Source organism: Pseudomonas sp. DWRC2-2, assembly GCF_049897885.1.
Lineage (GTDB): Bacteria > Pseudomonadota > Gammaproteobacteria > Pseudomonadales > Pseudomonadaceae > Aquipseudomonas > Aquipseudomonas azotoformans_A.
In genome coordinates, this window is record NZ_JAFCXD010000001.1 from 889657 (window position 1) to 947327 (window position 57671).

A 57671-nucleotide genomic window follows, 5' to 3' on the forward strand; every position below is an offset into this window, starting at 1 on the left:
ATCACCACGGGGTCGACCCAGCCAGCGATCATCACCACCATCACCAGCAGGGTCAGGATCAGGTTGACCCAAAACAGCCGCGGGCGACGCAGCTTGATGTCGTCGTCACTCAATACCCGTTGCGGCACCGCGTCCACGGTGGAGCCGGCGCCGAGGCCCAGGCGTTTTTCTTCGCGACGGCCAAGCCACCAGGCGCAGGCGAAAACGAAGACCAGGCCGACGATTTGCACCGGGATCAGCGGTTGGAACAGATCCGCCACGGGCACGTGCAAAGCCGCCGACGAACGCAGCACCGGGCCGGTCCACGGCAGAAAGTTGACCCCGGCTGCCATCGCGCAGACACACGCCAGAATGCGTTTATCGATGCCCAGCCGCGTATACAGCGGCAGCATCGCCGGCACCGTCACCAGAAAGGTCACCGCGCCGGAGCCGTCCAAATGCACCAGCAGCGCCAGGGTCGCGGTGCCTACGACAATGCGTGTAGGGCGCGTGCCGACCGTGCGCAGGATGCGGTCAATGATGGGATCGAGCATGCCGGCATCGGTCATGATCCCGAAAAACAGGATCGCAAACACAAACATGCCCACCACGGGGGCGACGTTCTTGATACCGGTGATGATGAAGGCGCTGGTTTGCAGGCCGAACCCGCCGAGCAACGCGGCGATGATCGGCAAGGCGATCAGGGCCACCAGCGGCGAGAGGCGTTTGCTCATGACGGCAGCGAGCAGGCACAGGATGGTGATGACACCCAGGGTAGCGAGCATGGGTTACTCCAGAGCGGCCTTGGTGGCCGGTTATTGTTTTCCCTGGAGTATTGGAAGCGGGTTAGTCTTTGTAAATTGGAATATTCACCCGCTAGTGTTCGGAAAAACAAAATGAAGAACAGTATCCAACACATTCAGGCATTTCTTGCCGTGGCTCGCACTGGCAGCTTCACCAAGGCTGCCAATGAGCTGCATCTGTCACCTTCGGCGCTGACGGTGCAGGTGCAGCAACTGGAAGACTGGCTTGGCGTCGCCCTGCTCGACCGCAGCCCGCGCCACGTCAGCCTCACCGCCGCCGGCCAGGAGGCGCGCGGCCCCATGGAAAAACTGCTGCTGGACCTGGACAACATTGTCACCGGCTCCCGCGACCTCGCTGCCCTGCGCCGGGGCGTGGTCACCATCGCCGCCCTGCCCTCGGTGTGCGCCGGCAGTTTGCCGCCGGTTCTACGCTTGTTTCGCGAGCGCTTTGCCGGAATAGAGGTACGCCTGCATGACCTGGTGGCCCATCGCATCCACGCCCAGGTGCGTTCCGGCGAGGTGGATTTCGGTATCGGCGTGCGTGCGCGGCTCAGCCATGGCCTGGAATTCGTGCCGGTGTTGAATGATCGCCTGTGTGCGTTTGTACCGGTGGATCATCCGCTCACCCGCCATCGCCAACTGACCCTGGAGCAATTGGCCGACCAGCCGATCATCCTTACCGGGCGCGACAGCAGCGTGCGCGAGCAAGTGGATGCGCTGTTCGATGAGACACGCCTGACAATGAACGCCGGCATGGAGGCCAACTACATGTCGACGGTATTGGCCCTGGTGCGCCAGGGGTTGGGGATCAGTGTGCTGCCAGAGTCGGCGGCGGACAGCCTGGAGGGGTTGAAGCGCATCAACATCGATCATCCCGGCGTGAACCGGGAGATCGGCTTGATCAGTCGCAGTGGGATGGGCTTGAGCCCGGCAGCGCAGCGGTGTTTCGAGTTATTGAGCAACGAATTGCGCGGGTGATCAATCCAGCATCGCCACATGTTTGGGATGGCTGGCAACACGCTTCAACCACGCCTGCACACCCGGATAAACCTCCAACTCAAAACCACCCTCATTCGCCACATGGGTGTAGGCATACAAGGCCACATCGGCGATAGAGAACTGATCGCCCACGAGGTAAGGCGTCAGCTGCAATTGGCGCTCCATGACCTTGAGCGCTTTGTAACCGCCCTTGTGCAGCTTCTTGTATTCCTCCAGGCGATCCTCGGGCAGCCCCAGGTAAAACTGGATAAACCGCGCCACCGCAATGTACGGCTCGTGGCTGTACTGCTCGAAGAACTGCCATTGCAGCACTTGGGTGCGCAGGCGCGGCTCGGACGGCAAGAATTCACTGCCATCGGCCAGGAAATTGAGGATCGCGTTGGACTCCCACAGGCAGGTGCCGTCTTCCAGTTCCAGCACGGGGATCTTGCCGTTGGGGTTCTTCGCCAGGAATTCGGCGGTCTGGGTGTCACCCTTGAGGATGTCCACATCGATCCATTGATACGGGATGCCCAGCAGGCTGAGCATCAATTTGATCTTGTAGCAGTTGCCCGACTTGTAATCGCCATAAACCTTGTACATGGGGCTCCCCTTATGCCGCTTGCGCGTGCTGTGCTTGACGGACCACCGCGGCCAGGCGTTTGAGACCTTCGTCGAGGCGGGCCGGGTCGATATGGCTGAAATTGAGGCGCAACGAACCGTGATGGTGGTCCGGCTCGGAAAAGAACGGTTCACCGGGCATGAACGCGACGTTCTGTTCCAGCGCTTGCGCCAACAAGGTGCGGGTGTCGAGTGGCTGTTTCAAGGTCAGCCAGAAGAATAATCCACCTTGGGGCACTTGCCAGTCGGCCAGATCGGCGAAATGACACTGTAGCGCCGCCTGGAATGCATCGCGGCGCTGGCGGTAAAAACTGCGCAGTTCCACCAGATGCTGTTGGTATTTTTCGCTGCCGATCCACTGCATCGCCTGCCATTGGCCCACACGGTTGGTGTGCAGGTCAGCCGATTGCTTGAGCTTGAGCAGGTGCGGGAACAGGTCCGAGCTGGCGATCAGGTAGCCGACGCGCAGGCCGGGCAACAGGGTCTTGGACACGGTGCCGGTGTAGATCCAACTGGCTTTTTTCAGGCGCCCGGAGATGGGTTTGGCGCTGCCGCCGTCGAAGGTCAGTTCGCGGTAGGGCTCGTCTTCGATCAGGGTCACGCCGAATTCATCGAGCAACGCGGCGACGGCTTCGCGCTTGGCTTCGCTGTAGCGCACAGCCGACGGGTTCTGGAAGGTCGGGATCAGGTAGATGAACGCCGGGCGATGGCGTTCGAGGTTAGCGCGCAACGCGGCCAAGTTCGGGCCATCGGCTTCCAGTTGTACGGTGAGGCAATCGGCACCGAACAGTTGGAAGATCTGCAAGGCGGCCAGGTAGGTCGGGCCCTCCAGCAGAATCTGCGTGCCTTTATCGATGTACAGCTTGGCCGCCAGGTCGAGGGTTTGCTGGGAGCCGCTGACCACCAGCACCTGGCTGGCCTGGCACGGCACGCCGAGTGCGCGGGCTTCGGCGGCGAGCTGTTCACGCAACTGCGGCTCGCCCTCGCTCATGCCGTATTGGCCGATGTTGAGGGGCATGTCGTCCCAGTTCAGCGCGGGCAACATAGCTTCGGCCGGCAGGCCACCGGCGAACGACATCACTTCCGGGCGCTGGGCTGCCGCGAGGATTTCACGGATCAAGGAGCTTTTGAGGCGCGTAACACGTTCAGAGAAGGCCATAAGGTCACCGGTAGCGAAGCCTGTGGGAAATACGTCAAACTGGTTGACCGAAATTACGACGACTCACACGGATACGTCAATATGCTTGACCTTAAAAATCCCACCGCCCAGCAAGAAGCGATGGAAGCGTTCTTCTTCGGCTACCAGGCGTTTACCGCCAAGGCCGATGAAATGCTTGAGCGCCGCGGCCTGAGCCGGGTGCATCAGCGCATTGTGTTTTTTATCGCACGCTACCCGACCTTGAGCGTGAAGGAACTGCTGGAATTGCTCGGCGTGAGTAAGCAAGCCCTGAACATTCCGCTGCGCCAACTGCAGGAAATGCACTGGGTGAACAGCGTTGCGTCCGAGACCGACAAGCGCAAACGCCTGCTCGAATTGACTGAGGAAGGCCTGCGTTTCGAACAGTTGTTGCGCCGTGAACAGGTGAAACTGTTGCAACGCGCCTTCGCCGAGGCAGGCGAGGAAGCGGTGGCAGGATGGCTGGCGGTCAATCAGGCATTGAGCGCGAACTAGCCCTTCGCACCGCTATTCGAAAACATTATTTGCTTTATTTGTATACAAAAGCATAATTCGCCTCGTGCGAGTTCCTGACCTATTGGTCAACAAAACCCGCCAGTACCTCAAAGCGCTGTTGCCCACATCCGTGACCGGCGCTGGAAATAACAATAAAACTCTTGAGGAGTACTCGCTGTGGATAGCCGCAAATCCGAAGCCCCTACGCTGGACATCGCCCCGCCTAATAACAGTTGGCTAGAACGCCTGTTCAAGCTCAGCTTGCATGGCACCACAGTGAAGACCGAGCTGATCGCCGGCCTCACCACCTTCATCACCATGGCCTACATCATCTTCGTCAACCCCAACATCATGGCCGACGCTGGCATCGACCATGGCGCGGCATTTGTCGCCACCTGCATCGCCGCCGCGCTGGGTTGCCTGCTGATGGGGTTGTACGCCAACTGGCCAGTGGGCCTGGCGCCGGGCATGGGTTTGAATGCATTTTTCACTTACACCGTGGTCGGCACCATGGGCTACACCTGGGAAACCGCGCTGGGCGCGGTATTTATCTCCGGCGTGCTGTTCATGGGCCTGACGCTCTCGCGGGTGCGCGAATGGTTGCTCAACAGCATTCCTGTGAGCCTGCGTCATGCCATGGGCGCGGGCGTGGGTTTGTTCCTCGGGGTGATCGGCCTGAAAACCGCCGGGATCATCGTCGACAGCCCGGCCACGTTGATCAAGCTCGGTTCGCTGCATGAGCCCGCGCCACTGCTGGCGGCGGTGTGCTTCTTGCTGATCGCCATCCTCAGCTACCACCGCGTGTTCGGCGCGATCCTGATCAGCATCATCGCCGTCACCTTGGCTGGCTGGGGCCTGGACTTGGTGCATTACAACGGCATGGTGTCTACACCGCCAAGCCTGGCGCCAACCTGGATGGCCATGGATATCAAAGGTGTATTCAATGTCAGCATGATTAGCGTGGTATTTGCATTTCTTTTTGTACACATGTTTGACACCGCAGGTACACTGATGGGCGTTGCGCAACGGGCCGGGCTGGTCAATGCCGATGGCAAGATCGACAACCTGTCCCGCGCATTGAAGGCCGACAGTGCTTCCAGCGTATTCGGGGCGATGGTCGGTGTACCACCGGTGACCAGCTACGTGGAAAGTGCTGCCGGCGTAGCGGCAGGCGGCCGCACCGGGCTCACTGCCGTGACCGTGGGCGTGCTGTTTGTGGCGGCGATGTTTTTTGCGCCGCTCGCAGGGATGATTCCGGCATACGCCACCGCCGGTGCGTTGATCTACGTGGCGATGCTGATGATGGCAAGCATGGCCCATATCAATTGGGATGAAGCCACCGACAGCATTCCGGCGATTGTCACGGCGATCATGATGCCGCTGACGTTCTCGGTTGCTGATGGTATCGCCCTGGGCTTTATCACTTACGTGGCGCTCAAGACCGGCACCGGCAAGTTCCGCGAGATCTCCGTGAGCCTGTGGGTGCTGTGCGCGATCTTTATCGCCAAATTCATATTTCTATAAAGGAGTAACGGATGAACCTGGAAACCTGGCTACTGTTCAGCGGCGCGGCATTGGTGGTGATCCTGATCCCGGGCCCCCTGTCATTGCTGATGATCAGCAACAGTCTCAACTACGGCCTGCGCCGCTCGTATCCAGCGTTTCTTGGTGGGGTGTTTGCCTCGATCTGCCTGTTGAGCGCCTCGGCCCTGGGCCTGGGCGCGCTGTTACTGGCATCGGAGCAATTGTTCAATGCCTTGAAGATCGTCGGCGCGGCGTACCTGTTCTACCTCGCGTGGCAGAGCTGGCAGCAATCACGGCAACCGGCCAAAGCGGCAGAGGTGCCCTATAGCGCGCCGGTTCCGCGCTTTCGCGCGCTGTTTGGCCGGGCCTTTGTACTGGGCGCCAGTAACCCCAAGGACATCCTGTTTTTTGCCGCTTTCCTGCCGCAATTCCTCAACAGCCAGCAGGCGTTCTTGCCGCAGTTGCTGGTCATGATCGCCACCTGGACAGCACTCGACCTGCTGTGCAAATTGTTCTACGGCCTGAGTGCACATGGCGCGGCGCGTTACCTGCGCAGTGGCAAGGGCCAGGGTTGGTTCAACCGCGTCAGTGCCGCCCTTTTCGCAGGGGCAGGCATGATGGCGCTGCTCAAGGCCAGGTCGGGCTCACTTTGACAAAATAGACACTGGGTTCGACGTTGCGCTCGCGAGCCCATTGAATGCCCGCCATGATGCGCTCCAGACGCCCCTCTCGCATGGCGCGCTTGACGCCCGTGAACAGGGGCTTTTGCAGGTTTCTCTCGATAGCGACATTCACCCAGCTATCAACCAGTCGAGTGTCGATGGCGAACGACGGCCTATCAAACCAATGGAGTGCGACGTAGTACATATTATTGGAGGGTGATTCGGGGTGAACCGCGATCAATTCATGGGTAAAGGTTTTACCCCGCGTCATTGGCACTTCATGAACAATGAAGCCTTGCCCTTCCAACACTTCTCTGACTGCTGCGCGCTGCACCTTGTCTCTTAGATCCGTAACCGCTGCGTTGCCGATATGGGACCGCAACGAGCGGTCCAATATCGGCGCATTGAAGTCGACGCGGGTAAAGCCCTCTGTCGTACCGTCGTAACCGATATACAGGGCTCTGCCCTTCCTGTGGAGGGGCTTTAGCATTTTCAGCAAGTCATCCGTTTGTCCTACCCCCTTGAGCGTGCGGGTCAACCAATTGTCCAGCGTTGCCCGTATGGTGAGCAGATGAGTAGCCGTTGGGTAGCGCGATGAGTTTGCCAGTTGAACCATCCTGGCGACGACCGCCGCTCGGCTGGCAGTCGTCATGGTGGGGAAAGCTGTTTTTACATACTGCTCCAACGGGTGTTCGAACAGCGGCGTATGCAGTTGCCACTCCCCCGTCAGCGTGCGTGATACCGGGATGGGCTGTTCCCTACGTGCGGAGGTTGTCCAACGTTCAATCTCCAAAAGAGCGGGTAAATCCATCGATTTATCCCTGGTGATAAACGCGATGCCGCTGTGCGGCGCGTTGTCACCTTGCGCAAGCAACCTGTAATACCCGATGCCCGATGCCGTTGCGGTGTCGTAGGTTGTACCCACTAAGATGACATTGTAGGAAGCCCCCGGGGGAGCCACCTGCACTTTGAATACCCCTTCATCCGAAAACGTCGATAAACGCTCCGTGGAAACGTCAGCTCTCCATTCAAACCAATAGTTAGCCGGTGCAGAGGACCTGCGAATGCTGCTTTCGGTGCCCGCACGTATTGTGGGTGGCTGCCATTCCCGAAGCACTGGCACCGGTTCGCGCCAAGGGTTAAGCGCACCCGAACTGGGCCCCGGCTGAGGCGCATCGGCGCCCAGCGACCACTCACGGTCTTCGCGGATATAGAGCAGCAGTTCTCCCTCGGCCTCGCCACCCGGACTCTTTACTCGCAATGCCGACTCATCGCCACGTCGATACACGGGATAGCGGTGCTCGCCGTCAACCAAAAATAGCTCGCCGTTTTTTACATACACGCCCTTCTCTCCCAGCCCTTGCAGCGGTATGGAGCCTTCGGTGGAAAGGGGCTTGCTGAAGCGCTCCAACACCTTGACCGGGCGCGGCACCGGCGGCAGTGACAAGTGGCTGCCCCGTCGATGCAGCTGGTTCAACCCACTGCGCACGCCTGCGGTCTTGGACGTTTTGGGCCCCGGTACGAATAAGCTCAGCAGGTCGATAAACACCATCAACGTCAGGAACGCCACATCCACCGCATCCTCGGGACGCCGGCTGTGGTGGTAGCGCTTGGCGGCCAGAAACAGCTCATACAGCCCGATCACCGTGCCAAGCAGTGGCACAAAAGACAGAATGCCACGCAACGAGGCGTTCCATTGATCGCCAAGGCGCTGTTCACGGTAACGCGCCAGCGTCGCACTGGACGTGGCGCGGGCATGGGCGCGTTGTTGGATTTCGAGCATGTGGGCGTGGGCGAGCAGTGCCTGGATATCGCTGTGTGCGGCTGGAACGAAATCCAGCCATGCCGTGGGCGCGGCGTCGATTTGCTCCTGGATATGAACTTCGATGGCCTGCACGTCGGCAACGGGCAGCGTGTGTTTGATCTTGAATTCGCGGAAAAGCCGGCCAATCGCCTCGACTGTCGCGAGTACGCTGTCGTAAGCCTCAGGCGTAGGCAGAAACCTGGTCAAGTGCCTTGAAGGCATGGGCAACGCGCCACGCCCAGGATAACTGGCAAGCGCCTCATGCTCCCAGCCGGGCGCCACCCTCCTTGCCAGGTCTTTGATACCACCAGGCATGGCACTCAATTGATGCAATGCCGTCCTCGCCCGCTCCCACGTGCTGAATTCGGCCAGCACCGGAAAAACCGTCGCAGCCGGCCAATACACCACACACAGCAGGGTGAGCTGATCGATGATCACCAGCACACCGGCGATATGCCGATCATGTTCCATCGTGTAGCCGCGCAAGCGCACAAAGGACAGGCTGATCTGGTGGCCATTTTTGTCTAGGTCGGCAGGTGAACGCGCCGACAATGCCGTGCTGAACAAGCTTTGACCTGCCGACGAGAGGCCCCGCTGCGCGGCCGAATACACCTGCATGTAAGTCAGGTGCTGCGTAGCGCGGTCAATCAACGGCCGGGAAAGCCCTGTGGGCGCCGGACTGAATGCACGCTGGATCAACGCGTCGTATTGACCGCCAATGTCCAATGCCGACAATGTCTTGATCAAATAGCGCGGATTCAATCGCCCTTTCCACTCCGGCTGCAGGTAGCGCGCCCGGTTCAAGCGCCATTGCGTCCAGGGCGCCTGGGCGTCGAGGTTATGCAGGGCCAGTTCCAACAGGCTAAAGGTGGTGCGTTCGGAGCTGACGATCTTTTTGACGTGACGATCACCCACCACGCATTGACTGGAAAACCAGCCGCAATATTGAGAGCCGACATCATCGGGCATATTCAACAGCGGCTTATCCACATCCAGTTCCGGATAGAAGCCATCCTGTGTCAGCTGCTTCACCAACAACCCGCGGGCAAACCCATGCAACGGCGGCAGGATTTGCCATAGACGGCTTTCCAGCGCCAGCGCGCTGGATACATAGCGGCGCTGCAAGCGCTTATAGGGTTTACGCTGGTCCGCCGTGGCGGTGGCAAGCCACGCCGGTTGGCTTTCCCCCTGCTCGGCGGCGAACCGCATGAACGCCACATTGGCCAGGGCCAGCGTGCGGCTCTGATTGATCGGTACGCTCAAATGCTCGCGTAGCTCTTGTGCCAAGAGCGCTCGCCCCTGGGAAGCGTCACTGACTTCACTGAATAACCGACCAGGCTCATCCAGGCGTTTGTGCAGCCGGGCATGGTGTTCGACCTGTGCCTTGAAATCCTCATACAGCACATCGTGGTCCACAGCGCTGTAGCCCACGTGCACCGACTTGGCCAGGCTAAAGCGTGCGGCAGAACGTACATCTCGTCCGATGTAACGCCACAACACCGAACCGTCACGGCTACCGAAGCTTGCGCGCAGTCCTTGGGACAAACGTTCCAGATGGTCGAATACGGCCAGCCCGCCGAACTCGCCGCCCGCCACCAGGACGACCGGCTGGCGCAGGTTGGGCTCGGCCAGGGCACGGACAGTGGTGACCACAAACACGCTCATCAGGCGGTAGGCATTGTCTGGATGATTGCCCACTGATACCTGCAACACCCGCGTGTCACTGTTGCCGCGCTGCGTCGCCAAGGGTGTGTTGATGACTTCCAGCAATCGGTCCAAGTGCACTTGCTTGATCAACCCAAGCCGGTGCTCAAGCTGCGCCGCCAGTCGCCAGGCCCGGCGCTGGGTGCTCAAGATCAGCGATGCACGCTTAGAGCCACCGTCGGGGCGCTCAAGCCAGAAGCTCGCGTCGAATAACCTCGCGTCTGCTGACTGAAGCCATTGGTTCACGATCTCAACTTGGGTCTGGTGGTCTTTTTCAAGGGCCAGGAACGCTGGGTAGGCGTCGCTGTGCCGGCGCAGATCTTTGTCCATCCACAGCGCCAGCAATGCGTTTTCATAGCGGCGCAGCTGCCGGTCGCCCCCCTTGCGCGGCAGGTCAGGGGACTGGCTCCCCAATACAATCTCCTGCTGACGCCGCTGCCGGTCCCACTCCAGCAAGGCATCCAGACTCGTTCCGAACGGCAGGCCACGGCTCATGCGCTTACGGCCCTTCTCGATAAACCCCAGCAACCGCGAGGCCCTGCGACTCGGCAGCGGGGTTCCCGGCGCTGACGGCGCGGTGTAATCGAGCGACAGCACCGCCCCCCATTCATTGTTCCATTGCTCGTCGAGCAAGGCTTGCGCACTGTGCGCCAGGGCGTCCCCCTGCACCATCACACCCGGCTGCAGCGGGATGTTCGCCTGACGCTTGAGCGGCAGGTAGTGCCAGGACTCACTCAGCAACGACCTCTGCACCCGTTCAGGCAAGTCCTGCTGCGCCTGACGCCAGGAACGAAACTCATGAAACGCACACAGCAACCCTGGCAGGTAAATAACCTGGGGCCCGTCCGCCGCCCCCGTTCGGTAAATGTGCAACGCTCCGGGAATCGCCAGCGCACCGACGCTGGCATGGGGCCAGGCCAGCGTCCCCACTTGCACCGTGGCCCAGGCGCCGCCCGCACGCTGCCGCGCTTCGGCGCTGGGGGCGTCCACCAGTTGCTTGACCATCGCGTAGCCAACTGTGGAGAGTTGAAACACCTTGTGGGCGAGAAAAGCCTGGTCGGCAAACGCGGTCTTGCGCAATTCAGCCCAGCGCTCCCCACGTGAGCGCCAGGAGCCAGGGGCAAGATGCTCCCAGTAACCTTTCATGGCGGCGTTGATCCTGGCTGGCAGATTGAGCTTGCTGACACGGGACAGCGCCTCCCAGGCATTGAAGGGCAATGCGCGCTCGGGATCACCGGCAAGGCTCAGCGCCGTGAAGTGATGGAGGTTGATCGGCACACCGGGGTCACGAAACAGTGCCAGGGTTCGCTCCATCAGGTTGTCGACCTGACGCGCGGGCTGCGGCGGTAGCGGCTCGCGAAACAGCAGGGTGTCCGGGTCCAGGGCAAACGCTTCGCGCAAGGCGTGGCGGATCACCGAGAGGATGCGCGGCGCCCGCCCTGCCAGCTCACCCAACTGTTTTGTGGTGTGCAGATAGCGCGCCTGGGTGGCATGCCACTGATTGATCGAGCGACTGGGCTGGGCCGCGCTGTTCAGGCGACGCGTCAACCGCGTGCGAATCGCCGTCAGGCGTTCGTCCTGAGTAATGTCAGGGTCGTCGAAATCAAAGGGCGCAGGATCGGGTGTTTCGGTGCTCATGGCGGCATCTTCACGGCTGAAAAAAACCGAGCCTAGGTAATCACCGTTTTGTCGGTGCGTTACATAAATGCCAGACGAAAAAAAGCCCGCAGTGTGGGCGGGCGAAAAACCAACGAAGAGCTTTGGGGGTGTGAAGCGAGGTGACGCTAGCTACCGCGATAGGTGGAGTAGCTGTAGGGCGAAATCAGGAGTGGGACGTGGTAGTGATCCTGTTCGGCGCTGATGCCGAAGCGCAGAACCACTACATCCAGGAAGGCCGGTTCAGGCAGTTGCACACCACGGGTACGGTAGTAGTCGCCGGCGCTGAATTGCAGTTGGTACACACCACTGCGGTAATCATCGCCTTGCAACAAGGGCGCGTCGCAGCGGCCGTCGCTGTTGGTCAGCGTAGTGGCGACCAGTTCCAGCTGCGCGCCTTCAACGCGATACAGCTCAACCTTGATCGCGCTGCCGGGGCAGCCGTGTGCGGCGTCCAAAACGTGTGTGGTCAAGCGTCCCATGGCGTCTACGCGCCTCCCGTAGTCAGTAGAAGAGTGATCCGCACTTTTTCAGGGCAGCGAAAAAGCCGGCGATGGCTGATTAAGACACTTTTTAAAAAAATTGTACACAATAAAAATCACAAACCTTTGGATCAGCTTACCGCCATTGCTCAGCAGGGCAATTGACCCGTTAACCTTGCTTTTAAACGACCTTTTGTCCATTAGCTGACCAACCAGGCAAGTTTCTTGCTACACCATTCGTCCAGAGTCCTGCAGAAAAAATGCAGAAATGTAGGCTTACAAAGTGCGCGATAAGTTGTATACAATCACTCATCGCTAACACGACGAACAAGAAGGAAGACTGCAGTGAGCGCTGACTACCCACGCGACCTGATCGGTTACGGCAGTAACCCTCCTCACCCCCACTGGCCGGGCAAGGCGCGCATTGCGCTGTCTTTCGTACTCAACTACGAAGAAGGTGGCGAGCGCAATATCCTGCACGGCGACAAAGAATCTGAAGCCTTCCTGTCGGAAATGGTCTCGGCCCAGCCGCTGCAAGGCGCACGCAACATGAGCATGGAGTCGCTGTACGAATACGGCAGCCGTGCCGGCGTGTGGCGCATCCTCAAGCTGTTTAAAGAATTCGATATCCCGCTGACCATCTTCGCCGTGGCCATGGCCGCCCAGCGTCACCCGGATGTAATCCGTGCAATGGTCGAGGCTGGCCATGAGATCTGCAGTCACGGCTACCGCTGGATCGACTACCAGTACATGGACGAGGCCCAGGAACGCGAGCACATGCTCGAAGCCATCCGCATCCTCACCGAGCTGACCGGCGAACGCCCACTGGGCTGGTACACCGGCCGCACCGGCCCCAACACCCGGCGGCTGGTGATGGAGGAAGGCGGCTTTCTCTATGACTGCGACACCTACGACGACGACCTGCCCTACTGGGAACCCAACAACCCCACCGGCAAGCCGCATTTGGTGATCCCCTACACCCTGGACACCAACGACATGCGCTTCACCCAGGTGCAGGGTTTCAACAAAGGCGATGACTTTTTCGAGTACCTCAAAGACGCGTTCGACGTGCTCTACGCCGAAGGCTTGGATGCCCCGAAAATGCTCTCCATCGGCCTGCACTGCCGCCTGATCGGCCGCCCGGCACGCCTGGCCTCGTTAAAGCGCTTCATTGAATACGTCAAAGGTCACGAACAGGTGTGGTTCACTCGCCGCGTGGACATTGCCCGTCACTGGCATGACACCCACCCGTTCAAGGGAGCCGCCAAATGACTGCGTTCCAGACCCTGAAACCCTCGACCCTGAGCCGCGACGAATTCGTCAACGCCTTCGCCGATATCTACGAACATTCGCCATGGGTGGCCGAAAAGGCCTTCGACCTGGGCCAGGATGCTTCGATCGACCAGATCGAAACCCTGCACCAGCGCATGAGCGACATCCTGTTGAGTGCTGATCACACCCGTCAACTGGCGCTGATCAACGCTCACCCGGACCTGGCCGGCAAAGCCGCCGTCCAGGGCCAACTCACCCAAGCCAGCACTGATGAACAGGCTGGCGCGGGGATTCACCAATGCACGGCCGAAGAGTTTTCTCGCTTCACCGAGCTGAACGATGCCTACAAGGCCAAGTTCAAGTTTCCCTTCATCATGGCGGTAAAAGGCAGCAACCGGCATCAGATCCTGGCCGCGTTCGAAACGCGCATCCACAACTCGGTGGACACCGAGTTCAAGTGCGCACTGGCCGAGATCAACAAGATCGCGTTGTTCCGATTACTGACCCTCTAAACGACCATCCCCAGCCACTCTATCTAAGGCAGACAAGAAGAATGAAAGCTTACGCCGTACCTTTCGAGAAGTTCGTCAACCTGGCCGACGCCCGCCTGGGCACCAAGATCATCTCCGTCACCGATGACTGGTTCGCCGACGCCAACCGCCTGTTCCAGCCGACCCCGGCTGTGTGGAAGGAGGGCGTTTTCGATGATAACGGCAAGTGGATGGACGGCTGGGAGTCGCGCCGCAAGCGCTTCGAAGGCTACGACAGCGCGGTGATCCGCCTGGGTGTGCCGGGCAGCATCAAAGGCGTGGACATCGACACTTCATTCTTCACCGGCAACTTCCCGCCGTCGGCTTCCCTGGAAGCTTGCTTCCTGGCTTCGGGCGAGCCGGATGACAACACCCAGTGGGTGGAAGTGCTGTCGGCCGTCGAGCTGCAAGGCAACAGCCACCACTACCACGAGATCAACAACGACCAGGCGTTCAGCCACCTGCGTTTCAACATCTACCCGGATGGCGGCGTGGCCCGTCTGCGCGTGTACGGCGTGCCGTTCCGCGATTGGTCCTCGGTGGGCGACAACGAACAGATCGACCTGGCTGCTGCACTCAACGGTGGTCGCGCCCTGGCGTGCTCCGATGAACACTTCGGGCGCATGAGCAACATCCTCAACCCAGGCCGTGGCATCAACATGGGCGACGGCTGGGAAACCGCGCGTCGTCGTACACCAGGCAATGACTGGGTGATTGTCGCCCTGGGCCATCCGGGCGAGATCGAGAAAATCATCGTCGACACCCTGCACTTCAAGGGCAACTACCCGGACACCTGCTCGATCCAGGGCGCTTTCGTGAAAGGCGGCACCGACAGCCAGATCGAAACCCAATCGCTGTTCTGGCGCGAACTGCTGCCGGCGCAGAAGCTGGAAATGCACGCTGAACACACCTTCGCAGAGCAGATCAAGGCACTGGGGCCGATTACCCACATCCGCTTGAATGTGTTCCCGGATGGCGGTGTGAGCCGCCTGCGGGTCCTGGGCAAGGTCGCCAAGTAAGCGGTGAACCCGATCGCAGGCAAGCCAGCTCCCACAGGGGAATGCATTCCAAATGTGGGAGCGGGCTTGCTCGCGAAGGCGTCAGAACTAACAACACAAAATTCGGATAAGAAGACAGCCATGCGCACACTGATGATCGAACCCCTGACCAAAGAAGCCTTCGCCCCTTTCGGAGACGTTATCGAAACCGATGGCAGCGATCACTTCATGATCAACAACGGGTCGACCATGCGCTTCCACAAACTGGCCACGGTGGACACCGCCAAGCCTGAGGACAACGCCATCATCAGCATCTTCCGCGCCGACGCGCAGGACATGCCGCTGACCGTGTGCATGCTGGAACGACACCCGCTGGGCAGCCAGGCTTTCATACCGCTGCTCGGCAACCCCTTTCTGATCGTGGTCGCGCCACTTGGCGATGAACCTGTATCGGGCTTGGTCCGCGCCTTCGTCACCAACGGCAGGCAGGGCATTAATTACCATCGCGGCGTCTGGCACCACCCGGTGCTGACGATCGAAAAGCGGGATGACTTCCTGGTGGTTGATCGCAGTGGCACAGGCAATAACTGCGATGAGCATTTTTTCAAAGAGGATGAGCGGTTGATCCTCGCCCCCCACCAATAAGAGAAGGTCTGATCACCCGACAACAAGGGTGACAGGCGAGAGGTAAAGACTGTGGAAGCACATTTGATGGAATGGCTGAACCTGAGCGTGCGCTGGGTTCACATGATCACGGGCGTCGCGTGGATCGGCGCTTCTTTCTACTTCGTCTGGCTGGAAAACAACCTCAATCGCGTCAATCCCAAGAGCGGCCTGGCCGGTGACTTGTGGGCGATCCACGGTGGCGGTATCTACCACCTGGAAAAATACAAACTGGCCCCGCCAACCATGCCGGACAACCTGCACTGGTTCAAATGGGAAGCCTACTTCACCTGGATGTCGGGCATTGCGCTGCTGTGCGTGGTGTTCTACTGGAACCCGACCTTGTACCTGCTGGCTCCGGGCAGCAACCTCAGTGGTCCGGAAGGCGTGTTGCTGGGCATTGGCTCACTGTTCGCCGGCTGGTTCATCTACTCCTTCCTCTGCGACTCGGCCCTGGGCAAGCGCCCTGCCCTGCTCGGTTTCATCCTGTTCGTGCTGTTGATTGCCGCCGCGTACGGCTTCAGCAAAGTGTTCAGCGGCCGTGGCGCCTACCTGCACGTGGGTGCAGTGATCGGCACCATCATGGTCGGTAACGTGTTCCGCATCATCATGCCGGCGCAACGCGCGTTGGTGGCGGCGATCGCGGAGAACCGCACGCCGGACCCGGCACTGCCGGCCAAGGGCTTGCTGCGTTCGCGTCACAACAACTACTTCACCTTGCCGGTGCTGTTCATCATGATCAGCAACCACTTCCCGAGCACCTACGGCAGCCAATACAACTGGCTGATCCTGGCCGGTATCGCGGTGGCGGCGGTGTTGGTACGGCATTATTTCAACACCCGTCACAACAGCCAGAAGTACGCGTGGACCTTGCCAGTAGGCGCGTTGGCGATGATCAGCCTGGCCTACGTCACCGGACCAAAACCGGTGTCGACCGCTCCGGAAGTGGCCAAGGCGCCGGCGGCCATCGAGTATCAGCCATTGCCGGAAACGGCGTTGGGCGGTGGCTTGAAACCTGCTGCGCCTGCCGCACCCGCCGCTCCTGCGGCTGAACCGGCACCGGCCCAGGCCAGCACGGATTTCGGCCAGGTACACAGCGTGATCGAGCAGCGCTGCACCGTGTGCCATTCGGCCAAGCCCACCAGCCCGCTGTTCAGCACCGCGCCGGCCGGAGTGATGTTCGATACACCGGCCCAGATCCAGCAACAGGCCGCGCGTATTCAAGCGCAGGCCGTGGCGAGCCAGATCATGCCGTTGGGCAACATCACCCAGATGACCCAGCAGGAACGGGATTTGATCGGCACCTGGATCAACCAAGGAGCCCGTACTAATTAACGACGTCCTGTAGTGAGCGGGCTTGCCCCGCGCTGGGGGGCAAGCCCGCTCACTACAAAAGCTTCCCGCTACACAATTGTTGAAACAACAAAAATAAAAAAGATCCGAGGTGTTGCATGACCGAGTTAGCCGAACCGCAGATTCCTGCCGCGCCCGCCATGGTGCGGCTGCCCCTCTTGCAACTGATTCTGGTAGGCCTGCAACACGTCTTGCTGATGTACGGCGGCGCCGTCGCCGTGCCCCTGATCATTGGCCAGGCCGCCGGCTTGAGCCGTGAAGAAATCGCATTCCTGATCAACGCCGACCTGCTGGTGGCCGGTATCGCCACCATGGTGCAGTCGTTCGGCATCGGCCCGGTGGGCATTCGCATGCCGGTGATGATGGGCGCCAGCTTCGCCGCCGTCGGCAGCATGGTCGCGATGGCCGGCATGCCGGGCATCGGCTTGCAGGGAATCTTCGGTGCGACCATCGCCGCCGGGTTCTTCGGCATGCTCATCGCGCCCTTCATGTCCAAGGTCGTGCGCTTTTTCCCGCCACTGGTGACCGGCACGGTGATCACCGCGATTGGCCTGTCGCTGTTTCCGGTGGCCGTGAACTGGGCCGGAGGCGGCAGTGCCGCCGCCACATTCGGCTCACCCATCTACCTGGCAATTGCCGCACTGGTACTCGCCACCATCCTGCTGATCAACCGCTTCATGCGCGGCTTCTGGGTGAATATCTCGGTGCTGATCGGCATGGGCCTGGGCTACGCCTTGTGCGGTGCGCTCGGCATGGTCGACCTGAGTGGTCTGGCAGTGGCGCCGTGGGTGCAGGTGGTGACGCCGCTGCACTTCGGCATGCCCAAGTTCGAGTTGGCGCCGATCCTGTCGATGTGCCTGGTAGTGGTGATCATCTTTGTCGAGTCCACCGGAATGTTTCTCGCCCTGGGCAAGATCACCGGTCAGGAGGTCACGCCGAAGATGCTGCGCCGTGGCCTGCTGTGTGATGCCGGCGCGTCGTTCTTCGCGGGTTTCTTCAACACCTTCACCCACTCCTCGTTCGCCCAGAACATCGGCCTGGTGCAGATGACCGGTGTGCGTTGCCGCTCGGTGTCGATCATGGCCGGGGTCTTCCTGATTGTGCTGAGCCTGTTGCCCAAGGCCGCCTACCTGGTGGCGTCGATACCACCGGCGGTGCTGGGCGGCGCGGCCATCGCCATGTTTGGCATGGTGGCGGCGACCGGGATCAAGATCCTGCAGGAAGCCGACATCGCCGACCGTCGCAACCAGTTGCTGGTGGCAGTGAGTATCGGCATGGGTCTGATCCCCGTGGTGCGCCCGGAGTTCTTCGCGCAACTACCGCTGTGGATGAGCCCGATTACCCACAGTGGCATCGCCATGGCCACGCTCAGCGCGTTGTCGCTGAATATCCTGTTCAACATCCTGGGTGGCGCTGAACGCCCTGAAGTCGCTCATACGCATTGATTCCTTCGTTCAAACAAAAACAATAACGAAACGGGAATAACCACATGCACACCCTTCACCTGGGGCCGGCCACAAGCCGTGCCCCATTCTCGCCCCACGCGCGCTTTAACAGCGCACTTGAGCCACGGCATAAGAGCCAGTATTCTCCGCGCCCGCTCGAATCGACTCAAAAAAAAACAGCGAATGTAAAAGCTGACTGCAAGGCCAACTTATCCCGGCCTTATGTCTGCGGCCAAAGTGCGCAAAAGTCCTCTGAATTCGACTGCATCCGATGCAGCCGACGGGGATTTTTTGGCTTTTTAAACACCTTGGCGCAGCTCTTGCTAAAAGCACTAAAGCTGACCGAACAGACGATTTTTGCAGCGAACCAAAAGGCGCCACACCAGAGCGCCTGCGTAGAAGAAAAACCATAAAACTTTAACTCGGGAGCAACCGAATGAAACCTATGTTCAAAGGCCTGGCGCTGGCGGGATCCCTGCTGGCCGGTGGCCAAGCCGTGGCCGGTGACCTGTTGCAGTGGCAGAACAACAGCCTGACTTACCTGTGGGGCAAGAGCTTTACCGTCAACCCGCAGATCCAGCAAACCGTCACGTTCGAACATGCCGATGCGTGGAAGTACGGTGACAACTTTATCTTCGTCGACCGCATCTTTTACAACGGCAAGGAAGACGGCAACGTCGGCCCCAGTACTTATTACGGTGAAATAAGCCCGCGCCTGTCGTTCGGCAAGATCTTTGATAAAGACCTGTCGTTCGGCCCGATCAAAGACGTGCTGCTGGCATTCACTTATGAGTTTGGCGAAGGCGATAACGAGTCGTACCTGCTCGGCCCAGGCTTTGACCTGAACATCCCCGGCTTCGACTACTTCCAGCTGAACTTCTACCAGCGCCAGACCGAAGGCAATCGTCCGGGTGACGGCGTCTGGCAGATTACTCCGGTCTGGTCCTACACCATCCCCGTGGGCAACTCCGACGTGTTGATCGACGGCTTCATGGACTGGGTCACGGACAACGACAAGAACGCCCGTGGCACTTACCACGCCAACCTGCACTTCAACCCGCAGGTCAAATATGACCTGGGTAAAGCGCTGCATTGGGGCGACAAACAGCTGTATGTCGGCTTCGAATACGACTACTGGAAGAACAAGTACGGGATCGAAGATTCGGGCGCGTTCAAGACTAACCAGGACACCGCGAGCTTCCTGGTCAAGTATCACTTCTGACCGTCAGGCCAGGCCGAGGAATTTCGACAATTCCTCGCGCTTGGCCAACGCGTCGCGCCGCCCCAACTCGATCAACTCGCTGCAATACCCCGCCTCGAACAGCAAGTAACTCAAGACCCCCGCCCCACTCGTCTTGGTCGCCCCCGGCCCACGCAAGAACAAGCGCAATGCCGCGGGCAATTCCTGACGGTGCCGCGCTGCGATTTCGTCGATCGGCTGGCTGGGCGCAATCACCAGCACTTCTACCGCCGCCACGCCAGGCGCGGCATGGCTGAACTGATTCAAGCGCTCCAGCAACTCGATATCGCTTTCCAGGCTGTCAATGAACGTACTGTTGAGCATGTGCCCACCGATCTGTGCCAACGTCGGCTCTTGCCCGGTAAAGGTACGTTGCGTCGCCGGTTCATTGCCGCGTGGGTTGCCACTGACCCCAACCACCAGCACACGGCTGGCACCCAGGTGCAACGCCGGACTGATCGGCGCCGACTGCCGCACGGCGCCGTCGCCGAAATATTCCTGGTCGAGTTTGACCGGGGCGAACAGCAAGGGAATCGCGGAGCTGGCCAGCAGGTGTTCAACCGTCAATTGGGTGGGCAGGCCGATACGGCGATGGCGCAACCAGGCGTCGATGGTGCCACCGCCCTGATAGAAGGTCACTGCCTGGCCGGACTCGTAACCGAAGGCCGTCACTGCCACCGCGTGCAGATGTTTGTTGCGGATGGCTTCGTCGATGCCGGCCAGGTGCAGCTTGTCTTTGAGCAGCGCCTTCAGCGGCGCGCTGTTGAGCAGCGCCACCGGCACCTGCGCGCCAAGACCGAGGAGACTGTGGATAAAGAAGCGGCTCGCCTGGCGAATCACCCCCGGCCAATCACTGCGCAGCACCAGGTGGCTGCGAAAGCCCTGCCAGAAGGCGGTCAGGCGTTGGATCGCGGCCCTGAAGTCCGTGGCGCCACTGGCCAGGCTCACTGCATTGATCGCACCGGCCGAGGTGCCGACGATCACCGGAAACGGATTGGGCGCCCCCGGCGGCAACAGTTCGGCAATCGCCGCCAACACCCCCACCTGATACGCCGCTCGCGCCCCGCCGCCGGAAAGAATCAAGCCTGTCACCGGTTCAGCTGGGCGCATTGCGTCACTCCATGTGGGGAAATATCTGTCTTATCGACGGCGTTTTTCGTACAGCTTAGGCTCACCCGGCGGCCGGCTCTTGAAGCGGCGATGGGTCCACAGGTATTGCTCGGGGCATTCACGCACCGAGGCTTCGACCCACTGGTTGATGCGCAAGCAGTCGGCTTCATCGCTCTCGCCGGGAAAGTCGGTGAGCGGCGGATGGATCACCAGGCGATAACCGCTGCCATCGGCCAGGCGTTGTTGAGTAAACGGCACCACCAACGCCTTGCCCAGCTTGGCGAACTTGCTGGTGGCCGGCACGGTGGCGGCCTGGATGCCGAACAGCGGCACGAAGAGACTTTGCTTGGCGCCGTAGTCCTGGTCCGGTGCGTACCAGATCGCGCGACCGGCGCGCAGCAGCTTGAGCATGCCGCGCACGTCTTCACGCTCCACGGCCAGGGAATCGAGGTTGTGGCGCTCGCGGCCACGGCGCTGGATGTAGTCGAACAACGGGTTGCCGTGCTCGCGGTACATGCCATCGATGGTGTGCTTCTGCCCCAACAGCGCAGCGCCGATTTCCAGGGTGGTGAAATGCAGGGCCATGAGGATCACGCCCTTGCCGTCCAATTGGGCCTGCTTGAGGTGTTCCAGGCCCTCAACGTGGGCCAGGCGTGCAAGGCGCTGGCGCGACCACCACCAGCTCATGGCCATTTCAAAGAAGGCGATGCCGGTGGAGGCAAAGTTTTCCTTGAGCAGTTGTTTGCGCTCTTGGGCGGATTTTTCCGGGAAGCACAGTTCCAGGTTGCGCGCGGCGATGCGGCGACGTTCGCCGGCCACGCGGTACATGCCGGCACCCAGCAGGCGACCAATGGTCAACAGCGCGCGGTACGGCAGCTGGGTGACCAGCCACAACAGGCCGAGCCCCAGCCATAACAGCCAGAAACGCGGGTGAAAAAATACAGCTCGAAAACGCGGGCGATCCATTACAGATTCCGGTAAAGACAAGGGCCGCGCATTCTACAACGGTTCGACTCGGCTTGCGGCGGGTGAGTGTTCTCGTTATAAGTCTCGACACTTTTCGTGACAAGCCGCTTTTGCCGACCATGAGCCAAACCGAACCGCTAGACCAAGATCCCGTGTTCCAGCTGAAAGGCAGCATGCTCGCCATCACCGTGCTGGAACTCGCCCGTAACGACCTTGACGCCCTGGACCGCCAGCTCGCCGCCAAGGTCGCCCTGGCCCCCAACTTTTTCAACAATGCCCCGCTGGTGCTGGCCCTGGACAAATTGCCCGCCGGCCAGGGCAGCATCGACCTGCCCGGCCTGATGCGCGTATGCCGCTCTCATGGCCTGCGTACCCTGGCGATTCGCGCCAGCCGCATCGAAGACATTGCTGCAGCGATCGCCATTGAACTGCCAGTATTGCCACCGTCCGGTGCGCGCGAGCGTCCGCTTGAACCATTGGTCGGTGAAGAGAAGAAAAAACCGGAAAAACCACCGGAGCCGACGATCAAGCCTACAAAGATCATCACCTCGCCCGTACGCGGCGGGCAGCAGATTTACGCCCAGGGTGGCGACCTGGTGGTGATCTCCTCGGTCAGCCCAGGGGCGGAACTTCTCGCCGATGGCAACATCCATGTATACGGCCCGATGCGCGGACGTGCCCTCGCCGGCATCAAGGGTGATACCAAGGCCCGTATTTTTTGCCAGCAGTTGACCGCTGAGCTAGTGTCCATCGCAGGCCAGTACAAGGTTTCAGAAGATTTGCGCCGTGATCCGCTGTGGGGGGCTTCGGTGCAGGTCAACCTGTCGGGCGATGTGTTGAACATCATCCGTCTTTAACGGATACTGCCGCATTTTCCAAGCATCTCTAGACTCTGATAGCACAGCGAAACCGGCATTACTTATGTAGGAATTATTTTTTCCTACAAGGCTGTCCGCCTGCAGCGAGTTCCAAGAGATGTTTTTCAGGGACCGAAACGTCCTTCTTCCTTAGGGGTGAAACACCTTGGCCAAGATTCTCGTGGTTACATCCGGCAAGGGTGGTGTGGGTAAGACCACCACCAGCGCCGCTATCGGTACCGGTCTCGCGCTGCGCGGCCACAAGACAGTTATTGTCGACTTCGACGTCGGCTTGCGTAACCTCGACCTGATCATGGGCTGCGAACGCCGCGTGGTGTATGACTTCGTCAACGTGGTCAACGGCGAAGCCAACCTGCAACAGGCCCTGATCAAGGACAAGCGCCTTGAGAACTTGTACGTGCTGGCTGCCAGCCAGACCCGTGACAAAGACGCGCTGACCAAAGAAGGCGTGGGCAAAGTCCTGGCCGAGCTGAAGGAAACCTTCGAATACGTGGTCTGCGATTCGCCGGCCGGTATCGAAACCGGTGCTCACCTGGCCATGTACTTCGCAGATGAAGCCATCGTCGTGACCAACCCGGAAGTCTCCTCCGTACGTGACTCGGACCGCATGCTCGGCCTGCTGGCCAGCAAATCCAAGCGCGCCGAAGAAGGCCAGGACCCGATCAAGGAGCACTTGCTGCTCACCCGCTACAACCCTGAGCGCGTCAGCAACGGCGAAATGCTCGGTGTTGAAGACGTGAAGGAAATCCTCGCAGTGACCCTGCTGGGCGTGATTCCGGAATCCCAGGCGGTCCTGAAGGCTTCCAACCAGGGTGTTCCGGTGATTCTTGACGACCAGAGCGACGCCGGCCAGGCGTACAGCGATGCCGTCGATCGCCTGCTGGGCAAGACCGTGGAACATCGCTTCCTCGATGTCAAGAAGAAGGGATTCTTCGAGCGTATCTTTGGAGGCAACTAAACAATGAAATTTCTCGACTTCTTTCGCGCCAACAAAAAGCCTACGACCGCGTCGGTAGCGAAAGAGCGTCTACAGATCATCGTGGCGCACGAACGCGGCCAACGCAGCACGCCGGACTACCTGCCAGCCTTGCAGAAGGAACTGGTCGAGGTGATCCGCAAGTACGTCAATATCGGCAACGATGACGTGCATGTCGCCCTGGAAAATGACGGCAGCTGCTCGATTCTGGAACTCAATATCACCCTGCCTGATCGTTGATCGAACAGGCGGCCGCCACGGCGGCTCGTTCACCCTGATCCCTTTTTGGGGGCCGGGTGGGCGAGCCGCCGTTGGCGTTTGTTACGAGGCTGTTTAATGCCGCTGTCCAATATTCATATCTTGCATCAGGACGATGCCGTCCTAGTGGTGAACAAGCCCACCCTGTTGCTCTCGGTGCCTGGCCGCGCCGACGACAACAAGGACTGCCTGATCACCCGCCTGCAGGAAAACGGCTACCCCGAAGCTCGCATCGTGCATCGCCTGGACTGGGAAACCTCAGGCATCATCCTGCTGGCCCGTGACGCCGACACCCACCGCGAACTGTCTCGCCAGTTTCACGACCGCGAAACCGAAAAGGCCTACACCGCCCTGGCCTGGGGCCAACCGGAACTGGACAGCGGCAGCATCGACCTGCCCCTGCGCTACGACCCGCCGACCAAACCACGGCATGTGGTGGACCACGAATTCGGCAAGCACGCGCTGACCTTCTGGAAGGTGCTGGAGCGCTGTGGGGATTGGTGCCGCGTGGAGCTGACGCCGATTACCGGGCGTTCGCACCAACTGCGCGTGCACATGCTCTCCATCGGCCACCCCTTGCTGGGTGATGGCCTGTATGCCCATGAGCAAGCCCTGGCTGCCTGGCCGCGTCTGTGCCTGCATGCGAGCATGCTGAGCTTTACCCATCCGCAAAGCGGCGAGCGTTTGCGTTTCGAGTGCCCTGCGCCGTTCTGAAGAATAAATACGGTAAACTCGCGGCACTGCTGTCTGGAGCTATTTATGCGCGAAGCGTTGAATCAAGGCCTGATCGACTTCCTCAAGGCCTCCCCTACTCCTTTTCATGCCACTGCCGCCCTGGCCCAGCGCCTGGAAGCGGCCGGTTACCAGCGTCTCGACGAGCGCGAGACCTGGACCACCGAGGCCAACGGTCGCTATTACGTGACCCGCAACGATTCGTCGATCATCGCCTTCAAGCTCGGCCGCCATTCGCCGCTGCAGGGTGGTATCCGTCTGGTCGGCGCCCATACCGACAGCCCGTGCCTGCGGGTCAAGCCCCAACCTGAGCTGCAACGCCAGGGTTTCTGGCAACTGGGCGTGGAAGTCTACGGCGGCGCACTGCTGGCACCGTGGTTCGACCGCGACCTGTCCCTGGCCGGCCGCGTGACCTTCCGCCGCGACGGCAAGGTAGAAAGCCAACTGATCGACTTCAAGCTGCCCATCGCTATCATCCCCAACCTGGCCATTCACCTGAACCGTGAAGCCAACCAAGGTTGGGCGATCAATGCCCAGACCGAGCTGCCGCCGATCCTCGCGCAATTTGCCGGTGACGAGCGCGTGGACTTCCGCGCCGTGCTCACCGAGCAGCTGGCACGGGAACATGGCTTGAACGCCGACGTGGTGCTCGACTACGAGCTGAGCTTCTATGACACCCAAAGCGCTGCGGTCATCGGCCTGAACGGCGACTTCATCGCCGGCGCGCGGCTGGACAACCTGCTGTCGTGCTACGCCGGCCTGCAAGCCTTGCTCACCAGCGACAGCGAAGAGACCTGCGTGCTGGTGTGCAACGACCACGAAGAAGTCGGCTCCTGCTCGGCGTGCGGTGCCGATGGCCCGATGCTGGAACAGACCCTGCGCCGCCTGTTGCCGGAAGGGGATGAATTCGTACGCACCATCCAGAAATCCCTGCTGGTGTCTGCGGACAACGCCCACGGCGTGCACCCCAACTACGCCGAGAAGCATGACGCCAACCATGGCCCCAAGCTCAACGCCGGCCCGGTGATCAAGGTCAACAGCAACCAGCGCTACGCCACCAACAGCGAAACCGCCGGGTTCTTCCGCCACCTGTGCATGGCCCAGGAAGTACCGGTGCAGAGCTTCGTGGTGCGCAGCGACATGGGTTGCGGCTCCACCATCGGCCCGATCACCGCCAGCCACCTGGGCGTGCGCACCGTGGACATCGGCCTGCCGACGTTTGCCATGCACTCCATTCGCGAGCTGTGCGGCAGCCATGATCTGGCGCATCTGGTGAAGGTGCTGGGCGCGTTCTACGCGAGTCACGACTTGCCCTGATGTGGCATGGGGTTGATGTGTTTCTGATACACATCAACCCCACTTCCTGCAATCCGACCTAGACTTGTCAGTATTCCCACTCCGACAAGGCTGTCGAACCATGATCTCCATGTCCTCCTTCCACGCCATGCTGATCCCGATCCTGATCGGCATGATCATGCTCGCCGTGGGTTTCAACTTCCGTGACAAGCCCCTCGGCGTATTTGGCATGTGGATCGGCATGCTGCTGATCCTGGGCACTGTGGTGTACAAGATCCTCGCAAAACTGGCTGAATGACGATTGCGCTCGTACACTCGGTCAACTCGTCGTTTCCAAGGTTGACCGCCTCGTGCTTTCCCGCCTGTTTGCCCTGCCCTGCTATTGCTTGATCGCCCTGCTGACGCTGCTACCGCTGACGCCTGCCCATGCCGTGGGCTTGCCCGGCCTGCTCGGCAGCACCAACAAGACCCAGCCCCAGGCCGAAGTGCCGCTGGGGCAGTCGTTGGACGAGGTGATCAAGACCCTGGAGAACGACCAGCAACGTACCCAGTTGCTAAGCGACCTGAAAAAGCTGCGCGAAGCCACGAAAAAAGCCCAGCCGGCCGCCGAAGAAGGCGTGCTGGGGTTGATCGGCGGGACCCTGGCCAACCTGGAAGCGCAGTTCTCCGGAGCCGACAGCCCGCTGGGACGCTGGTCCAATGAAGTCGACCAGGCCAAGGAAGAACTCAGTGCGCTGATATTGCCGGCCAACGAATGGCTGCCGATCATTTTCGGTTTTGCCCTGATCCTTGCCGTGTGGAGCCTGCTCGCCGCCGCGCTGATCTGGCTCAGCCACCGCGTGCGCGAACGCTTCGGTCTGCCCGAAGAACTGCCGCAACACCCGCGTACCTGGGACATGGTGCGCTTTGCCCTGCGTAAACTCGGCCCGTGGCTGATCGCCCTGGTGATCACGGTGTACCTGAGTTACGCCCTGCCGTCGTCCCTGGGCAAATCCCTGGCGATGGTATTGGCTTATGCGTTGGTGGTGGGCACCTGTTTCTCGGCGATCTGCGTGATTGCGTTTTCGGTACTCGACGGCCCGCACCGCCATCGCGCGTTGTACATTCTGCGTCACCAGGCTTTCCGCCCGCTGTGGTGGATCGGCAGTTTTGCCGCCTTCGGTGAAGCCTTAAGCGACCCGCGACTGGTCGCAGCACTGGGGCAACACTTGTCCCATACCGCCGCGACTGTCGCCAATGTGATGGCGGCGTTGTCCACTGGCGTGTTCATCCTGCGCTTCCGCCGACCCATCGCCCACCTGATCCGCAATCAGCCACTGTCACGCCGCCTCACACGTCGCGCCCTCAGCGACACCATCGAAATCATCGGTTCCTTCTGGTACATCCCCGCGCTGCTGTTGGTGGGTATTTCGCTATTCGCCACCTTCGTCTCGGCGGGCGATACCAGCACAGCACTGCGCCAATCGCTGCTGTGTACGGTGCTGCTGGTGCTGTGCATGGTGATCAACGGCCTGGTCCGCCGTCACGCCCTCAAGCCGCAACGGGGGCACAAGCGTCATGCGCTGTACTCCGAGCGCCTGAAAAGCTTCGTCTACACCCTGGCCCACCTGGTGGTGTGGCTGGTGTTTATCGAGTTGGGCCTGCGGGTGTGGGGGCTGTCGCTGATCCGCTTTACCGAAGGCGATGGCCATGAAGTCAGCGTCAAGCTGTTCGGCCTGGCCGGGACCCTGCTGTTTGCCTGGTTGATCTGGATTCTCAGCGACACCGCGATCCATCACGCCCTCACCCGCTCGCGCAAAGGCCTGGCCAATGCTCGCGCGCAGACCATGATGCCGCTGATCCGCAACGTGCTGTTCGTGACCATTTTCATCATCGCCGCCATTGTCGCTCTGGCGAACATGGGCATGAACGTCACGCCGCTGTTGGCCGGTGCCGGTGTGATCGGCCTGGCCATCGGTTTCGGCGCGCAGTCGCTGGTAGCGGACTTGATCACCGGCCTGTTCATCATCATCGAAGACTCCTTGGCCATCGATGACTACGTGGACGTCGGCGGTCACCTCGGCACCGTCGAAGGCCTGACCATCCGTACCGTGCGCCTGCGTGACATCGACGGTATCGTGCACACCATTCCGTTCAGCGAGATCAAGAGCATCAAGAACTACTCGCGGGAGTTCGGCTACGCGATCTTCCGTGTGGCGATCCCGTACAACATGGAGATCGACGATGCCATCAAACTGATGCGCGATGTCGGCCAGAAAATGCGCAACGACCCGCTGCAGCGTCGCAATATCTGGTCGCCGCTGGAGATTCAAGGCGTGGAGAGTTTCGAGTCGGGCAGCGCGATTCTGCGCGCGCGTTTCAAGACCGCGCCGATCAAGCAGTGGGAAGTGTCGCGGGCGTTCAACCTGTCCCTCAAGCGCCATCTGGACGAGGCCGGGCTGGACCTGGCCACGCCGCGCCTGAGCGTGCAGGTGGTAACCGCTGGCACTGTGCAGGAGAAAGATCAACAACAATAAACTCAGGAGAGGTCCTTATGCGTTTAACCGGTCTGACACACCCGTGGATTTTTGGCATGTTGTGCGGGGTCGCCAGCAGTGCCGTGATAGCCGCCAGCAGCGGCCAGGACAGCGCCCGGGAGGAAATTGCCGCGCAGGCAAAAGCCCTTGAGCCGGCGCTGCTGGAAACCCGACGCGACATCCACGCCCACCCGGAACTGGGCAACACCGAAACCCGCACCGCCGAACTGGTCGCGAAACAATTGCGCGACCTGGGCCTTGAGGTAAAAACCGGCGTCGCCCGTACGGGCGTCGTTGCCGTACTGAAAGGCGCCCTGCCCGGCCCTACCGTCGCCCTGCGCGCCGACATGGATGCGCTGCCGGTGAAGGAAGTCGCCGACCTGCCCTTCGCCTCCAAAGCCAAAGGCACCTACCTGGGCAAGGAAGTCGACGTGATGCACGCCTGCGGCCACGACGCCCACGTCGCTATCCTACTGAGCACCGCGAAAATCCTGACCGGCATGCGCGAACGCTTGCCGGGCACCGTGGTGTTCTACTTCCAACCGGCCGAGGAAGGCCCGAGCGATTTCATCCCCGACGGCAAAAACACCTGGGGCGCCAAAATGATGGTGCAGGAAGGCGTGATGAAGGCGCCCAAGCCGGACGCGGTGTTCGGCCTGCACGTGTGGGCCGGTGTGCCCGCCGGCCAGATTGCCTACCGTCCGGGACCGACCCTGGCCAGCTCGGACGATTTGCGCATCAAGATCCTCGGCAAGCAGACCCACGCCGGCCGCCCTTGGGATGGCATCGACCCGATCACCGTGGGCGCACAGACTATTGTCGGCCTGCAGACCGTGGTGAGTCGTCGCACCGATATCTCGTCATTCCCGTCGGTGGTGAGTATCGGCACCATCAATGGCGGCACGCGCTACAACATCATTCCGGAGTCGGTGGACATGACCGGCACCATTCGCTCCTACGACTACGGCATCCGCCAGAAACTGCATGCGGACGTACGCCAGACCGTGGAAAAAATCGCCGAAAGCGGCGGCGCCAAGGCCGAAGTCACCATCATCGAGAAGTACGATCCCACCATCAACAATCCGGCGCTGACCGAAAAAATGCTGCCGAGCCTGCGCTGGGCGGCCAAGGACGACGTGGTGCAGGGCCCACTGGTGGGCGGTGCCGAGGACTTCTCGTTTTATGCCAAGGAGGCACCGGGGCTGTTTGTGTTCCTGGGGGTGACGCCCAGGGATCAAGACATGAGCAAGGCGGCGCCGAACCACAATCCGGGGTTCTTCGTGGATGAGTCGGCGCTGGTGGTAGGGGTGAGGACATTGGCGTCGTTGGCGACGGATTATCTGTACGCCAACCAGGCACTGTAGGGCTTTTCTGTGGGAGCGGGCTTGCTCGCGAATGCGGTGGAACAGTCACAATATCTTTGACTGACACTCCACATTCGCGAGCAAGCCCGCTCCCACATTTGGGTCGAGGTGTATCAGTTGGTCAGCGCAGCCCCATCCATCTTCTGGCGCAAGCTCAACGGACGCATATCCGTCCAGACTTCTTCGATGTAGGCCAGGCATTCTTTCTTCAGGCCGCTCTTGCCCACGGTGCGCCAGCCTTCTGGCACGGCCTTGTAGTCGGGCCAGATGGAATACTGTTCTTCGTGGTTGACCACTACCTGAAACAGGATGTCGTCGCGGTCAAATACTGAGGTCATTGCTGTTCTCCATCGCTGAAAGACTGGCTGCGCACCGCGCGCAGCACTGATATCTGTAGAAACGTACCAAGCGTGCAAAAAATTAGAGGCCGGCGACCGCCGCCGCCAACGCGCGCCCGAAGATGTCCGCCACCTGGTCGACTTCAGCCGCAGTAATTACCAGCGGCGGCAGGAAACGCACCACGCTGCCGTGCCGGCCACCGAGTTCCAGGATCAAGCCGCGCTTGAGGCATTCACGCTGCACCAGTGGCGCCAGTTGGCGGTGCACAGGTGGATGGCCCTGGATGTCTAGTGGGCCATTCGGGTCTACCAGTTCCACACCCAGCATCAGCCCACGACCGCGAATATCGCCCAGCTGTGGAAAGTCGCGTTGCAGGATGCGCAGGTGTTCGCCCAGGCGTTCGCCCATGGCCGCAGCGTGACCGGCCAGGTCGTGATCCTTGAGGTAGCGCATCACCGCCGAGCCTGCCGCCATCGCCATCTGGTTACCCCGGAAGGTCCCGGCGTGGGCGCCCGGCAGCCAGGTGTCGAGCCAGTCGCGATACACCACCACCGCCAACGGCAAGCTGCCGCCGATGGCCTTGGACATCACCACCACATCCGGAATGATGCCGGCGTGTTCGAACGCAAACATCTTGCCGGTGCGACCAAAACCACTCTGAATTTCATCAACGATCAACGCCACGCCCGCCTGCTCGGTGATACGGCGCAGGCCGCGCAGCCAGTCGAGATCCGCCGGAATCACACCGCCCTCGCCCTGCACCACTTCGACGATCACCGCCGCCGGCAATAGCACGCCCGCTTCGGGATCGTTCAGCAGGTTTTCCAGGTAATGCAGGTTGACCCGCACGCCTTCCGCGCCCCCCAAGCCAAACGGGCAACGGTAGTCGTAGGGGTACGGCAAAAACTGCACGCCATTACCGAGCAAGGCCCCCAAGGGTTTCTTCGGCCCCAGGCTGCCCATCAGGCTCAACGCGCCCTGGCTCATGCCGTGGTAACCACCCTGGAAGGACAGCACGGTGCTGCGCCCGGTGGCGGTGCGCACCAGCTTCAACGCGGCTTCCACCGCATCGGTGCCGGTGGGCCCGCAGAACTGGATCTTCGCCTCCCGCGCCAATGCCGGCGGCAACAGGCCGAACAGGTCCTGCACGAACTGGTCCTTGACCGGTGTGGTCAGGTCCAGCGTGTGCAGTGGCAGTTCATCGGCCAGCACTTGCTGGATGGCCTCGATCACCACCGGGTGGTTATGCCCGAGCGCCAAGGTGCCCGCACCGGCCAGGCAGTCAATGAAACGGCGGCCTTCCACGTCTTCCACATAGAGGCCCTTGGCGCGTTTGAGCGCCAGGGGAATACGCCGAGGGTAGCTGCGGGCGTTGGACTCCTGCTGGCGCTGGCGGGCGAGCAAGGGTGTTTCGTCGAACTGGTAGAGCGTTTCATGCACCTGGGCGTCTTCGATACGGCTGGTGGCGACTGACATTTCTCGATCCCTCAATACGCTGATGATGGTGACCAAACTGCCGATCCGCTGGCGTCTGGCCCAAGGGGCATGCGCACGGATTTCCTGTTCTGGAAACGCACCAGCGTCAGGAGGATTTACTCCTCCGGTCGCGAAAAACCGTCAACCGCACAGCCCCTGGTACTTTTCATTCAACGCATAAAGAATCGCGCAGGTTTCAGCATCCAGAAACCCACGATAATCCCGTGGACGAAAGTGCATCTGAAACGCTCGCGTGCGCTGTTCAAACCCCTGCCGATTCTTCGCCGGCGCATACCCATAGCGCTGAAACGCCCGCTCCACCTCGACTTCCGACGGCAAACCGAGGCAAAAGCGGCGTTGATACATCGCCTGGGACGCTTCATCAAACCAGGCCCCTACCCCCGCGTCATACAAGCGCCGCCATGGCAGGCGCGGCCCTGGATCACTCTTGCGGCTGAACGCCACGTCCGAATGCCCGAGAATGTCGGTAGGCCCAATCTGTGGATAACGTCCGAGAATGTCGCGCACCAGGGCAATCAACACCTCGACTTGTTCCTCACCGTAGGCGGGAAAGGTGAACACACCGCCGTCATCCAGTGCCAGGTTGACGATCTCGATGCCAACCGAGCGGCCGTTGAGGTTGTCGCGCCCCGCCCAATGGCTCACCCCGGCATGCCAGGCGCGCTTGTCCTCTTCCACCAACCGGAACACCCGCAACTCTTCGTAGCCTGCGGCGCGGTAGCTGGGGTCGCCGGGGTCGGGCAGCAGGTAGTGCGCACTCACGCCATCCTGGGTCAGGGTGCGCAGGGAGGAGCCAAAAGGTGCCGCGGTGTAATGCAGGATCACCTGCCGCACGGGCTCGCCGTTGCGTTCGTTGAAACCTTTGGCAGGGAAGCTTGTATCGATGACCAACATAAGAACCGTCCTTTTCAATACAGGCCGAGTCGTTCAGCCCGTTCAAGCGCAAAAAATTACCGCCATCCTGAAGGCTTGATCCTCAGGAGGGCGGTAACTATGTGGCACTTGAAAGAAAAGTGATCAGCGCCGCAGCGGCATGCCCAGGTCGACGCGCAAGCCATCCGGCTGGCTGTCGAACTTCAGCGAGCAGGAGCAGCGCTGCACGATCGCCTGAACAATCGCCAGCCCCAGGCCGCAGCCTTCGCTGCTGCCATTGCGCCAGAAGCGTTGGGTCAGGTACTGCAGGTCCTCCGGCGAAATCTGCTGGCCGTGGTCACGCACGCGGAACACCACGTTATCCGCCTCGATCAATACGCGCAGTTCCACCCGTGTGTCCGCAGGCGTATGGCGCAGGGCGTTGTCCAGCAGATTGCGCAGGGCTGCGACCGCCAGGCCCACCGGCATTTCCACCGGGGTAGCGGACAGATTGTCCGGCAGGATCAGGTCGATACGCGCGTTATCGCCGGCATTGGCATCCTGGATGGCCAGCCGTGCGACGTCCTCGGCACTGGAGTGCATGCCATCGTCAAATGACAGGTTGCCCTCCACCCGCGCCAGCAGCAGCAATTGCTCCAGGGTGCGATGCAGGCGGTCAGCGCCCTCCTCGGCGTGGGCCAAGGATTGGTCGCGGGCTGCGCCGTCGGTCATGCGCGCGACTTGCAGGTGGGTCTTGATCGCCGTCAGCGGGCTGCGCAGTTCGTGGGCGGCGTCGCCGGTGAGGCGACGTTCACGCTCGATGGTCTTGGCGATGCGTTGCAACAGTTGGTTCTGGGTGTCGAGCAGCGGCTTGAGCTCGCTGGGCAGCGGGTGGATCTGCAAAGGCTCCAGGGAATCGGCACTGCGCCGCATCAAGGCGTCACGCATGCGGTTGAGCGGCAGCAGGCTCTGGCCGATGCCCAACCACAGCAGGCACAGGCAGCCAAGCATTGCCACGCCGACCGGCACCGAAGCAGCCAGCAGGATCGACAGGTTCAACGCCTCACGCTCCACCTGACGGTCGGCGGTGGTGATCAACAGGTCACCACGGGACAGGGTGAAACTGCGCCAGTTCACACCATCGATCACCTGATCACGAAAGCCACTCTGGCGCGACTCCAGGCCTTCATCCGGCGTGGCATGACTGCGCGCCAGCACTTCGCCACGCAAGGAACTGACCTGACACGCCATACCCCCCGGCACATTCAGTTGTGCCCCATGGAAATGCGCACCGCCGCTCACACTGGTCAGGCCCGGCATCTGCTCGGTCAGCCCCGCCACCATGCGCGCCGACGCCACCAGACGTTGGTCGAGGGAGAACATCATCTGGTTACGCAGGTCGTTGAGCATCCAGGCCGCCGCCAGCGCCCAGATCAACACAAAAGCGGCGCCCAGCTTGAACGTCAGGCGCAGGCGCAGGCTTTTCACGATGCGTCCTCGCCCCCGTCCGCCGGGCCCAGGCGATAGCCCAGGCCGCGCACGGTCTCGACGATGCCGTTGCCCAATTTGCGCCGCAGGTGGTGGATATGCACGTTGAGGGCGTTGCTTTCCAATTCGTCATTGAAGCCGTAGACGCTGTCCTTGAGCTGTTCGCTGGACAGCACCCGGCCTTTGTTGTGCAGCAAGGCTTGCAGCAGCGCCTGTTCGCGGCGCGACAGGTCAACGGGCTCGCCGCCCAGGAAGGTTTCGCGGCTGCTGGGGTCGTAGGCCAGGCGGCCATGTTCGATCAGGTTGACGCTGCGCCCCGCCACCCGACGCAGCAGGGTTTGCAGACGGGCGGCGAGTTCGCGCAGGTCGAAGGGTTTGAGCAGGTAGTCATCGGCGCCGGCTTGCAGGCCGTCGACACGGTTGGTTACCGAATCGCGTGCGGTGAGGATCAGCACCGGAATTTCCAGGCCCTGGCTGCGCTGTTGCTGCAACAGCTTGAGGCCGTCCTCGTCCGGCAGGCCGAGGTCGAGCACCATGATGTCGAACGTGGCCGCCCTGAGCATCGCGCGCGCGGCACCGGCCGAGGCCACACGCTCCACGGTAAAACCCTGGGCGGTCAGGCCGGCCACGATCCCGCTGGCGATCAGTTCGTCGTCTTCACAGACCAGTACGTGCATGGTGAACCCTTCATGAAAGATGGGGTGATTAAAAGTGCCGTGGATTAACTGCAGATTATGCCGCTATACCACCCACACTCAATCTAGAATAGCCTCGGTTAATCATCGGTTAATCAACGCCACACATTGTGTGCCTACTTGCATCGAACTAAGGCTTGACCATGCGGCATCTGTTTACCTTTCTGCTGGTGTTGTTCGCGGGGTTTGCCCAGGCCGCGCCGGGCAACCCATTTGAGACCAAACCCGATTTCCTTCCGGTGGGCAAAGCCTTCACCTTTACCTCCGAACGTCTTGAAAGTGGCGAGACCCAGCTGTATTGGCAGATTGCCGACGGTTACTACCTCTACAAGCAACGCATGAAATTCGATGGCCTGGCCGAAAAGCCCGCGTTGCCGCAAGGCGAGGCCCATAGCGATGAATTCTTCGGTGACCAGGAGGTGTATCGCCAGGGCCTGGAGGTGAAGATCCCGGCCGGCGCCACCGGCCAGGTCAAGTTGGGCTGGCAGGGCTGCGCCGATGCGGGCCTGTGCTATCCGCCGCAGTCGATCACCGTGGACCTGGGGGGCAACCCGGCCGTTGCCGCGACCGCCGAAGCCCAGGATCAGAGCCTGGCCAGTGGCCTGCAACAACGTAGCCTGGGTTGGAGTCTGCTGCTTTTCTTCGGCCTCGGCCTGTTGCTGGCATTTGCCCCCTGTTCGCTGCCGATGCTGCCGATTCTCGCTGGTCTGGTAGTCGGCAGTGGCGCCAGCCCACGTCGCGGGTTTGCCTTGGCCAGCAGCTATGTGGTGTGCATGGCGCTGGTGTATGCCGCACTGGGCGTAGTGGCCGCGCTGCTCGGCAGCAACCTCGCCGCGCTGCTGCAAACTCCATGGATCCTCGGCAGTTTCGCCGCGCTGTTCGTCATTCTTGCCCTGCCGATGTTCGGTTTCTTCGAACTGCAACTGCCGGCCTTCCTGCGTGATCGCCTGGACAACGTCAGCCGCCAGCAAAGCGGCGGCAGCCTGGTCGGCGCGGGAGTTCTCGGTGCCTTGTCCGGCCTGCTGGTGGGCCCGTGCATGACCGCCCCCCTGGCCGGCGCGCTGTTGTATATCGCCCAGAGCGGCAACGCCTTGCACGGCGGCCTGATCCTGTTCGCCATGGGCATCGGTATCGGCATTCCGCTGTTGCTGCTGGTGACCGTGGGCAACCGCTTCCTGCCCAAGCCGGGCACCTGGATGAACGTGCTCAAGGGCATCTTCGGCTTCCTGTTCCTCGGCACCGCCGTGCTGATGATTCGCCCAGTGGTCGATGAAAGCCTGTGGATCGGCCTGTGGGGCGTATTGGCCCTGATCATGGCCTACTGCGGCTGGACCCTGGCCCGCGAATACGGCCTGGCGGCCAAAGTGTTTGGCGCCGGTTCCCTGGTACTCGGCCTGTGGGGCACGGTGCTGGTAGTGGGCGCAGCCGGTGGCAGCGATGACCTGTGGCAACCGCTGAAGGTCTACAGCGGCTCGCGGACCGCCGCCGCACCGAGCGCCCACGACGCCTTCATGACCCTCAGCGACCCCGCCGTGCTGCAAAGCCAACTCGACAGCGCCAAGGCCCAAGGCCAGTGGGTGCTGGTGGATTACTACGCCGACTGGTGCGTGTCGTGCAAGATCATGGAAAAACAGGTGTTCGGCAAACCCGAGGTGATGGCTGCCCTGAAAGACGTGCGCCTGCTGCGCCTGGACGTCACTGCCGACAACGCCGCCAGCCGCGAGCTGCTCGGCCGCTACAAAGTCCCTGGCCCGCCGAGCTTCGTGTGGATCGGCCCGGACGGTGAAGAACGCCGCGCCCAACGCATCACCGGCGAAGTGGATGCTGCCGCTTTCCTGCAACGCTGGACGCAAACCCGGGACGCCCTCTGAATGCTGACCCTGACCATCGGCACCTTCGCCATCGCCCTGAATCACATCCTGCTGATCAGCGCGCTGATTCTCGCCACCCTGGTGGGCTGGCGCGTGGCCAAGCGTGGCGGTGAAAACCCGGAATCGGTGCTGTTCAGCCTGTTCCTGCTGGGCATGCTGGTGGCCCGCGTCAGCTTTGTGCTGATGTACTGGAGTGATTACAGCCACGCGCCGCTGCAGATGGTCGACCTGCGCGACGGTGGTTTCCTCGCCTGGCCTGGCGTGATCGCGCTGATTCTGGGTGCGCTGCTCTATGGCTGGCGCCGCCCGGCCCTGCGCACGCCGCTGGGTGCCGGGGTGGTCACCGGCCTGGTGTTCTGGGGCCTGACCAGTTTGTCCCTGAGCCTCTACGACAAAGGCTCGCAGCTGCCGGACATCACCCTGCGCAATGCCAATGGCGACGTGGTGCAACTGGCCGATTACAAAGGCGGCCCGCTGGTGATCAACCTGTGGGCCACTTGGTGCCCGCCGTGCCGTCGCGAGATGCCGGTGCTGGAACGTGCCCAACATCAACGCCCCGACGTGACCTTCCTGTTCGTCAACCAGGCCGAAAGCATGCAGAGCGTCAGCACCTTCCTCGCCACCCAGGGCCTGACCCTCGACAACGTTTTATTCGATGCCAGCGGCCGTCTCGGCCAGGCTGTGGGCTCGATGGCTTTGCCAACGACGCTGTTCTATAGCGCCGAAGGACGCCTGATCAACAGCCACCTCGGCGAACTGTCCCAAGCTAGCCTGGCCCGTGCCATGGAACCCTTCGACACCGCCCCACAAAGGAAACCGACATGCCTCGCCTCCGCCACCTGCTGACCCTGCTGCCGCTGACGCTCGCGGCCACCCTGGCCCAGGCCGAAGACTGGCCGGCGCCGATCAAACAGATCGAGGCCAAGGGTGCCAAGATCCTCGGCAAATTCGACGCCCCCAGCGGCCTCACCGGCTACGCCGCGCAATACCAGAACCGTGGCATGGCGCTGTACCTGACCGCCGACGGCAAAAGCGTGATCGCCGGTAACCTGTACGACGCTCAGGGCAACGACCTGAGCAGCGCGCCGCTGGAGAAACTGGTGTACGCGCCGATGGCCAAGGAAGTCTGGGCCAAGATGGAAAAAAGCAGCTGGATCCAGGACGGCGACGTAAAAGCCCCGCGCATCGTCTACCTGTTCAGCGACCCCAACTGCCCTTACTGCAACATGTTCTGGGAACAGGCGCGTCCGTGGGTAAAGGCCGGCAAAGTGCAGCTGCGCCACATCATGGTCGGCATCATCCGCGAAGACAGCCCCGGCAAATCCGCCGCGCTGTTCGCCGCCAAAGACCCGCAAAAAGCCCTGGAAGAACATGAAGCCGCCGGCAAAGGCAGCAAGTTGCAGGCGCTGGACAAGATCCCGGCGGATATCGAGGCCAAGCTGGATAGCAACATGAAGTTGATGGACGAGCTGGAATTGTCGGCGACGCCGGCAATTTTCTATCTGGACGACAAGGGTGGGTTGCAGCAACAGCAGGGGGCGCCTTCGCCGGAGAAGTTGGGGAAGATTTTGGGGCCGAGGTAAGTTACCCAACGGATTAACGAAAAAGGCCCCCACACAGTGGAGGCCTTATCTTCGCAATACCCCATGGAATCTGAGTTATTCAAACACCCTGATCCCAGTGACTGCAAAGTCATTGGCGGGATCTATTCCCATCCGGCGATTATCAATGCCGAGTCTGACCGTGCTTGAAGTGGCGACAAACGTGCCTTTCAGTAACTCCCATGCTGTTCCAGGTTCTCTCACTGCGGTTACATCCTTTCCATCTGCTGTTAACACCATACGAGGCGGCAAGGGTATGCCGACATCATCGCGTATCCAGGCTTCGTATGTGTATGTACGCCCTGCGTCCAAACCGATGAAAATCTTGAACATCTTCTCGCTCTGCGTGGCCGGGTTTGATGTATTGGTATATCCCCAGTCACGCAACCAATAACCCAAGCCCCAAGGTAAGGGACCACTCACCAGTACCAGATCCCTGGGATCAGTAGCGCCCGCCCCCCTCTGCCAGCCATTCCAGCCACCGTCGGCTGGATCGAAGCTGGTGTGATCATAGAAGGGAACTCGAATGATCAACACCCGCGACGGGCACACTATTGCATTGCTCTCAAGCCCACTACCGTCCGTGACCACACTGAATGTGAGGGTCATTGAAGACTGATCCTTCGCCTTGTCCAACTCGGACCGCAACACAGCTGCTGCCACCTCTACTGCTGCCGCTTCTTCACCCGCTGTAATCGTTCGCGCCGCATAAATAACAAAACTGTAGGGAGCCCCTGTCTTGTCAATTGCGGTCGCCCGGAGCCAGCACTTCTGCCCTGCTCGCAGGAACCACATCCAATCTATGAAGGATTCGGCATTCCCGGTGAATGTGCGCGTATCCAGTATGGCATTTTGCGTTCTGGGAGGCGTGGCCTGCCGCACGTTCGGCGTTTCCAGTCGCACCGGCAAACTGATGTTCAAGTTCAAAGGCGATGAGGTCTGCACCTTGCAGGCGGTGGTGACGGTGTAAATGATTTCCACCACTTTACCCATGCTCTCGATCACGGCTTCCGGCGGTAACAACCAGACCACCGCGCCCGTCGTACTGCCTGGTTTAGGGGCCAACAACCAGCAAGAACCGTCCGGCCTCTTCCAGCAGACAGAGATGGAGTGGTTGGGATTGCTACCGGCGTACTTCACTTCAACATGCACGCCGTTGCGCCCGTTGTAGGCGGTCAAGTTTGAGCCCACCGCTTCCGTTACTTTGGCTTCAAGCAGCACTAGCGGCTCTTGCTCGATTTTGAAAGTCTGAACATCAAAGCTGGAAACCTTCTTCAGATCGCATTTGCCATCGAAGCTCACCGCCACATGCAGTTCAAAGTCACTGCAATCTTCCAGCGTCTGCAGCTCAGCCCTGGAAATCGGTGCGTCGACGCCATTGGCCAGCCAGCCTGCGGTAAGCGGCTTATCCATGAGGATATAGAACAGGTAAGGGCTACCGTCCGCCAACGTGCAGGTGATCCAGACCCAGACACATTGTCCGACGGCAGCGTAGTCCCAGATGGGCACTATGGCCGTTGCGTCACCGTTGAAGGTATGAAGGTCCAGGACCCCAGCGGTGACCTCTTCAATGTAGGGTTTCGGAAATTCAGTAGGTTCGAGCACGGTGGCCGTAAAGGCAGGCGACGGCCATGGGCCGAGACCATTAAACGAAACGGTATAGCTTGCCGTCACCGGCTTGCCGAAGTTGGCACTGATCGCCGAAGGTGGCACGAGAAACACAAGGCTGGTTTCACCGGGCTGTACGGTGTGGCAAGGAAACGGTGGTGAACCGGCGCCGGGGGAGCCGGATAAATGTGGGCAAACAACATCCCCGGGGGCCATGCCATCGTAGGCAATCACAAGATGGGCCCCGCTCACGGTGTTGGTTGGGTTGATCAACCAACCGGCAGCGCCACAGTCGACCGCTTCGCGTATACCGGGCGCTAGCAAGTCAGGCGTCGGATCGACGCGCAACAGCACCGTAGAGCGCTGATGGAAATCCTGAGCATTTCTAGGCAGCGGGTTCACATTCGACACCGGTGCATCAGGTTCACAACCGTCCCAGATAACACCCAAATGGCAGGTACATGACGAGTAATCATCCAAGCGTGCCAGCCAGGCCCGCAACAACTCAAACTCGAACACATGCCCCTCATGCGCTTCCTCTTCAGTCACGACATGATCAAAGGCCACCCATTTGAATAACGGCGGCACGTTTTGCTCATTACCCGCAACAACAATAAACAATCGCGAGCCCGCCCGAATCATCGGCCAGGCCTTGACCCGGATAGTTTCGTCCCCCTTGAACTTGAACATGTTCAACCACTGCGTGCCCCACTCCAACTCGGCATGTGCGAACTCAGGCATTGACTCACGCAGATCACCTTCGCGGACGTCCTGAATCTCAAGTTCAAGTACCAGTGACTCTTCGTGCTTACCACTGACAACGGCCTCGTACCAGATCAGCACCGTACGCCCGATACAGGTACTGATCCATTGCCAGGGAATATCGGCTACATTGCCGCTCGCCACGTGGATCGGCGCAAATGTTGCACAGCTATGGCCCTTAATAGCGAAATGGACAATGACCTGGGTGCTTCCTGCGGGAAGCGTCAGTGTCGCAGTCGTACCTTGAGCGGCATCCAGAGGGTAGAGCAGACTGTTGTTCGTAGCGTACTGGATGATCGCAAAGGGTAATTCAGCTGTGATCACCTTGGTTGATGGGGCGGGCGCAGCGCTCATAGCCTGAGCTGGGGAGGTTTTTTTAGGGATCGGTTTTTTAGCCACGATAAGACTCCTGTCCAGCGTTAGATAACCGTCGAGGCTGGCTTTACCAGCCAAAAACTTCGGTTATCTAACGCTCGGATCAGAAATCTTGCCTACTGTCAGATCTGACAGTTCTGACAAGTGGAGCGCTTAAAGTCCCTCCAACTCCGCCATCAAATCACTCAACCGATCCACCTTCTCGGCACTGATCTCATTCGCCGCCAGCCCATCGATATACTCAGCCAATTCCGCCACCGTGCTGCACTCGAACATCGCTCGCAGCGGCACATCCCGCTGCAAGGTCTTCTGCACCCGCGAGGCTATCTGAGTGGCCAGCAACGAATGCCCGCCCAGTTCAAAGAAGTTGTCTTGCACCCCCACCCGCTCAACCTTCAGCACTTCGGCCCAGATCGCGGCCAAGGTGCTTTCCAGTTCGTTGCGCGGCGCCAGGTAGTCCTGGCTTTGCAATTGGCCGATCTCCAGCGCCGGCAGCGCCTTGCGGTCGAGTTTGCCGTTGGCGTTGAGCGGCAGGCGGTCGAGCCAGAGCCAGTGCAGCGGCACCATGTATTCCGGCAGTTCGGCGCGCAGGCGTTGCTTGATGCGATCCAAGCGTTCGCTCGGGTTCAGTGCCTCATCCGCCGCCACCAGGTAGCCGACCAGGTGCTTGCCGTTGACGCCTTCCTGCACGCCCACTGCCGCGTCGCGCACTTCCGGTTGTTCATGCAGGCGCGCTTCGATTTCACCCAGTTCGATGCGGTAGCCACGAATCTTCACCTGATGGTCGACACGCCCGACGTACTCCAACACGCCGTCACTGCGACGGCGTGCGAGGTCGCCGGTGCGGTACAGGCGTTCGCCCGGTGCGCCGAAGGGGTTGGGCACAAACACCGGCGCGGTGCGCAGCGGGTCGCTGACGTAGCCGCGACCGACGCCCGTACCGGCGACGCACAACTCGCCCACCGCGCCTTGCGGCACCAGTTCCAGGGCGCCATCGAGCAGGTACAAACGGTTGTTGTCGGTCGGTGTACCAATCGGCAGATAGGTGCCACGGGTAGACGCCAGGTCGACGCGGTAGAACGCCACATCGTCCGAACATTCCGCCGGGCCGTAAGCGTTGACTAGCCCGATCTGCGGATAACGCAGCAACCACTGATGCGCCAATTCCGGCGGCATCGCTTCACCGGTCGGCAGCATCCAGCGCAAGCCATCCAGACTGATGCGCTCCTGGGCCAGCATGCCCTGGATCAGCGACGGCACGCTTTCCAGCACGGTGATGCCTTGAGCCTGCACATGCTCCAGCAAGCCCTGGGGATCATGGGCGATGGCGTTCGGCACGATATCCACCCGTGCGCCAAACAACGGCGCAGCGAGGAACTGCCATACGGAAATATCAAAGCTCTGCGACGCGGTTTGCGCAATCACATCGGCGTCGCTCAAGGCCAGGTACGGCACCTTGCTCAACTGGTTGTTGAGCATGCCGCGCTGCTCCACCATTACGCCCTTGGGCAGGCCGGTGGAGCCCGAAGTGTAGATCACGTAGGCGAGGTTGTCCGGGCCACTGTAGAGGCCAGGGTTTTCGCCACGCGCCGGTATTTCTTCCCACACCAGCAACTGGCAGTCGAAACCCTCCAACAACTCAATGGCCTGCTCGCGGGACGCCTCGGTGCAGACCAGCAATGGCGTGCGACTCAGGTCGATGATGCTGCGCAGGCGCTGGCTCGGCAGGCCTGGGTCCAGCGGCAGGTAGCCGGCACCGGCCTTGAAGCTGCCGATGATCATGCCCAGCAGGTCAAGGCTGCGCTCGGCCAGCAACGCCACCGGCTGATCCAGGCCGACACCTGCTGCCATCAGCGCATGGCCGAGCCCGTTACTGCGGCGGTTCAGTTCGTCATAGCTCCATTGCTGGTCGAGGCAGCTGACGGCGATGCGCTGCGGATGCGCGGCGACCTGCTCTTCGAACAGTTCGATGTAGCTGCGCTCCAGCGGGTAAACATGCTCACTCTGGTTACAGCCCTCCACCAGGAACTCACGCTCCTGCTCGCCAATCAGCGGCAGGTCGGCCATGTCGCCGTGGAAGCCTTGGACCAACGCCAGCAACAGGCGCTTGAACTCACTGAGCATGCCCTGCACGGTGGTTTCGTCGAAGTAGCGCTGGTCGTAGGACAGGTGCAGGCCCAGGTCATCGCCCGGATAGCACACGGCCGTCAGCGGGAAGTTGGTGTGGGTACGGCCGGAATCCGAGGTGGCATTCAGGCTTTGTGCGTGGTCCAACACCGAGACTTCCACCGGGGCATTTTCGAACACGAACAGGCTGTCGAACAGCGGCTGGCCCTTGGGTAATTCGCTGTGTTCCTGGATCGTCACCAGCGGCAGGTATTCGTACTCGCGCAGTTGCATATTGCTGTCGAGCAGGGCGCTCAACCACTGGCGTACGCTGCAACGCTGGTCGCCCTCAGGCAGTTTCACCCGCAGCGCGATGCTGTTGATGAACAGGCCGACGGTGCGCTGCATCTCCGGCATTTCCACCGGGCGACCGGCCACGGTGACGCCGAACAACACGTCGCGATCGCCGCTCAGACGGCGCAGCACCAGCGCCCAGGCCGCCTGGGCGAAGGTGTTGACAGTCAGTTGGTGAGCCTGGGCCAATTCGCGCAATTGCGCACCGTCGCGGGCATCCAGGCGGGTGTAGCAATCGCCCACCACCATGCCGCCGCTGTGGCCTGCGTGTTCACGCAGGAACGGCCGGTCGCTCGGGATCGGCGTGGTGCGTTCGAAACCTTGCAGGTTCTGCTGCCACCACTGGCGCGCTTCGTTGAGGTTCTGGCGTTGCAGCCAGGCGATGTAGTCGCGATAACGCGGCGGTGTCGCCAGTTGCACCTCGCTGCCTTCACCGAGGGCCATGTAAAGCTCGAAGAAGTCATTCATCAGCAACGAACGGCACCAGGCATCGATAAGGATGTGGTGGTTGCTCATCATGAACCAGTAGCGCTCGGCGCCGACGCGGATCAGGCGCAGGTGGAACGGTGCCTGGTTGAGCAGATCGAAACCGGCTTCGCGCTCTTGCTTGAGCAACGCTTGCAGGCGCGGTTCCTGTTCGCTTTCCGGCGCGTCGCTCCAGTCCAGGTATTCAATCGGCGTGCTGCCCGGTTTGTGGATCACTTGCAGCATGTCTTCGCCGACGTTCCAGCAGAACGAGGCGCGCAGGGCTTCGTGACGGGCGATCACCGCCTGCCAGGCCTGGGCGAAACGCTCCGGGTCCAATGCGCTGTTGATGCGGTAGCGGTCCTGCATGTAATACAGGCCGGTACCGGGTTCCAGCAGGGTGTGCAGCAGCAGGCCTTCCTGCATCGGGGTCAGCGGGTAGACGTCTTCGATGGCGCTGGCAGCGATCGGCAGGCTGTCGAGTTGCGCTTGGGTCAGGTGCGCCAGCGGGAAGTCGGACGGCGTGAGGCCACCGGCATCGTCCTGCAGGCAATGCGCGACCAGGCTTTGCAGCTCAGCGAGGTAGGCATCCGCCAGTTCATGGATGCTCTGTTGATCATGACGCTCGCGACTGAAGGTCCAGCGCAGCACCAGTTCACCGCCGTACACCTGGCTGTCGACGCTCAACTCGTTGGGCAGCGGCGCGTCCGGGTCATGGGCCAGGCCGGCGGGCTCGTCCAGCGGATGGAACAAGGCGTCAGCGCCGAAGCTCTGGTCGAACTGGCCGAGGTAGTTGAAGGTGAGCTGCGCGCTCGGCAGTGCGGCCATGGTCTGCTTGCACAGGTCATCCGCCAGGTAGCGCAGCACGCCATAGCCCAGGCCTTTATGCGGCACGGCGCGCAGTTGTTCCTTGATTGCCTTGATCGAATCGCCCTGCCCAGCTTGCGGCGTCAGGCGCAGCGGATAGGCACTGGTGAACCAACCGACGCTGCGGGTCAGGTCGATGTCATCAAACAAGGTTTCGCGACCGTGGCCTTCCAGTTGGATCAGCGTCGACGCGTGGCCGCTCCAGCGGCACACCACGCGGGCCAAGGCGGTCAGCAGCAGGTCGTTGACCTGGGTGCGGTAGGCACTGGGCGCCTGTTGCAGCAACTGGCGGGTGTGTTCGGCATCCAGGCGTACGCTGACGGTGTCGGCATCGCGGTTGCGCAGCGAGCCTTGTGGACGGGCCACTGGCAATACGGTTTCCGGCCCGGCCAATTGGTCCTGCCAGATGCTCAACTCTTCACGCAGGGATTCGCTGCCGGCATAGGCCTGCAAACGCGCAGCCCAATCACGCAAGGCGCTGGTCTTGGACGGCAGACTGACGGACTGGCCTTCGCTGAGTTGGCGGTAGACGTTTTGCAGGTCCTCCAACAACACGCGCCAGGACACGCCATCCACCACCAGGTGATGGATCGCGATCAGCAAACGTTGCTGCCCCTCGGGCCCGTCCACCAGCAAGGCGCGCAGCAGCGGGCCCTGTTGCAGGTCGAGGCTGCGTTGGGTGTCGGTGAACAGCGCGGTGCACTGCGCCATGTCGCGCACTTGCGCCTGCATCAGCACGCCGCCTTGCGGCACAGCCAAATGCTCGGCGTGCCATTGCGCATCGCGCTGGCAGAAGCTAAGGCGCAGGGCGTCGTGGTGTTCCAGCACTGCCAGCATTGCTTGCTCCAGGCGATGGGGGTCGAGCAATTGCAACGGTTTTAGGACCAGCGCCTGGTTCCAGTGATGACGGTTTGGGATGTCGGTATCGAAGAACCAATGTTGGATCGGCGTGAGGCCCGAAGGGCCGGTAAGCACGCCTTGCTCTGCGGTGATTTGCTCGGAGCGCGTGGCCACGGCGGCCAGGGTCTGCACGGTCTGGTGCTGGAACAGGTCACGGGGGCTGAAGTGAATCCCGGCCTGTCGCGCACGGCTGACCACCTGGATCGACAGGATCGAGTCGCCACCCAGCTCAAAGAAGTTATCGTCCAGGCCGACTTGCTGCACGTTCAGCACGGCGCACCAGATGGCGGCCAGGGTGCTTTCCAGTTCGTTACGGGGTGCCACGTACTGCTGGCGGTTCGCCTCGGGGTCCGGTTGCGGCAAGGCACGACGGTCGAGTTTGCCGTTGGCGGTCAGCGGCATGCTGTCCAGCACGATCAGGTGCGCGGGCACCATGTAGTCCGGCAGTTGCGCCTTGAGATGGGCCTTCAGCGCGTCACGCAGCTTGCCGTGTTCCGCATCGCTGACCAGATACGCCACCAGCTGCTTGCCGCTCGGCGAATCCAACGCCAACACCACCGCTTCGCGCACGGCCGAGTGTTCCAGCAGGCGGGTTTCGATCTCGCCCAGTTCGATACGGAAACCACGGATTTTCACCTGATGGTCGATCCGCCCCAGGTACTCCACCAGGCCATCGGCGCGTTGGCGCACCAGGTCGCCAGTGCGGTATAGACGCCCGCCGCGCGTGGCAAACGGATCCGCAACGAAGCGCTCAGCCGTCATGCCCGGACGCTGGTGATAACCCTGGGCCAGGCCGGCACCGCCGACGTACAACTCGCCGGTCGCGCCCTGTGGCACCAGGGCCAGGTCGGCATCGAGAATGTACGCCACGCGGTCACCGATGATGCTGCCGATCGGCACGCTGGCGGCGCCCTCCTCCAACTGTTCGGGCGCGAGACTGGCCAACGGCATGACCACGGTTTCAGTCGGGCCATAGGCATTGAAGAATACCTGTGGCTGGAACGCGGCACGGATGCGCTGCAAGTGTTCGCCGGTCAGGGCTTCGCCGCCGGTGATGCACATGCGCACCGGCAGGGTCTGTTGTTGAGTCGCCAACCACTGCGCCAACTGGCTGCCATAGCTCGGCGTGAAGCCCAGTATGTTGATGCCATGGGTGCGGATCAGCCCGCAGATTTCTTCTGCATCCCACTGGCCCTGCGCCCGCAACACCACCTGCGCACCGCTGAGCAGCGGCACCAGCAGGCGCTCGGTGGCGGCGTCAAAGTTGATCGAATAGAAGTGCAGCTCGCAGTCCTCCGCGCGCATGCCAAACCGCTCGATCACCGCCGCGCAATGCATGGCGATTTCACCGTGGGACACCACCACGCCTTTCGGCTTGCCGGTGGAACCGGAGGTGTAGATCAAGTACGCCTGGTGTTGCGGCAGGCTGATAAATGGCAGCGCATCGGCCGGGTAGTTGGCCAGCACTGGCGAGTCATCTTCCAGGCACCAGCACGCCACGGTGGCCGGTAACTCGCCGAGGGCTTCGAACATCGCCGCATCGCTGAGCAGCAGGCCGATGCCGCTGTCTTCGATCATGTAGTGCAGGCGGTCCAGCGGGTATTCCGGGTCCAGCGGCACATAGGCGCCGCCGGCCTTGAGAATCGCCAGCAGGCCGATGACCATTTCCAGGGAGCGCGGCAACGCCAGGCCGACACGCACCTGCGGGCCGACGCCACGTTCGCGCAGCATCCAGGCCAGGCGGTTGGCGCGCTCGTCAAGTTCGCGGTAGCTGAGGGTGACGCCGGCGAAGGTCAGCGCCGGCTTATCGCCACGCACTGCGGCCTGTTGGCTGAACAGTTGCTGGATGCACTGATCGAGACGGTGCTCACCTTTTTCAATGCCCAAGCTGTCTTGCAACACGCGCTGTTCTTCGGCGCTCAGCAACGGCAATTCGCTGAGACGCTGCTGCGGGTTGGCGATCAATGCTTCCAGCAGGTTGCGCCAATGCTCGGCCATGCGCGCAATGCGCGGCTCGTCAAACAGATCGGTGCTGTAGGTCAGGCAGCAACCCAGGCGATGGTCGAGGTCGGTAACTTCCAGGTTGAGGTCGAACTTAGTCGCGCGGGCATCGTTGGCCAGGTATTCAACGGTCATGCCGGCCAATTGGCGGCTCTGCTGGAACTCCCAGCGCTGCACGTTGCACATAACCTGGAACAGCGGGTTGTACGCCGCGCTGCGCGGGGGCTGCAGGGCTTCCACCAGATGATCAAACGGCAAATCCTGATGGGACTGGCCCTCGATCACGGTGTGACGTACCTGCTCGAAAAGCTCAGCAACGTTCATCTGCCCATTGAGCTGGCAACGCAGCACCTGGGTGTTGAGGAACGCACCGATCAGGCCTTCGCTTTCCGGGCGAATGCGGTTGGCCACCGGAGCGCCGATACGCAGGTCGGTCTGGCCGCTGTAGCGGTAGAGCAACACGGCCAGGGTGGCGGTCATGGTCATGAACAGGGTCAGGCCGCGCTCGGCATTGAAAGCACGCACGCGGGCTGCGAGGTCGTCGCTTAAATCGAAACGGTACAGCTCGCCCTGGTGGCTTTGCACGGGTGGGCGTGGACGGTCGCCGGGCAGTTCCAGCAGCGGGTGTTCATTGCCCAATTGTGCGATCCAGTAATCCAGCTGGCGCTGACGCTCGCCGGATTCCAGCCACTGGCGCTGCCACACGCTGTAGTCGAGGTATTGCACCGGCAGCGGCGCCAGCGGCGAGTCGCGCTCGTCGATAAAGGCTTCGTACAAGGCACTGAGTTCACGGGCAAAGATGTCCATGGCCCAGCCTTCGGTGACGATGTGGTGCAGGGTCAGGACCAGGTAGTGTTCCTGCTCGCCGGCCTTGACCAGGCACGCACGCAGCAGCGGCCCGGTTTCCAGGTTGAACGGCGTGTGCGCCTCGTGATCGGCCAGTTGTTGCAGGCGCGGTTGGCGTTCGGCTTCGCCCAGCGCGGAGAAATCCTGCCAGTCCATGCGCAAGCCGGTCTGCGGCGAGACCTTCTGATAGGCCACGCCGTCGACGCTCGGGAACGTCGTGCGCAGGGTTTCATGACGCATGATCAGCGCTTGCAACGCTGCTTCGAAACGCCCCACATCCAGCACGCCGCGCAAACGCGCCATGCCGCCGACGTTGTAGGCCGGGCTGTCCGGTTCCATCTGCCACAGGAACCACATGCGCTGCTGGGAATAGGACAACGGCACCGGCTGGCTGCGGTCGACCTTGGCGATGGCAGTCTGTTGGTTGCGCTGGCCTGAAGCCTGGATCAGGCCGACCTGCTCGACAAACGCTCCCAACTCACTGGCTTCAAACAAGGTGCGCAACGGCAGCTCGACGTCACAGGCCTGGCGGGTGCGGGAGATGATCTGCGTGGCCAGCAACGAGTGACCGCCGAGGGCGAAGAAATCATCGCGCAGGCCAATGCCTGGCAGGCCGAGGACTTCGCGCCAGATGGCGGCGATCTGCTGTTGCAGCGGGGTTTCGGGTTCGACATGTTCACGCACTTGCCACACCGGTTCGGGCAACGCGCGGCGGTCCAGCTTACCGCTGGGGCTCAGCGGCATGGCGTCCAGGCGCATCAACAGCGCGGGCACCATGTACTCCGGCAATTCGGCGGCCAACGCGGTTTTGACCTGCTGTTCGTCCAGGCTGCCCTGGGCGGTGAAGTAGCCGATCAACTGCCCGTCACGCACCTGCACCACGGCCTGAGCGATGCCGTCTAGGGCAAGCATGCGCGCTTCGATTTCCTCTGGCTCCACGCGGAAGCCGCGCAGCTTAACCTGCTGATCGAGGCGACCGAGGTACTCGATCACGCCGTCGGCATTCCAACGCGCGCGGTCACCGGTGCGGTACAAGCGTGCGCCGGCTTCACCAGAGGGATCGGCAACAAAACGCTCCGCCGTCAACCCGGCGCGCCCGAGGTAACCCCGGGCCAGGCCGATACCGCCGATGCATAGCTCACCCGGCACGCCCAACGGCACAGGGTTGAGCTGTTCATCCAGCACGCGGCAGATCACATTGCCCAGTGGCCGACCAATCGGCGAGCGCTCGCCGTCTTCGGCGCGGCAATGCCAGTGGGTCACGTTGATTGCGGTTTCGGTCGGGCCATAGCGATTGTGCAACTGCACCGCCGGCAACTGCGCCAACACACGATTACGCAACTCGGCGGGCAAGGCTTCACCCCCCGAGAACAAGCGACGCAGGCTGGTGCATTCGGCCACCAACGGCTCGTCGATAAACAACTGCAACAGCGGCGGCACAAAGTGCAGCGTGGTCACGCCGTGTTCCTGCACCAGTTGCGCAATGCGATGCGGGTCGCGATGCTCACCGGGGCCAGCCAGCACCAGCTGGCATCCGGTGATCAGCGGCCAGAAGCATTCCCACACCGACACGTCAAAACTGATCGGTGCCTTTTGCATTAGCACGTCGGTGGCATTGAGTTGATACGTAGCCTGCATCCACTGCAAGCGCTCGGCCAGCGCAGCATGCGTATTGCCCACGCCTTTGGGCTGGCCAGTGGAACCAGAGGTGTAGATCACGTAGGCCAGGTTATCGCCATGCAGTTGCAGGCCGGGCGGCTGGGTCGGCCAGCTGTCCAGATGCAGGCTGTCCATGGCGATCACGCACACGCCGTCGCTACTCGGCACTTGCTCCAGCAGCGCAGTCTGGGTCAGCAACAGGTGAACGCCACTGTCCTTGAGCATGTAGGCCAGGCGTTCGGCGGGGTAATCCGGGTCCAGCGGCACGTAGGCGCCACCGGCCTTGATGATCGCCAGCAAGCCGATCAACAGTTGCGGCGAACGCTCGGCGGCGATGGCCACGCACACGTCCGGGCCGACGCCCTTGTCACGCAGGTAATGGGCCAAGCGGTTGGCCTGGGTGTGCAGTTGGGCGAAGGTCAGGCTGCCGCCGTCCCAGACCAGCGCAGTGTTGTCCGAGGTCTGCTGGTTGAGCAGTTCCGGCAACCACTGTTGGGCCGGTGCGCAAGGGGCTTCGCTGTACAGCGCCTGTTCGTCGTGCTGCATCAGCCGCAGGTCGCCGATGGCTTGCTCGGGCTGTTCGCAGACGGCCTGCAACAGGTTGATGTAGTGCTCGGCCAGGCGCTGTATGGTCGCGTTTTCGAACAGTTCATCGGCGTAGTCGAACGACAGGCTCAGGCGCCCGTTACGGTCTTCTTCGGTGTGCAGTTGCAGGTCGAACTTGGCTTCGCGGCTGTGCCACGGCAATTCGTCAGCGAGCATGCCGGGCAGGCGGCGCAAGGCGCTGAGGTCGCGTTGCTGATGGTTGAACATGACCTGGAACAGACCCTGTTCGCGGGCCTGCGGGAAGGCTTCGAGCAGTTGTTCGAACGGCAGGTCCTGATGGGCCTGGGCACCCAGCGCCGCCTGGCGGGTCGCGGCCAACAGCTCGATGAAGGGCAGGCGTGCGTCCAGCTCGGCACGTAACACCAGCGTGTTGATGAAGAAGCCCACCAGGCCTTGGGTTTCCTGGCGTGGGCGGTTGGCGTTGGGCACGCCGATGCGAATGTCGCGCTGGCCGCTGTAGCGATGTAGCAGGCTCTGGAACGCTGCCAGCAACAGCATGAACGGCGTGGATTCGTTGGCCTGGGCGGTCTGGCGAATCGCTTCGCTGAGGCTCGCGCCAAGGCGCACGGTGTGGCGTGAGGCACTGCGGCGGTGGTGTGCCGAGCGCAGGTGGTCGGTCGCCAGGCTGAGAGTGGGATGCTCTTCACCCAGCTGCGCTTTCCAGTATGCCAGTTGACGCTGGCCTTCACCTTCGGCCAGCCATTGGCGCTGCCAGCTGCCGTAGTCGGCGTATTGCAGGGCCAGGGGCGGCAGCTCCAGGGTGTGGCCCTGGGCTGCGGCGGCGTACAGGCGCGAGAACTCATCGATCAAAATGTTCAGCGACCAGCCGTCGGCGATGATGTGGTGCAGCGTCACCAGCAGTTGGTGATCTTCATCGTCCAGACGCACCAAGGTCACCCACAGCAGCGGGCCTTTTTCCAGGTCGAACTGGGTGCGCGCTTCGTCTTCGCGGATCTGTTGCGCACGGGCTTCGCGCTCGGCAACGGGCAGGTCGCTGAGGTCGATGACTTGCAGGTCGAAATCCGCCTTGGCGTCGACACGCTGGAACGCCTGGCCGTCGCGCTCATAGAAGCGGGTACGCAGGGCTTCGTGCCGCTGGATCAGTTGCTGGAAGCTGGCACGCACGGCGTCTTCATCCAGCTCGCCGCGCAGGCGCAGGGCGCCGGGGATGGTGTAGGCGCTGCTGTGCGGGTCCAGTTGCCAGGTGATCCACAGGCGGTTCTGTGCCAGGGATTGAGGCAACTCCTCTTGGCGTGACAGGCGCTGAATCGCGCCTTGGGCGACGCCACCGTCTTGCTGCAACTGCGCAACGTTGGCGGCAAAGCCTTCCAGGGTCGGCGCTTCGAATAGCATGCGCAGGTTCAGCTCCAGGCCGAGGGTTTCGCGCAGGCGTGCGACCACCTGGGTGGCGGTGATGGAGTTGCCGCCGAGCAGGAAGAAATGATCATCGGCAGCAACGCTGGCGACGTGCAGTTGTTCACACCAGATCGCCGCGATCTGGTTGTGCAGCTCAGATGCCAGCGCACCCTCGCTCACTTGCGTTTGCAGGTCGGGGAACTGCGCATAGCTGTCCAGGCTGCCGTCCTTGTGGCGCAGCGCACAGGCTGCGCGCTGCACCTTGCCGCTGGAGGTCTTTGGCAAAGCGCCGGGGTTGAGCAGCACCACCACGCTTGGTGCCTCTTGATACGCCTCGGCAACGGCTTGGCGGATCGCCTTTATCAGCGCTTCGGGCGGCAGGATTTTCTGCACGCTGCGGCTGATTTCGGCGGCAATGCCGATGCCTTCCAGACCCTGCTCATTCACCGCAAAGGCCGCAACCCGGCCTTTGCGCACCACTTCCACTTCGCGCTCGATGGTCTGCTCGATGTCCTGGGGATACAGGTTGTGGCCGCGCACGATCAGCAAGTCCTTGAGGCGACCGGTGATATACACCTCGCCGTCACGGATGAAGCCCAGGTCGCCGGTGCGCAGCCAGGTACGGCCGGCGTGCTGCACGAAGGTCTTGGCGGTGGCTTCGGGGTTGCGCCAGTAGCCGTGGGCGATGCTCGGGCCGGTGGCCCAGAGTTCGCCGACGCTGTTGTCGCCCAGCTCGGTGAGGGTGTGGGGGTCCGCGATCAGCACCGCGTGTTCCGGCTGGCTGGTGCCACAGCTCATGATCGCGCTGCCCTGCCCCGGTTCGGCGCGGTTGGCGGCCAGGGCCTGCTCGTCGACGCGCAGCGCCGGGATACCGTGGCCACGGCTGCCACCGGCGACAAACAGGGTCGCCTCGGCCAGGCCGTAGGAGGCAAAGAAGTTATTCGGGGTGAAACCGCAGGCGGCGAACTTCTCGGCGAAGCGCTCCAGGGTGTCGAGGCGGATCGGCTCGGAACCGGAATAGGCCACGCGCCACCGGCTCAGATCCAGGCGCTCCAGGGCTGAGTCGCTGACCCTTTCGCTGCACAGGCGATAAGCGAAATCCGGGCCACCGCTGATGGTGCCGCCGTATTCGCTGATCGCTTCCAGCCAGCGCAATGGCCGACCCAGGAAGTAGGCCGGCGACATCAACACGCAGGGCACGCCACTGAAGATCGGTTGCAGCAAGCCGCCGATCAGGCCCATGTCGTGGTACAGCGGCAACCAACTGACGATCACGTCATCCGGGTTCAGGTCGATGCCAAAACCGCGACGGATCAGCACTTCGTTGGCGACCAGGTTGCCGTGGCTGACCTGCACGCCCTTGGGCAATGCGGTGGAGCCGGAGGTGTATTGCAGGAAGGCGATGTCGTCCGGACGCAGGTCAGGGGCGACCCAATGGCCGAGGTTTTCCAGGCGATCGACGCTCAATACCGGCGGCGCGTTTTCGATCTGTGACAAGCCATCGGCAAGGCTGGCGATGGTCAGCAACAGGCGTGGCTCGGCATCGCTGATGATCGACAGCAGGCGCTCCTGATGGTGACGGCGGGTGGACTCCGGCGGATAGGCCGGCACCGCGATCACCCCCGCGTAGAGGCAACCAAAGAAGGCCGCGACGTAATCCGGGCCGCTGGGAAACAACAGCACGGCACGGTCGCCCAGGTCCGCATTGGCTTGCAAGGCGGCAGCGATGGTGCGGGCGCGCTGGTCCAGGTCGCGGTAACTGAGTACGACGCTGTGCTCGGCGGATTCGGCGAGGAAGCGCAGGGCGACCTGGTCCGGGGTCTGCGCGGCGCGACGTTGAAGGGACTGGACCAGGGTGCGGGGAAGTTCGAAGGCGTCCATCATGGGGTTCCTGCCTGAAATCGGCTTACGGGAAATTCAACAATTCGGGGGGCTTGCTCAGCCGACGGCGAGTGGCCGTGCCGCGCCATTGCGCCAGCGGGCCAGGTGTTCGTCGGCGTAACGCCGCATGCAGCGCAGCACGGCGCTTTCGTGTTGCATGAGGAAGAAGTGGTGACCGTCGAACATGTCCAGGGAAAAACCGCTGGCGGCGTCGAGTTGCCAGTCGAGCAACTGGTCGGCGCGCACGCTGTCCTGCTTGCCACCGAACACGTGGATCGGCATGCCCAACGGTGCGCGCTCGCCGTAGGTGAAGCTGCCGCACAGCAGGAAATCGGCGCGCAGGATCGGCAGCATCAACTGCATCAACTCGGGGTTGGCCAGGGCTTCCTCGGCGGTGCCTTGCAGTTCGCGCAGGCGGGCGATCAGCTGTTCGTCAGTTTTTTCGACGGCGTATTCGCTGACGTCGCGACGCGCCGGCCCGGCCGTGCCGGAAGCGAACAGGGCCAGTGGCGGCGGCACATTGCGCGCACGCAATGCATGCGCCAACTCAAAGGCCAGCAGGCCGCCGAGGCTGTGGCCGAACAAGGCGTAGGGGCCGTTCAAGTCGCGGCTGATTTCATCGGCTAGCTGGTCCGCCAAGGCCTTGATATCGCGCTGCAACGGCTCGTCCATGCGCATGCCACGGCCTGGCAATTCCAGCGGACACACCTGCAACCATTCAGGCAAGGCTCGGCGCCAGCGTGCGTAAACCATGGCGCTGGCGCCCGAATAGGGCAGGCAGAACAGGCGCAGTCGGGTCGGCGTACTCATCGAGTGACGACTCCAAACTGAAACACGCTGTATGCACGATAGAAACCCATTTCGTCCTCCTGCGGGTGCTGATCCTTGGCCGTTTCGCTAACGGACCTGTCACCCAGAAGAACGGACGGCACCGGCAAATAATTAGTCGCCGGCTACGCGCGAGACGTGGTTCACACCTAACAAGAAAGCATAAGATTAGTTCGCCTTCTCATTTGACAATCATTATCATTCAGCATAATTTGTTGCCCGATGTGTAGGAGGCCTCAGCAAGGACGCCCTCCCCTAACCTCTTTTGCGACAAGGTGATTTCCATGACGGAACAAGTATCCACAGGCAGGTGCGACTCACCGCTTCTCCAGGCATTCGTCGATAATCGGCTGATTCTGGTGAAGATCGCGGCACGCATTACCGGCTGCCGCTCCCGCGCCGAAGACGTAGTGCAGGACGCCTACTTCCGGTTGCAGTCGGCGCCGACGATCACGTCATCGTTCAAGGCGCAATTGAGTTATCTGTTCCAGATCGTGCGCAACCTGGCCATCGATCACTACCGCAAGCAGGCCCTGGAGCTCAAATACTCAGGGACGGAAGAGGAAGGCTTGAATGTGGTTATTCACGGCGCTTCACCGGAAACCTCGCACATCAACTTCAACACCCTGGAAAACATCGCCGACGCCCTGACGGAGCTGCCGCAACGCACCCGCTACGCGTTCGAGATGTACCGCCTGCACGGCGTGCCGCAAAAGGACATCGCCAAGGAACTCGGCGTGTCGCCGACGCTGGTGAACTTTATGATCCGGGATGCGCTGGTGCACTGCCGCAAGGTGTCGGGCAGCCATAGTGATACGTTTGCGCGACGGGTGTGACACACCGCTGTAGGAAATGTGGGAGCGGGCTTGCTCGCTCCCACACTCAGGGCACCGCCGTCACATCAATGCGATACGGCTCGAAAATCTTCAGCATCTCGCCATCATCACGCAAACGCTTGAGCAGCGCGGCAAACGCCTCCCCCGTAATCGGCGCTTTCGGGCGCAACAGCGCAAAGTGGTGATACACCTGATCAATGCGTTCCGAGACCAGGAACTGCCCGGCCATGTCCGCATTGCGCACCATAAAATCACTCAAGTACGAACGCGTCACCAGCGCAATGTCGGCACGCCCGCGCGCGACCATCAACAAGTTGCTGTCATGGGAGTAGGTCAACGTAGCGTTGAAGTGCTCGGCCATGTACTTGGGGTCGGGGTTGAAGTTGGCGAAGGCGTAGTGATAACCGCTGAATACGGCCAGACGTTTACCTCTGAGGTCAGCGAAATACGCCTGATCGCGACCAGGCTTGCGTTGGGCGACGAAGATTTCCGCGTCTTCCAGGCCCATGTCGACGGTGGTGTGAGGAATTTCCTGCCAGCCCCAGTCAGGATTCTCAAAGATCGCCATATCGACCCGGCCCTGCTCGAAATCGCGGAAACGCCGAGGGATTGAGGTGGGCACCAACACGAACTGGTAATCGGTTTGCGCGGCGTTTAACGCCTCGACCAGTTGCGGCAGCAAACCGGTATCGGCGCCCTGCTCCGGGCGCACGGTGTAGGGTGGAAAGTGCGCCGCGCCGATGCGTACCAACTGCGCAGCCGACGCCGGCATCCACCACGCGGTGCCCAGTGCCCAAAAGGTAAGTCCTGCAGCCAGCCGCCATGGCGAAAACATCAAGGCACACACCGTTCAAAAACGCTAATGGCGATAAGCTAGGCGTTTTTGTCTGGCGAGACAACTTTCTACCGGCAAATTAATAGCTTGCACTTCAATCGGCCTTCAAAACCATCAACAGGGCTTCTTCAGCCAGCTGTTCGAGGGTCATGCTGCCTTCTGCGCGGAACCAAGTGGTCGTCCACGACAACGCCCCGGTCAGAAAACGTCGGGTGATAAATACATCGCCCTTGATGTAACCGGCGTCTTTGGCCTCGCCCAGCACCTGAAGCCACAGCGCCTCATACACGTCACGCAGGGCCAACACCTGGGCCTGGCCTTCGGCCGACAAGGACCGCCATTCGTACACCAGCACCGCCATGGCCTCGCCGCTGCCGCCCATGATCGACTGCAATTCGCAGCGGATCAGCGCCAGCACGCGCTCGCGCACGTTGGTGGCTTCCTCAAGGGACGCGCGCATCATCGCGGTGTTGTAGTGGATGGTTTCTTCCATCACTGCGCGCAGGATCTCGTCCTTGCTCTTGAAGTGATGAAAGATGCTGCCGGACTGGATGCCCACGGCGCTGGCCAGGTCGCGCACGGTGGTGCGCTCGAAGCCCTTGTTGCGAAACAAGTGGGCCGCGGTCTGCAGCAGCTTGCCCCGGGCGCTGTCGGGGTCGGTCAATTGGCCGCCGTCGACCATGGTGCGCATCACCCGCAGGGCTTTATGCTCATCCATGCCTCTCTCCTCTACTTCCACGGACGTCTTGGCCGGCAATTTAGGCCGTGGCGGCCACCCAAGCAAGCGCTTGGCTAAAACTTGTGACTGGAGTTTACAAACCAAGCGCTTGCTTGGTAGTCTCGCCCGCAGCCATTCGAGGAAGGATTTCTCATGAGCAAGACGGTTCGTATCGGCTGTGCCAGCGCCTTCTGGGGCGACACTTGCACCGCCGCCGCCCAACTGGTGCACGGCGGCACACTGGATTACCTGGTGTTCGACTACCTGGCGGAAGTCACGATGTCGATCCTCGCCGGCGCGCGCATGAAGGATCCCCAGGCGGGTTACGCCACGGACTTTGTCGACGTGCTCACGCCGTTGCTGGCAGATATCCAGCGCCAGGGCATTCGCGTGATCAGCAACGCTGGCGGCATCCATCCCCAGGCCTGCGCCGCCGCCCTGCAAGCGGCCTGCGACAAAGCGGGTGTCGAACTCAAAATCGCCGTGCTGCTGGGCGATGATCTGCAACCCCAACTCAAGCATCTGCACGACATCACCGACATGTTCAACGGCACGCCGTTGCCGCCCGTATGCGTGTCCGCCAATGCTTACCTCGGTGCGCCCGGCATCACCCAGGCGCTGGCGCTGGGCGCGGATATCGTCATCACCGGCCGCGTGGTCGACAGCGCCGTGGTCAGCGCGGCGCTGGTGCATGAGTTCGACTGGTCCTGGCAGGACTACGATCGCCTCGCCCAGGCCGCCTTGGCCGGGCATATCATCGAATGCGGCGCGCAGTGCACCGGCGGTAATTTCACCGATTGGCGCGACGTGCCGGATTACGCACACATCGGTTTTCCCATCGTT

The 57671-nt window shown here is 61.5% G+C and carries 42 protein-coding genes (2 of these 42 only partly in view); 25 read left to right on the top strand and 17 right to left on the bottom strand.

Annotation, left to right across the window (positions count from 1 at the left end; all coding sequences use genetic code 11):
• Window positions 1-764: the 5' portion of a CitMHS family transporter gene (locus tag ACP7EW_RS04400; protein ID WP_426215550.1), read on the bottom strand. Its footprint begins 529 nt before the window's first position; 764 of the gene's 1293 nt are visible here — the first part of the coding sequence; it begins with the start codon at window positions 762-764; its stop codon lies off the left edge, out of view.
• 111 nt (window positions 765-875) lie between these two features.
• Between ACP7EW_RS04400 and ACP7EW_RS04405 the strand changes: the two genes are divergently transcribed.
• Window positions 876-1760 carry a LysR family transcriptional regulator gene (locus tag ACP7EW_RS04405; protein WP_426215552.1) on the top strand — a complete coding sequence of 295 codons (885 nt, stop codon included), beginning with the start codon at window positions 876-878 and terminating at the stop codon, window positions 1758-1760.
• On the opposite strand, the gene ACP7EW_RS04410 is transcribed toward ACP7EW_RS04405, so the two are convergent.
• The gene (locus ACP7EW_RS04410) at window positions 1761-2363 is read right to left on the bottom strand and encodes a glutathione S-transferase family protein (RefSeq protein WP_426215554.1); all 603 of its coding nucleotides are present in this window, start codon (window positions 2361-2363) and stop codon (window positions 1761-1763) included. It abuts the gene before it with no gap.
• Between the two features lie 10 nt (window positions 2364-2373).
• Complete coding sequence (locus ACP7EW_RS04415) at window positions 2374-3540, bottom strand: PLP-dependent aminotransferase family protein (RefSeq protein WP_426215556.1); 1167 nt, start codon at window positions 3538-3540, stop codon at window positions 2374-2376.
• Window positions 3541-3621: 81 nt separating this feature from the next.
• Between ACP7EW_RS04415 and ACP7EW_RS04420 the strand changes: the two genes are divergently transcribed.
• From ACP7EW_RS04420 to ACP7EW_RS04430, 3 genes are all read left to right on the top strand, one after another.
• Complete coding sequence (locus ACP7EW_RS04420) at window positions 3622-4053, top strand: MarR family winged helix-turn-helix transcriptional regulator (protein ID WP_426215558.1); 432 nt, start codon at window positions 3622-3624, stop codon at window positions 4051-4053.
• A 177-nt stretch (window positions 4054-4230) separates the two neighbouring features.
• The gene (locus ACP7EW_RS04425; protein WP_426215560.1) at window positions 4231-5577 is read left to right on the top strand and encodes an NCS2 family permease; all 1347 of its coding nucleotides are present in this window, start codon (window positions 4231-4233) and stop codon (window positions 5575-5577) included.
• Between the two features lie 11 nt (window positions 5578-5588).
• Window positions 5589-6230, top strand: coding sequence for a LysE family translocator (locus ACP7EW_RS04430; protein WP_426215562.1), 642 nt, complete (start codon window positions 5589-5591; stop codon window positions 6228-6230).
• Here the strand turns inward: ACP7EW_RS04430 and ACP7EW_RS04435 are convergent.
• Window positions 6205-11385 carry a dermonecrotic toxin domain-containing protein gene (locus tag ACP7EW_RS04435; RefSeq protein WP_426215564.1) on the bottom strand — a complete coding sequence of 1727 codons (5181 nt, stop codon included), beginning with the start codon at window positions 11383-11385 and terminating at the stop codon, window positions 6205-6207. The genes ACP7EW_RS04430 and ACP7EW_RS04435 overlap by 26 nt on opposite strands.
• Before the next feature lie 146 nt (window positions 11386-11531).
• Window positions 11532-11885 (bottom strand): hydroxyisourate hydrolase, encoded by a 354-nt coding sequence (gene uraH / locus ACP7EW_RS04440; protein WP_426215566.1) that lies wholly within the window; start codon window positions 11883-11885, stop codon window positions 11532-11534.
• A 345-nt stretch (window positions 11886-12230) separates the two neighbouring features.
• On the opposite strand from uraH, the gene puuE reads away from it, so the two are divergent.
• The 8 genes from puuE to ACP7EW_RS04480 all read left to right on the top strand — a co-directional run bounded on the left by puuE (window position 12231) and on the right by ACP7EW_RS04480 (window position 19368).
• On the top strand, window positions 12231-13157 hold the full coding sequence (puuE, locus tag ACP7EW_RS04445; protein ID WP_033900854.1) for an allantoinase PuuE: 927 nt from the start codon (window positions 12231-12233) through the stop codon (window positions 13155-13157).
• The gene (gene uraD, locus ACP7EW_RS04450; RefSeq protein ID WP_426215569.1) at window positions 13154-13669 is read left to right on the top strand and encodes a 2-oxo-4-hydroxy-4-carboxy-5-ureidoimidazoline decarboxylase; all 516 of its coding nucleotides are present in this window, start codon (window positions 13154-13156) and stop codon (window positions 13667-13669) included. Before puuE ends, uraD begins: the two co-directional genes overlap by 4 nt.
• Window positions 13670-13710: 41 nt before the next feature.
• Window positions 13711-14706 (top strand): allantoicase, encoded by a 996-nt coding sequence (gene alc, locus ACP7EW_RS04455; RefSeq protein WP_426215571.1) that lies wholly within the window; start codon window positions 13711-13713, stop codon window positions 14704-14706.
• A 120-nt stretch (window positions 14707-14826) separates the two neighbouring features.
• The gene (locus ACP7EW_RS04460) at window positions 14827-15330 is read left to right on the top strand and encodes an ureidoglycolate lyase (protein WP_426215573.1); all 504 of its coding nucleotides are present in this window, start codon (window positions 14827-14829) and stop codon (window positions 15328-15330) included.
• Window positions 15331-15381: 51 nt separating this feature from the next.
• On the top strand, window positions 15382-16683 hold the full coding sequence (locus ACP7EW_RS04465) for a urate hydroxylase PuuD (protein ID WP_426215575.1): 1302 nt from the start codon (window positions 15382-15384) through the stop codon (window positions 16681-16683).
• Window positions 16684-16799: 116 nt separating this feature from the next.
• Window positions 16800-18146 (top strand): nucleobase:cation symporter-2 family protein, encoded by a 1347-nt coding sequence (locus ACP7EW_RS04470; RefSeq protein WP_426215577.1) that lies wholly within the window; start codon window positions 16800-16802, stop codon window positions 18144-18146.
• A gap of 44 nt (window positions 18147-18190) precedes the next feature.
• Entirely contained in the window at window positions 18191-18559 is a 369-nt protein-coding gene (locus ACP7EW_RS04475) for a hypothetical protein (RefSeq protein WP_426215579.1), read from the top strand.
• Window positions 18560-18582: 23 nt separating this feature from the next.
• Window positions 18583-19368: an outer membrane protein OmpK gene (locus ACP7EW_RS04480; protein ID WP_426215580.1), complete on the top strand. Its 786-nt coding sequence runs from the start codon at window positions 18583-18585 to the stop codon at window positions 19366-19368.
• A gap of 3 nt (window positions 19369-19371) precedes the next feature.
• Here the strand turns inward: ACP7EW_RS04480 and ACP7EW_RS04485 are convergent, their stop codons facing one another.
• Complete coding sequence (locus ACP7EW_RS04485) at window positions 19372-20496, bottom strand: patatin-like phospholipase family protein (RefSeq protein ID WP_426215582.1); 1125 nt, start codon at window positions 20494-20496, stop codon at window positions 19372-19374.
• A 30-nt stretch (window positions 20497-20526) separates the two neighbouring features.
• Window positions 20527-21462, bottom strand: coding sequence for a lipid A biosynthesis lauroyl acyltransferase (locus tag ACP7EW_RS04490; protein ID WP_038841734.1), 936 nt, complete (start codon window positions 21460-21462; stop codon window positions 20527-20529).
• Between the two features lie 119 nt (window positions 21463-21581).
• On the opposite strand from ACP7EW_RS04490, the gene minC reads away from it, so the two are divergent.
• The 8 genes from minC to ACP7EW_RS04530 all read left to right on the top strand — a co-directional run bounded on the left by minC (window position 21582) and on the right by ACP7EW_RS04530 (window position 29482).
• Complete coding sequence (gene minC, locus ACP7EW_RS04495) at window positions 21582-22319, top strand: septum site-determining protein MinC (RefSeq protein ID WP_010208827.1); 738 nt, start codon at window positions 21582-21584, stop codon at window positions 22317-22319.
• A gap of 166 nt (window positions 22320-22485) precedes the next feature.
• Window positions 22486-23298, top strand: coding sequence for a septum site-determining protein MinD (gene minD, locus ACP7EW_RS04500; protein ID WP_003175251.1), 813 nt, complete (start codon window positions 22486-22488; stop codon window positions 23296-23298).
• A 3-nt stretch (window positions 23299-23301) separates the two neighbouring features.
• Window positions 23302-23556 carry a cell division topological specificity factor MinE gene (gene minE / locus ACP7EW_RS04505; protein WP_010208824.1) on the top strand — a complete coding sequence of 85 codons (255 nt, stop codon included), beginning with the start codon at window positions 23302-23304 and terminating at the stop codon, window positions 23554-23556.
• A 96-nt stretch (window positions 23557-23652) separates the two neighbouring features.
• Window positions 23653-24288 carry an RluA family pseudouridine synthase gene (locus ACP7EW_RS04510; RefSeq protein ID WP_005789965.1) on the top strand — a complete coding sequence of 212 codons (636 nt, stop codon included), beginning with the start codon at window positions 23653-23655 and terminating at the stop codon, window positions 24286-24288.
• A 45-nt stretch (window positions 24289-24333) separates the two neighbouring features.
• Window positions 24334-25623, top strand: coding sequence for a M18 family aminopeptidase (locus tag ACP7EW_RS04515; protein ID WP_025854984.1), 1290 nt, complete (start codon window positions 24334-24336; stop codon window positions 25621-25623).
• Between the two features lie 100 nt (window positions 25624-25723).
• Window positions 25724-25900, top strand: coding sequence for a hypothetical protein (locus ACP7EW_RS04520; protein ID WP_010208820.1), 177 nt, complete (start codon window positions 25724-25726; stop codon window positions 25898-25900).
• Between the two features lie 52 nt (window positions 25901-25952).
• Window positions 25953-28118 (top strand): mechanosensitive ion channel family protein, encoded by a 2166-nt coding sequence (locus ACP7EW_RS04525; RefSeq protein WP_426215586.1) that lies wholly within the window; start codon window positions 25953-25955, stop codon window positions 28116-28118.
• A gap of 17 nt (window positions 28119-28135) precedes the next feature.
• On the top strand, window positions 28136-29482 hold the full coding sequence (locus ACP7EW_RS04530; protein WP_426215588.1) for an amidohydrolase: 1347 nt from the start codon (window positions 28136-28138) through the stop codon (window positions 29480-29482).
• Between the two features lie 113 nt (window positions 29483-29595).
• On the opposite strand, the gene ACP7EW_RS04535 is transcribed toward ACP7EW_RS04530, so the two are convergent.
• From ACP7EW_RS04535 to ACP7EW_RS04555, 5 genes are all read right to left on the bottom strand, one after another.
• Complete coding sequence (locus ACP7EW_RS04535; RefSeq protein WP_426215590.1) at window positions 29596-29820, bottom strand: MbtH family protein; 225 nt, start codon at window positions 29818-29820, stop codon at window positions 29596-29598.
• A gap of 82 nt (window positions 29821-29902) precedes the next feature.
• On the bottom strand, window positions 29903-31297 hold the full coding sequence (locus ACP7EW_RS04540) for an aspartate aminotransferase family protein (protein WP_426215592.1): 1395 nt from the start codon (window positions 31295-31297) through the stop codon (window positions 29903-29905).
• Window positions 31298-31438: 141 nt separating this feature from the next.
• Window positions 31439-32212 carry an N-acetylmuramoyl-L-alanine amidase gene (locus tag ACP7EW_RS04545; RefSeq protein WP_426215594.1) on the bottom strand — a complete coding sequence of 258 codons (774 nt, stop codon included), beginning with the start codon at window positions 32210-32212 and terminating at the stop codon, window positions 31439-31441.
• A gap of 123 nt (window positions 32213-32335) precedes the next feature.
• The gene (locus ACP7EW_RS04550; protein ID WP_426215596.1) at window positions 32336-33658 is read right to left on the bottom strand and encodes an ATP-binding protein; all 1323 of its coding nucleotides are present in this window, start codon (window positions 33656-33658) and stop codon (window positions 32336-32338) included.
• A complete protein-coding gene (locus ACP7EW_RS04555) occupies window positions 33655-34335 on the bottom strand; it encodes a response regulator (RefSeq protein WP_010208813.1) in 681 nt (226 codons plus the stop codon). The genes ACP7EW_RS04550 and ACP7EW_RS04555 overlap by 4 nt, the downstream gene beginning before the upstream one ends.
• A gap of 161 nt (window positions 34336-34496) precedes the next feature.
• Between ACP7EW_RS04555 and dsbD the strand changes: the two genes are divergently transcribed.
• From dsbD to dsbG, 3 genes are read left to right on the top strand one after another with little or no spacing between them, the layout of a single operon-like run.
• Window positions 34497-36224 carry a protein-disulfide reductase DsbD gene (dsbD, locus tag ACP7EW_RS04560; protein ID WP_426215598.1) on the top strand — a complete coding sequence of 576 codons (1728 nt, stop codon included), beginning with the start codon at window positions 34497-34499 and terminating at the stop codon, window positions 36222-36224.
• Complete coding sequence (locus ACP7EW_RS04565) at window positions 36225-37070, top strand: prolipoprotein diacylglyceryl transferase family protein (protein ID WP_426215600.1); 846 nt, start codon at window positions 36225-36227, stop codon at window positions 37068-37070.
• Window positions 37046-37807 (top strand): thiol:disulfide interchange protein DsbG, encoded by a 762-nt coding sequence (gene dsbG, locus ACP7EW_RS04570; RefSeq protein ID WP_426215602.1) that lies wholly within the window; start codon window positions 37046-37048, stop codon window positions 37805-37807. The genes ACP7EW_RS04565 and dsbG overlap by 25 nt, the downstream gene beginning before the upstream one ends.
• 75 nt (window positions 37808-37882) lie before the next feature.
• Here the strand turns inward: dsbG and ACP7EW_RS04575 are convergent, their stop codons facing one another.
• From ACP7EW_RS04575 to ACP7EW_RS04585, 3 genes are all read right to left on the bottom strand, one after another.
• Window positions 37883-40594, bottom strand: coding sequence for a hypothetical protein (locus ACP7EW_RS04575; protein WP_426215605.1), 2712 nt, complete (start codon window positions 40592-40594; stop codon window positions 37883-37885).
• 129 nt (window positions 40595-40723) lie between these two features.
• Window positions 40724-53614, bottom strand: coding sequence for a non-ribosomal peptide synthetase (locus tag ACP7EW_RS04580; protein WP_426215607.1), 12891 nt, complete (start codon window positions 53612-53614; stop codon window positions 40724-40726).
• 54 nt (window positions 53615-53668) lie between these two features.
• Window positions 53669-54421, bottom strand: coding sequence for a thioesterase II family protein (locus ACP7EW_RS04585; RefSeq protein WP_426215609.1), 753 nt, complete (start codon window positions 54419-54421; stop codon window positions 53669-53671).
• A gap of 302 nt (window positions 54422-54723) precedes the next feature.
• Here ACP7EW_RS04585 and ACP7EW_RS04590 point away from each other — a divergent pair, with 302 nt between their 5' ends.
• Window positions 54724-55275, top strand: a complete 552-nt coding sequence (locus tag ACP7EW_RS04590) for an RNA polymerase factor sigma-70 (RefSeq protein WP_005789991.1) — start codon at window positions 54724-54726, stop codon at window positions 55273-55275.
• Window positions 55276-55321: 46 nt separating this feature from the next.
• Here ACP7EW_RS04590 and ACP7EW_RS04595 read toward each other — a convergent pair whose 3' ends face one another.
• Window positions 55322-56110, bottom strand: coding sequence for a substrate-binding periplasmic protein (locus tag ACP7EW_RS04595; protein WP_426215611.1), 789 nt, complete (start codon window positions 56108-56110; stop codon window positions 55322-55324).
• Window positions 56111-56204: 94 nt separating this feature from the next.
• Entirely contained in the window at window positions 56205-56828 is a 624-nt protein-coding gene (locus ACP7EW_RS04600; RefSeq protein ID WP_426215613.1) for a TetR/AcrR family transcriptional regulator, read from the bottom strand.
• A gap of 153 nt (window positions 56829-56981) precedes the next feature.
• On the opposite strand from ACP7EW_RS04600, the gene ACP7EW_RS04605 reads away from it, so the two are divergent.
• A protein-coding gene (locus tag ACP7EW_RS04605) for an acyclic terpene utilization AtuA family protein (protein WP_426215615.1) crosses the window boundary here: on the top strand, window positions 56982-57671 show its beginning. 1089 nt of this gene lie beyond the right edge of the window; 690 of the gene's 1779 nt are visible here — the first part of the coding sequence; the start codon lies at window positions 56982-56984; its stop codon lies off the right edge, out of view.

Coding starts and splice junctions, on each gene's coding strand:
- ACP7EW_RS04405 (WP_426215552.1), top strand. CDS start 876: ATGAAGAACAGTATCCAACACATTCAGGCATTTCTTGCCGTGGCTCGC.
- ACP7EW_RS04410 (WP_426215554.1), bottom strand. CDS start 2,363: ATGTACAAGGTTTATGGCGATTACAAGTCGGGCAACTGCTACAAGATC.
- ACP7EW_RS04415 (WP_426215556.1), bottom strand. CDS start 3,540: ATGGCCTTCTCTGAACGTGTTACGCGCCTCAAAAGCTCCTTGATCCGT.
- ACP7EW_RS04420 (WP_426215558.1), top strand. CDS start 3,622: ATGCTTGACCTTAAAAATCCCACCGCCCAGCAAGAAGCGATGGAAGCG.
- ACP7EW_RS04430 (WP_426215562.1), top strand. CDS start 5,589: ATGAACCTGGAAACCTGGCTACTGTTCAGCGGCGCGGCATTGGTGGTG.
- ACP7EW_RS04435 (WP_426215564.1), bottom strand. CDS start 11,385: ATGAGCACCGAAACACCCGATCCTGCGCCCTTTGATTTCGACGACCCT.
- uraH (WP_426215566.1), bottom strand. CDS start 11,885: ATGGGACGCTTGACCACACACGTTTTGGACGCCGCACACGGCTGCCCC.
- uraD (WP_426215569.1), top strand. CDS start 13,154: ATGACTGCGTTCCAGACCCTGAAACCCTCGACCCTGAGCCGCGACGAA.
- alc (WP_426215571.1), top strand. CDS start 13,711: ATGAAAGCTTACGCCGTACCTTTCGAGAAGTTCGTCAACCTGGCCGAC.
- ACP7EW_RS04460 (WP_426215573.1), top strand. CDS start 14,827: ATGCGCACACTGATGATCGAACCCCTGACCAAAGAAGCCTTCGCCCCT.
- ACP7EW_RS04470 (WP_426215577.1), top strand. CDS start 16,800: ATGACCGAGTTAGCCGAACCGCAGATTCCTGCCGCGCCCGCCATGGTG.
- ACP7EW_RS04475 (WP_426215579.1), top strand. CDS start 18,191: ATGCACACCCTTCACCTGGGGCCGGCCACAAGCCGTGCCCCATTCTCG.
- ACP7EW_RS04480 (WP_426215580.1), top strand. CDS start 18,583: ATGAAACCTATGTTCAAAGGCCTGGCGCTGGCGGGATCCCTGCTGGCC.
- ACP7EW_RS04485 (WP_426215582.1), bottom strand. CDS start 20,496: ATGCGCCCAGCTGAACCGGTGACAGGCTTGATTCTTTCCGGCGGCGGG.
- ACP7EW_RS04490 (WP_038841734.1), bottom strand. CDS start 21,462: ATGGATCGCCCGCGTTTTCGAGCTGTATTTTTTCACCCGCGTTTCTGG.
- minC (WP_010208827.1), top strand. CDS start 21,582: ATGAGCCAAACCGAACCGCTAGACCAAGATCCCGTGTTCCAGCTGAAA.
- minE (WP_010208824.1), top strand. CDS start 23,302: ATGAAATTTCTCGACTTCTTTCGCGCCAACAAAAAGCCTACGACCGCG.
- ACP7EW_RS04510 (WP_005789965.1), top strand. CDS start 23,653: ATGCCGCTGTCCAATATTCATATCTTGCATCAGGACGATGCCGTCCTA.
- ACP7EW_RS04515 (WP_025854984.1), top strand. CDS start 24,334: ATGCGCGAAGCGTTGAATCAAGGCCTGATCGACTTCCTCAAGGCCTCC.
- ACP7EW_RS04520 (WP_010208820.1), top strand. CDS start 25,724: ATGATCTCCATGTCCTCCTTCCACGCCATGCTGATCCCGATCCTGATC.
- ACP7EW_RS04530 (WP_426215588.1), top strand. CDS start 28,136: ATGCGTTTAACCGGTCTGACACACCCGTGGATTTTTGGCATGTTGTGC.
- ACP7EW_RS04535 (WP_426215590.1), bottom strand. CDS start 29,820: ATGACCTCAGTATTTGACCGCGACGACATCCTGTTTCAGGTAGTGGTC.
- ACP7EW_RS04540 (WP_426215592.1), bottom strand. CDS start 31,297: ATGTCAGTCGCCACCAGCCGTATCGAAGACGCCCAGGTGCATGAAACG.
- ACP7EW_RS04545 (WP_426215594.1), bottom strand. CDS start 32,212: ATGTTGGTCATCGATACAAGCTTCCCTGCCAAAGGTTTCAACGAACGC.
- ACP7EW_RS04555 (WP_010208813.1), bottom strand. CDS start 34,335: ATGCACGTACTGGTCTGTGAAGACGACGAACTGATCGCCAGCGGGATC.
- dsbD (WP_426215598.1), top strand. CDS start 34,497: ATGCGGCATCTGTTTACCTTTCTGCTGGTGTTGTTCGCGGGGTTTGCC.
- ACP7EW_RS04565 (WP_426215600.1), top strand. CDS start 36,225: ATGCTGACCCTGACCATCGGCACCTTCGCCATCGCCCTGAATCACATC.
- dsbG (WP_426215602.1), top strand. CDS start 37,046: ATGCCTCGCCTCCGCCACCTGCTGACCCTGCTGCCGCTGACGCTCGCG.
- ACP7EW_RS04580 (WP_426215607.1), bottom strand. CDS start 53,614: ATGATGGACGCCTTCGAACTTCCCCGCACCCTGGTCCAGTCCCTTCAA.
- ACP7EW_RS04585 (WP_426215609.1), bottom strand. CDS start 54,421: ATGAGTACGCCGACCCGACTGCGCCTGTTCTGCCTGCCCTATTCGGGC.
- ACP7EW_RS04590 (WP_005789991.1), top strand. CDS start 54,724: ATGACGGAACAAGTATCCACAGGCAGGTGCGACTCACCGCTTCTCCAG.
- ACP7EW_RS04595 (WP_426215611.1), bottom strand. CDS start 56,110: ATGTTTTCGCCATGGCGGCTGGCTGCAGGACTTACCTTTTGGGCACTG.
- ACP7EW_RS04600 (WP_426215613.1), bottom strand. CDS start 56,828: ATGGATGAGCATAAAGCCCTGCGGGTGATGCGCACCATGGTCGACGGC.